The 56,287-nt window shown below is 71.0% G+C and carries 43 protein-coding genes; 24 read left to right on the forward strand and 19 right to left on the reverse strand.

Features of this window, described 5'->3' with window-relative positions; translation table 11 throughout:
* Nucleotides 1-121 precede the first annotated feature (121 nt).
* The gene (locus tag V5O40_RS16375; protein ID WP_332906240.1) at nt 122-2,224 is read right to left on the reverse strand and encodes a cellulase family glycosylhydrolase; all 2,103 of its coding nucleotides are present in this window, start codon (nt 2,222-2,224) and stop codon (nt 122-124) included.
* A 487-nt stretch (nt 2,225-2,711) separates the two neighbouring features.
* Here V5O40_RS16375 and V5O40_RS16380 point away from each other — a divergent pair, with 487 nt between their 5' ends.
* Nucleotides 2,712-3,779, forward strand: a complete 1,068-nt coding sequence (locus V5O40_RS16380) for a LacI family DNA-binding transcriptional regulator (protein ID WP_332906241.1) — start codon at nt 2,712-2,714, stop codon at nt 3,777-3,779.
* A gap of 11 nt (nt 3,780-3,790) precedes the next feature.
* Here V5O40_RS16380 and V5O40_RS16385 read toward each other — a convergent pair whose 3' ends face one another.
* From V5O40_RS16385 to V5O40_RS16410, 6 genes are all read right to left on the reverse strand, one after another.
* A complete protein-coding gene (locus tag V5O40_RS16385; RefSeq protein ID WP_332906242.1) occupies nt 3,791-4,816 on the reverse strand; it encodes a polyprenyl synthetase family protein in 1,026 nt (341 codons plus the stop codon).
* 13 nt (nt 4,817-4,829) lie between these two features.
* Nucleotides 4,830-5,246 carry a hypothetical protein gene (locus V5O40_RS16390; protein ID WP_332906243.1) on the reverse strand — a complete coding sequence of 139 codons (417 nt, stop codon included), beginning with the start codon at nt 5,244-5,246 and terminating at the stop codon, nt 4,830-4,832.
* Entirely contained in the window at nt 5,243-5,857 is a 615-nt protein-coding gene (locus tag V5O40_RS16395) for a GAF domain-containing protein (RefSeq protein ID WP_332906244.1), read from the reverse strand. Before V5O40_RS16395 ends, V5O40_RS16390 begins: the two co-directional genes overlap by 4 nt.
* Nucleotides 5,858-6,219: 362 nt before the next feature.
* Nucleotides 6,220-7,242: a sporulation-delaying protein SdpB family protein gene (locus tag V5O40_RS16400; protein WP_332906245.1), complete on the reverse strand. Its 1,023-nt coding sequence runs from the start codon at nt 7,240-7,242 to the stop codon at nt 6,220-6,222.
* Nucleotides 7,236-7,805: an SdpA family antimicrobial peptide system protein gene (locus V5O40_RS16405; protein WP_332906246.1), complete on the reverse strand. Its 570-nt coding sequence runs from the start codon at nt 7,803-7,805 to the stop codon at nt 7,236-7,238. The genes V5O40_RS16400 and V5O40_RS16405 overlap by 7 nt, the downstream gene beginning before the upstream one ends.
* A 57-nt stretch (nt 7,806-7,862) precedes the next feature.
* Nucleotides 7,863-8,534: a hypothetical protein gene (locus V5O40_RS16410; protein WP_332906247.1), complete on the reverse strand. Its 672-nt coding sequence runs from the start codon at nt 8,532-8,534 to the stop codon at nt 7,863-7,865.
* 140 nt (nt 8,535-8,674) lie between these two features.
* Here V5O40_RS16410 and V5O40_RS16415 point away from each other — a divergent pair, with 140 nt between their 5' ends.
* Both V5O40_RS16415 and V5O40_RS16420 read left to right on the forward strand, forming a co-directional pair.
* A complete protein-coding gene (locus V5O40_RS16415) occupies nt 8,675-11,362 on the forward strand; it encodes a helix-turn-helix transcriptional regulator (RefSeq protein WP_332906248.1) in 2,688 nt (895 codons plus the stop codon).
* A 57-nt stretch (nt 11,363-11,419) separates the two neighbouring features.
* Nucleotides 11,420-12,178, forward strand: a complete 759-nt coding sequence (locus V5O40_RS16420) for a serine/threonine protein kinase (protein WP_332906280.1) — start codon at nt 11,420-11,422, stop codon at nt 12,176-12,178.
* On the opposite strand, the gene V5O40_RS16425 is transcribed toward V5O40_RS16420, so the two are convergent.
* Complete coding sequence (locus V5O40_RS16425; protein WP_332906249.1) at nt 12,175-12,735, reverse strand: TetR/AcrR family transcriptional regulator; 561 nt, start codon at nt 12,733-12,735, stop codon at nt 12,175-12,177. The two genes, V5O40_RS16420 and V5O40_RS16425, sit on opposite strands and share 4 nt — an antisense overlap.
* A 74-nt stretch (nt 12,736-12,809) precedes the next feature.
* Here V5O40_RS16425 and V5O40_RS16430 point away from each other — a divergent pair, with 74 nt between their 5' ends.
* Nucleotides 12,810-13,793 carry an alpha/beta hydrolase gene (locus V5O40_RS16430; protein ID WP_332906250.1) on the forward strand — a complete coding sequence of 328 codons (984 nt, stop codon included), beginning with the start codon at nt 12,810-12,812 and terminating at the stop codon, nt 13,791-13,793.
* Between the two features lie 94 nt (nt 13,794-13,887).
* Nucleotides 13,888-15,087 carry a zinc-dependent alcohol dehydrogenase gene (locus V5O40_RS16435; RefSeq protein ID WP_332906251.1) on the forward strand — a complete coding sequence of 400 codons (1,200 nt, stop codon included), beginning with the start codon at nt 13,888-13,890 and terminating at the stop codon, nt 15,085-15,087.
* Nucleotides 15,088-15,203: 116 nt separating this feature from the next.
* On the opposite strand, the gene V5O40_RS16440 is transcribed toward V5O40_RS16435, so the two are convergent.
* The 3 genes from V5O40_RS16440 to V5O40_RS16450 all read right to left on the reverse strand — a co-directional run bounded on the left by V5O40_RS16440 (nt 15,204) and on the right by V5O40_RS16450 (nt 17,471).
* A complete protein-coding gene (locus tag V5O40_RS16440; protein ID WP_332906252.1) occupies nt 15,204-15,611 on the reverse strand; it encodes a four-helix bundle copper-binding protein in 408 nt (135 codons plus the stop codon).
* 154 nt (nt 15,612-15,765) lie between these two features.
* A complete protein-coding gene (locus tag V5O40_RS16445; RefSeq protein WP_332906253.1) occupies nt 15,766-16,779 on the reverse strand; it encodes a Brp/Blh family beta-carotene 15,15'-dioxygenase in 1,014 nt (337 codons plus the stop codon).
* A complete protein-coding gene (locus tag V5O40_RS16450) occupies nt 16,776-17,471 on the reverse strand; it encodes a bacteriorhodopsin (RefSeq protein WP_332906254.1) in 696 nt (231 codons plus the stop codon). Before V5O40_RS16450 ends, V5O40_RS16445 begins: the two co-directional genes overlap by 4 nt.
* Before the next feature lie 182 nt (nt 17,472-17,653).
* Between V5O40_RS16450 and V5O40_RS16455 the strand changes: the two genes are divergently transcribed.
* The 3 genes from V5O40_RS16455 (at nt 17,654) to V5O40_RS16465 (ending at nt 20,360) form a co-directional block, all read left to right on the forward strand.
* Nucleotides 17,654-18,481, forward strand: coding sequence for a bacteriorhodopsin (locus tag V5O40_RS16455; protein WP_332906255.1), 828 nt, complete (start codon nt 17,654-17,656; stop codon nt 18,479-18,481).
* 13 nt (nt 18,482-18,494) lie between these two features.
* Nucleotides 18,495-19,262, forward strand: a complete 768-nt coding sequence (heR, locus tag V5O40_RS16460; protein ID WP_332906256.1) for a heliorhodopsin HeR — start codon at nt 18,495-18,497, stop codon at nt 19,260-19,262.
* A 423-nt stretch (nt 19,263-19,685) separates the two neighbouring features.
* Nucleotides 19,686-20,360, forward strand: coding sequence for a response regulator transcription factor (locus tag V5O40_RS16465; protein WP_332906257.1), 675 nt, complete (start codon nt 19,686-19,688; stop codon nt 20,358-20,360).
* Here V5O40_RS16465 and V5O40_RS16470 read toward each other — a convergent pair.
* Together V5O40_RS16470 and V5O40_RS16475 are read right to left on the reverse strand one after the other, a co-directional pair.
* Nucleotides 20,330-22,576, reverse strand: a complete 2,247-nt coding sequence (locus V5O40_RS16470; protein ID WP_332906258.1) for a chorismate-binding protein — start codon at nt 22,574-22,576, stop codon at nt 20,330-20,332. The two genes, V5O40_RS16465 and V5O40_RS16470, sit on opposite strands and share 31 nt — an antisense overlap.
* The gene (locus V5O40_RS16475) at nt 22,573-24,126 is read right to left on the reverse strand and encodes an AMP-binding protein (protein WP_332906259.1); all 1,554 of its coding nucleotides are present in this window, start codon (nt 24,124-24,126) and stop codon (nt 22,573-22,575) included. Before V5O40_RS16475 ends, V5O40_RS16470 begins: the two co-directional genes overlap by 4 nt.
* Nucleotides 24,127-24,555: 429 nt before the next feature.
* On the opposite strand from V5O40_RS16475, the gene V5O40_RS16480 reads away from it, so the two are divergent.
* The 9 genes from V5O40_RS16480 to V5O40_RS16520 all read left to right on the forward strand — a co-directional run bounded on the left by V5O40_RS16480 (nt 24,556) and on the right by V5O40_RS16520 (nt 42,977).
* Entirely contained in the window at nt 24,556-31,536 is a 6,981-nt protein-coding gene (locus V5O40_RS16480; protein ID WP_332906260.1) for an amino acid adenylation domain-containing protein, read from the forward strand.
* Nucleotides 31,533-37,031: an amino acid adenylation domain-containing protein gene (locus V5O40_RS16485; protein WP_332906261.1), complete on the forward strand. Its 5,499-nt coding sequence runs from the start codon at nt 31,533-31,535 to the stop codon at nt 37,029-37,031. Before V5O40_RS16480 ends, V5O40_RS16485 begins: the two co-directional genes overlap by 4 nt.
* Complete coding sequence (locus V5O40_RS16490) at nt 37,028-38,113, forward strand: saccharopine dehydrogenase NADP-binding domain-containing protein (RefSeq protein ID WP_332906262.1); 1,086 nt, start codon at nt 37,028-37,030, stop codon at nt 38,111-38,113. The genes V5O40_RS16485 and V5O40_RS16490 overlap by 4 nt, the downstream gene beginning before the upstream one ends.
* The gene (locus V5O40_RS16495) at nt 38,110-39,171 is read left to right on the forward strand and encodes a Gfo/Idh/MocA family oxidoreductase (protein ID WP_332906263.1); all 1,062 of its coding nucleotides are present in this window, start codon (nt 38,110-38,112) and stop codon (nt 39,169-39,171) included. The genes V5O40_RS16490 and V5O40_RS16495 overlap by 4 nt, the downstream gene beginning before the upstream one ends.
* Nucleotides 39,171-39,962 (forward strand): thioesterase II family protein, encoded by a 792-nt coding sequence (locus V5O40_RS16500; RefSeq protein ID WP_332906281.1) that lies wholly within the window; start codon nt 39,171-39,173, stop codon nt 39,960-39,962. Before V5O40_RS16495 ends, V5O40_RS16500 begins: the two co-directional genes overlap by 1 nt.
* A gap of 84 nt (nt 39,963-40,046) precedes the next feature.
* Nucleotides 40,047-40,433: a nuclear transport factor 2 family protein gene (locus V5O40_RS16505; RefSeq protein ID WP_269740109.1), complete on the forward strand. Its 387-nt coding sequence runs from the start codon at nt 40,047-40,049 to the stop codon at nt 40,431-40,433.
* A gap of 56 nt (nt 40,434-40,489) precedes the next feature.
* Entirely contained in the window at nt 40,490-41,446 is a 957-nt protein-coding gene (locus V5O40_RS16510; RefSeq protein ID WP_332906264.1) for an ATP-binding cassette domain-containing protein, read from the forward strand.
* A complete protein-coding gene (locus V5O40_RS16515; RefSeq protein WP_332906265.1) occupies nt 41,443-42,228 on the forward strand; it encodes an ABC transporter permease in 786 nt (261 codons plus the stop codon). The genes V5O40_RS16510 and V5O40_RS16515 overlap by 4 nt, the downstream gene beginning before the upstream one ends.
* A complete protein-coding gene (locus V5O40_RS16520) occupies nt 42,225-42,977 on the forward strand; it encodes an ABC transporter permease (RefSeq protein ID WP_332906266.1) in 753 nt (250 codons plus the stop codon). The genes V5O40_RS16515 and V5O40_RS16520 overlap by 4 nt, the downstream gene beginning before the upstream one ends.
* 53 nt (nt 42,978-43,030) lie before the next feature.
* Here V5O40_RS16520 and V5O40_RS16525 read toward each other — a convergent pair whose 3' ends face one another.
* Complete coding sequence (locus tag V5O40_RS16525) at nt 43,031-43,714, reverse strand: methyltransferase domain-containing protein (RefSeq protein ID WP_332906267.1); 684 nt, start codon at nt 43,712-43,714, stop codon at nt 43,031-43,033.
* A 51-nt stretch (nt 43,715-43,765) separates the two neighbouring features.
* Here V5O40_RS16525 and V5O40_RS16530 point away from each other — a divergent pair, with 51 nt between their 5' ends.
* The 5 genes from V5O40_RS16530 to V5O40_RS16550 are packed head-to-tail and all read left to right on the forward strand — an operon-like array spanning nt 43,766 to nt 49,091.
* Entirely contained in the window at nt 43,766-44,386 is a 621-nt protein-coding gene (locus tag V5O40_RS16530; protein WP_332906268.1) for a pyridoxine/pyridoxamine 5'-phosphate oxidase, read from the forward strand.
* The gene (locus V5O40_RS16535; protein WP_332906269.1) at nt 44,383-45,603 is read left to right on the forward strand and encodes a 3-deoxy-7-phosphoheptulonate synthase; all 1,221 of its coding nucleotides are present in this window, start codon (nt 44,383-44,385) and stop codon (nt 45,601-45,603) included. The genes V5O40_RS16530 and V5O40_RS16535 overlap by 4 nt, the downstream gene beginning before the upstream one ends.
* Nucleotides 45,604-45,610: 7 nt before the next feature.
* On the forward strand, nt 45,611-46,288 hold the full coding sequence (locus tag V5O40_RS16540) for a DUF2461 domain-containing protein (protein WP_332906270.1): 678 nt from the start codon (nt 45,611-45,613) through the stop codon (nt 46,286-46,288).
* Between the two features lie 2 nt (nt 46,289-46,290).
* Entirely contained in the window at nt 46,291-47,925 is a 1,635-nt protein-coding gene (locus V5O40_RS16545) for a (2,3-dihydroxybenzoyl)adenylate synthase (protein ID WP_332906271.1), read from the forward strand.
* Nucleotides 47,922-49,091 (forward strand): FAD-dependent oxidoreductase, encoded by a 1,170-nt coding sequence (locus tag V5O40_RS16550; RefSeq protein WP_332906272.1) that lies wholly within the window; start codon nt 47,922-47,924, stop codon nt 49,089-49,091. Before V5O40_RS16545 ends, V5O40_RS16550 begins: the two co-directional genes overlap by 4 nt.
* Before the next feature lie 30 nt (nt 49,092-49,121).
* Here the strand turns inward: V5O40_RS16550 and V5O40_RS16555 are convergent, their stop codons facing one another.
* Nucleotides 49,122-50,036, reverse strand: a complete 915-nt coding sequence (locus V5O40_RS16555) for an NAD-dependent epimerase/dehydratase family protein (RefSeq protein ID WP_332906273.1) — start codon at nt 50,034-50,036, stop codon at nt 49,122-49,124.
* 77 nt (nt 50,037-50,113) lie between these two features.
* Between V5O40_RS16555 and V5O40_RS16560 the strand changes: the two genes are divergently transcribed.
* Nucleotides 50,114-50,767 (forward strand): ScbR family autoregulator-binding transcription factor, encoded by a 654-nt coding sequence (locus V5O40_RS16560; protein WP_332906274.1) that lies wholly within the window; start codon nt 50,114-50,116, stop codon nt 50,765-50,767.
* On the opposite strand, the gene V5O40_RS16565 is transcribed toward V5O40_RS16560, so the two are convergent.
* A complete protein-coding gene (locus V5O40_RS16565) occupies nt 50,748-51,695 on the reverse strand; it encodes a ScbA/BarX family gamma-butyrolactone biosynthesis protein (protein WP_332906275.1) in 948 nt (315 codons plus the stop codon). The genes V5O40_RS16560 and V5O40_RS16565 overlap by 20 nt on opposite strands.
* A 342-nt stretch (nt 51,696-52,037) precedes the next feature.
* On the opposite strand from V5O40_RS16565, the gene V5O40_RS16570 reads away from it, so the two are divergent.
* Nucleotides 52,038-52,754 carry a response regulator transcription factor gene (locus V5O40_RS16570; protein ID WP_332906276.1) on the forward strand — a complete coding sequence of 239 codons (717 nt, stop codon included), beginning with the start codon at nt 52,038-52,040 and terminating at the stop codon, nt 52,752-52,754.
* Here V5O40_RS16570 and V5O40_RS16575 read toward each other — a convergent pair.
* Genes V5O40_RS16575 through V5O40_RS16585 form a run of 3 tightly spaced genes read right to left on the reverse strand, consistent with a single transcriptional unit; the run spans nt 52,724 to nt 56,276 of the window.
* The gene (locus V5O40_RS16575; protein WP_332906277.1) at nt 52,724-53,749 is read right to left on the reverse strand and encodes a TauD/TfdA family dioxygenase; all 1,026 of its coding nucleotides are present in this window, start codon (nt 53,747-53,749) and stop codon (nt 52,724-52,726) included. The two genes, V5O40_RS16570 and V5O40_RS16575, sit on opposite strands and share 31 nt — an antisense overlap.
* Nucleotides 53,750-53,776: 27 nt before the next feature.
* The gene (locus V5O40_RS16580) at nt 53,777-55,165 is read right to left on the reverse strand and encodes a phenylacetate--CoA ligase family protein (RefSeq protein ID WP_332906278.1); all 1,389 of its coding nucleotides are present in this window, start codon (nt 55,163-55,165) and stop codon (nt 53,777-53,779) included.
* A 1-nt stretch (nt 55,166) separates the two neighbouring features.
* Nucleotides 55,167-56,276 (reverse strand): acyl-CoA synthetase family protein, encoded by a 1,110-nt coding sequence (locus tag V5O40_RS16585; RefSeq protein ID WP_332906279.1) that lies wholly within the window; start codon nt 56,274-56,276, stop codon nt 55,167-55,169.
* Nucleotides 56,277-56,287: the final 11 nt, after the last annotated feature.

Genomic DNA, 56,287 nt, shown 5'->3' on the forward strand with positions numbered 1-56,287 from the left:
CGCCGGCGGGGAACTGACTACGGTGGTGTTGTCGGAAGGGGCCACCGTGGGGGGCTTATCCGGGGGGTTCCCTTGGTGGCGGGGGGGGAGGTTCCCGCACCGGCCACGCGACGCATCATGGTCAGGCCGGGCTGCCGGTGATCGCGCTGCCGGACTTCGTCAGGCGGTAGGTGATCTGCGTGCCGCTCCAGAAGTGGAAGGTGAGCGTCACGGCGCCGTCGTTGACCTCGGCGAAGAACTCGGGCGTCAGGAAGATGGTGTTGGCGCCGTAGTCGGGCCGGAAGCTGCTCCAGAACTCCTTGTAGGTGGTCCAGTTGGCCGGTCCGGCGGGGCTGCCGTCGGCGTACTCGGCCTCCATGGTGGCGAGCTGGTCACCACGGAACTGGGTGGGGATGGTGAGGCCGCTGGTCGTACCGTTGGCTGCGGCCTGGGTCGGCGGGTCGTAGCTGATGATGCTGATCTGCCACGGCACGCCACTGGAGAAGCGGGCCTCGATGGTGGCGTTGACCCCGGTGGCCCGGTTGCCGACCAACCGGGTGACGGCTGTCCGGGTCAGCGTGAGCGTGCTGCCGGAGACGGTGTAGTCGGTGCCGTTCGTCAGTCGGGTGCCGCCGTGCCAGAGGCTCTGGAACGAGGTGCCGTTCAGGTTGAGGGTGAGCGATCTGCTGGTGATGCCGCCCGTGCGGGGTACGTAGATCTGATCAGTGGACGCGGTGGCGGAGCGGGTCGTCAGGCTCGCCTTCATCAGTTCGTAGATGCCCTGGTCCCGCCAGCGCAGCTCGGGCCGGTGCAGGAACGAACCCGCGTCCCACAGCATGGTGGTGAGCTGCCGGATGCGGGCGTGATGGCCGACGGCCTCGAAGAACTTCAGCAGCTCGCCCCGTTGGATGATCCCGGGCCGGGTGTAGTCGTAGCTGAGCAGTGCCCACTCGCCGATGATGACGGGGATGCCCCGGGACACGAACGTGTGGTACGCCCGGTCGAAGCTGCCGATGATGTCCTGCTCGACGTTGCTGTCGTAGCGGGTACCGCCGGCGATGTTGACGCTGAACGGCCACCAGCCGTAGAAGTGGATGGTGGCGACGAGGTTGGGGTCGTCGAGTTCGTCGAACGTGGCCAGCAACGCGTCCATCCGGGCCTGCTCACCGCTGGTGTGCAGGGTGGGCAGCACCAGCAGGCGGGTGGCGTTGTTGCCGCCGGACTGGCGTACCAGGCGGACGAATTCCAGGTTCAGCTCGTGCAGCACCTGGTCGCTCTCGGCGTCACCGGAGGTGCCGGCGAACTGCGGCTCGTTGATGCTCTCGAACACCAGCTTCGCCGAGTGGTCGCGGAACGCGGTGGCGAGCTGGCTCCACAGTGCCTTGTACCGGCCCATCACGTTCGCGCGGTCGGTCGGATAGCTGTTGATCCACTGCCACGAGTCGTGATGCAGGTTGATCATCACGTAGAGGTCCTCGGCGAGGGACCAGTCGACGATCTCGCGGACCCGGTTCAGCCAGGTCGGGTCGATGGTGTAGTCCGGCGCCGGCCCGTGGTGACTGCTCCAGGTGATCGGGAGCCGGATGCTCCGGTAACCCTGTGAACGGATGTGGCGCAGCATTTCCCGCGTGGTCAACGGGTTGCCCCAGGCGGTTTCGTCCGGGATGGCGTCGAGGGTGTTGCCCAGGTTCCAGCCAGGCTGCATCGCCGCCACCATCTCCATCCGGTCTCCCGCCGGCGGGGTCGCCGTCGGGGTGACCGACGGTGACGTGGTGGGGGAGGCGGTGGGGGAGAGGCTGGGCGTCGGCGAGGGACCGACGCTTCCGGTGCACGCGACATCGTTCAACGCGAACGAGGTCGGTGCCGTGTTGCTTCCGGTCCAGGACCCGTTGAAGCCGAAGGAGACCGCGGCGTTCGTGCCGATGGCGGCGTTGTAGCTCATGTTCGTCGCGGTGACCTGGCTACCCGACGCGGTGACCGTCGCGTTCCAGGCCTGGGTGACCCGCTGGCCGGAGGGGAACGTCCACGCCAGCTTCCAGCCGTTGATCGGATCACCGAGATTCGTCACGTTCACGTTCGCGGTGAAGCCGCCCGGCCACTGGGACGAGACCTCGTACGCCACCCGGCAGCCGGCCGCCGCCTGGGCGCTGCCGGTCACCATCGTCCCCGCCATCATCAGCGCGGTCACCGCCCCGGCGATCATGCCGGCGCGCCAGGGGGTCCTTCGTCTGTTCTTCGAGCTCATCAGCAACTCCTCGCCATAGTGGCGCCCGTGTCGTGGACCGGCCGCTCCGCCGGTTCGTGCTTGTCGGCGGACGGGCTGCCAGCACAGGGCATGGCGTACGAAGACATGGGTCTTCGAGCCGTCACGGCCGGGAATGCGCGGCGATTGACGTACCGATGGGTGCCCGGCCGCGCGCAACGAAGGGTGAGAGATATGCGGGCGCTGCCCTGACGCCCGCGACGAGCCCTGGAACTCCCGCGCGGAAACTTTCGACCTCATATCCTAGAAAGTTTCCGCGCGAGACATTACAACTTTCTTCGATCGACGTCAATGAGCGTGCCTGGTGCCGCGGCCCGAGGTTGGTGCGATGACGGCGTCGTACGCCCGGCGGCGCTACCCCCGGCACCGGGCCGAGCGGTTATCCTTGCGCCCGGGTAGGACGAGGCGGCCCCGGCCGCCCGGCGATGGCCGACGCGGTCCGGCTCGGCCGCTAGGGACCGGTGAGAAGGTGGCCAGGTTGACGCGCGCCGAGCCGAGCGAGCCCGCTGACCTGAAGCCGCAGCTCGGCGATCCGTTGCGGCCGGTGACGATCGCCGCGATAGCGGAGTCCGCCGGCGTCTCGGTACCGACCGTTTCCAAGGTCATAAATGGTCGGTCCGGCGTGGCGGCACAGACCCGGGCCCGCGTCGAGGCCGCGATCAGCCGGCACGGCTACCGCCGGTCGTCGCCGTCCGCCCGATCGAACATGATGGAACTGGTCTTCGACGAGATCGAGGACATGTGGGGCGTGCAGATCATCCGTGGGGTGGAGCGCGTCGCCCGGCAGCACGGTGTGGGAGTCATCCTGACCGAGTTCGGCCCACACCGCAGCGCGATCCGGTACTGGATCGACGACACTCTTTCCCGCCGTCCGGACTGCCTCGTCACCGTGGCCCAGTTGGACGAGGAGCAGCGTCACCAACTGCGCGCTCGGGGCATCCCGTTCGTCGTCTTCGACCCCACCGTCGAACTGCCGGACGATGTTCCGTTCGTGGGGGCGACGAACTGGGCCGGTGGCCGGTCCGCGGCCCGTCACCTGATCGGACTGGGCCACCGACGGATCGCGATGATCGCCGCGCCCGAACCGATCCTGTGCTGCCGGGCTCGGCTGGACGGATACCGCTCCGCGTGCGACGCCGCAGGCCTGAGCGGGGAGCAGTCCTTGATCGTCCGTGCCGAACTGTCCCGAGCGGGTGGCGAGGCGGCCGCGTTCGACCTGCTGAACCGGCCCGATCGTCCGACGGCGATCTTCGCGGCCAACGACCTGCAGGCGTTCGGCGTCTACCAGGCGGCACGGCAGCTGGGACTGCGGATCCCGACCGATCTGAGCGTGGTCGGCTTCGACGATCTGCCCCTGGCCGACCTGGTCGATCCGCCGCTGACCACCGTTCACCAACCACTGACCGAGATGGCCGTCACCGCCACCGAGCTGGCACTGGCGCTCGGTCGCGGGGAGCGGGCGCCCCAGGTCGGCCTGGAGTTGGGTACCTCCCTCAAGGTCCGGCAGAGCACGGCACCGCCCGGGACGTCAGCTTGAGTATCCGTTCGCTACCGGCTGCGCTCCACGACGTACTCGGGTAGGCCGAGCAGGAACCGCCCGTCCTCGGTCTCGGCCGCCGGCCCCAACGCCCGCCGTCCTTCCCGATGAGCGGCGGCGGCCAGGTCGCGGGCGCTGCGGCGGGCGGACTCGACGCAGTCGTAGGCGAGCAGCCGCCCGTGCAGCCACCGCACCTCAGCGGCCGTGCGCTGCGTCCGGGTCCGGCGCAGGAACTCCAGCAACCGCTCGCGTTCGTCACCGGTGCAGCGCCGCATGAAGTCGATGAGGATCAGCGTCCGCTTGCCCTCCCAGAGATCGCCAGCGATCTCCTTGCCGTAGCGGGCGAAGTCCCCCACGAGGTTGAGCGCGTCGTCCTGGATCTGGAACGCGGCACCCAGATACCAGCCGTAGCGGTCGAGCACGTCGATCGCGTCCTGCTGACCGGTGGCGACGAGGATGCCGGTACGGCACGGGTAGATGCAGGTGTACCAGGAGGTCTTCTTCAGACACATCCGGTAGTAGTCGTCCGCGTCGAGGTCGCACACGTTGTCCCGGATCCAGCCGACCTCGATGGCCTGCCCCTCCAACGAGTGACGCAGCATGAGCTGGGTCTCCTCGAACAGCCGCCACGCGATCCCCGAGCCGAGGGCCCGACGGTTGGCGGCGAGCCGTTGCAACGCGAGCAGGTTCGTCATGTTGCCCACGTTGAGCGCGACACCGACTCCGTACTCGCCGTGCAGGGTCTGCGCTCCGCGCCGCTGCTCGCTCTCGTCCTGGATGTCGTCATGGATCAGGAACGCGTTGTGGAACAGTTCCACCGTCACCGCCGCGTTGAGCCCCACCGACGGAGTGCCACCGAAGGCCCGGCAGGCGGCGAGGCAGAGGGCGGCCCGCAGCCCCTTGCCCCACCGCCGCGGATACTCACTCACCAGGTCATAGAGGTAGTGCGGTCCGTCCGACGGCACACCCGCGAGGAGCGCGTCGATCGCGAGGACGCGATAGCGCTCCAGCATCTCGGTGACATGACCGCCAGTCACGCCGGTGGCCCGGCTACCTGTCCGAGGGCGTGGGCTGCTGCCTGGCCTCCGGCGTGAGCCGGTCGACCAGTCCGTTGGCCATGTCCGGCACCAACCGTGCGAGGTTGAGCACGCCGTCGAGGGCGTCGTGCGCGTCCGACGTGTACCGGCGGATCACCTCACCACGCCGGTCGTCGGAGGTCTTCAACTGCGCGACCAGGGTGTCGATGAGCGCGTGCCCGTCGGTGCGGACCCGCGTCACCAACTCGTCGAACGCCTCCGGGTCCACCCGGCGGTCGGCGCTCAGCTTCTCTTCCAGCCGCCGCGCGCTGGCAATGCCCGCCGCGAGTTCCTCCTCCAGCACGCTGGCCGCATGGGTCACCGTCTCGGAGGTCTCCTCGGCCACCTTCTCGAACCGCTCGTCGCTGCGCTCACGCCCACTGCTCGTCATGGGAGAAGTGTTGGCGACCGGCTGTCCGGCCGGGTAGAGATGTGTCGAGATGGTGACTCAGAGTAGTTCGCGTCCTGGCCATGCGGCCTGATACCCGGCCGACAGCGGGTGGACCAGCAGGCGGCCAGCCCGGCCCGCCCGGCCAGGTCGCGGAAGTCGGCCCAGAAGGGATCGACGGCGATGTCGGTGACGATCACCGATTCCCGCCGGTGCGCGGCGGTGCCGCAGGAGCCGACGCCCTCACCGGTGGCGATCCCGTCGATGGCCTCGTTGTAGAAGTCGGGGAGGCTGGGCGCGGCACCATGACGCAGGTGCCGACCGTCGGGATCGGCGAGCAGCACGGAGACGAGCACCTCCTGCGGTGCGAGCTTCTCGATACAGCGCGCCATCCCGTCGAGCACCTCGGTCAGCGGTGCCTGGCGGGCGATCTGCTCCAGCATGGCCCGGTGCTCGGCCATCAGCCGCTGCGCCTGTTTGACCTGGGTGGTCTCCACACCGATCACGCGGATGCCGAACACGGTGCCATCGGCGTCCCGGCCGGTGTAGGGCTCACCCGTGCGGTGGACCTCGTCGAGCAGGTCGACGAAGCCCTGAGCGGACAGTTCGGGCATCAGCTCCACGAGCGGTACGCCGGTGCGGGCCCCGTTGTTCGCCGACAGTGGCGAGGAACGCCGGATTGGCCGTCTCCACCCGGCGTTCCGGACCGGCGAGCGCCGCGAAGACGGCTATGGACTGCCCGAACAGCGTCCGTAGATCCTCCGCTGCCTGCCGGTGCCCGTCGGATCCGCAGCAACGGGCAGTTCACCTGGTAGCGCCGTCATGATGTCGGGTCGCCTTTCATCTGCCAGTGCCGAGGAGCGTCGGTGGTGCACCCGTCCGGGACGGTGGAACGGGTCGAGGCCGCCGACGCAGCGTACCGGCAGTTGATACGGCCTGCGCGGAGCTGCGTCAGAACCTCGTACGGGCACCGTGTTCAGTGCGTCAGCTGGCCCGCCAGGACCGGCTCGTCCTTCTTCGGCCGCTCGGTCGACTCGGCAACCGCGCCCGGGGCATCCTCGTCCGGCTGCTGGGCGCCCCGGTGACCGACCAGGTTCCGCACCGCCCGCCAGGAGTCGGGCAGGTTCGCCCCCATCGGCACGAGCAACAGCACCAGCGCGGCCAGCATGGCCAGCGAGAAGCTCCACAACCCGATCAACACCGCGATGCCGACGTGCAACAGCACGCCGAACGGCAGCAGCCACCACCGTACGGCCGGACGCAGCAGCAGGCTGACGGCCAGGGCGAACTCGATCACCAGCGGAGTCCAGGTCAGCAGGGCGACCGGCACCGGCCGGGTCACCAGCGCGTCCGTCACCGGTTGCAACCAGCCGGGGGCGCCGAAACTGTGATGGTTGAACCAGTAGTACATCACCGTGCCGTCGGCCCACTCCGGCTTGCTGAGCTTGGCCACCGACGCCTGGAAGTAGATGCCGGCGACCTGGAGACGGATCGCGAAGAGCAGTACCACCGCCGTGGCGACCAGCACCACGCCTCGACCGCCGGGGCGCACCACCCGGTCCGCCGGGGGCGACGGCTGCCAGTGCCAGCGGCGTGGGTCGGCCAGCAGGACCGGTACCAGCAGCAGGGTGAGTACCTGGTTGACCTGCTCGCCGCCGTCCGGGATGGACGCGCTGGTGCTCACACTGAAGGCGATCCACCAGTGCGGCAGGGCGGTGAACCGAGGTCGCCACCCGCTCGCCACCACCAGCAGTACCGCGACACACGCCCACCGCACCAGATCCGCGTGCTCCGGCCCGGCCAGACAGAAGGCGCCGATGTCGGACAGGCCGGTGCAGTGCGGCCCGGGTCCCCGGCTGAGAAGTGGCGTGAACAGCGCGTCGGCGTCAGTGAACCCAAGTGTCGCGGCGGTCGCGGTGGCGAGCAGCGTACGGGCGAGCCCCAGCCAGGATCCCCAGGGCACCGCAACCGAAATGCTCGACCGGCGGCTGGTCAGCATGACACCTCCAAGCGAACGACGTGGGTGTACCGGAACTCGCCGGCGACCAGGTCCCGGTACGCCCACGGCACCGGCTCGGTACGGGCGATGACGATCGGGCCGCAGACCGAGGGCGTGTCGTCGCCGCTGCGGACCGGTGCGGCCGGCGTCGACATCGCCTCGACGAGGCAGGCAGCCGTCGGTTGCCGGCACTGCTGCCAGACCGATCCGGGGATCCGGGAAACCAACAGGGCCAGTTCGGTGGCCTGCGCGCGGGCGGACCGGTCGAGTCCGAAGGCGTAGCGTGGCTCGGCGTACGCGCCGGTGGTGATGTCGTCCAACCGACCGTCGGGTCGGATCGCGTGGACGGAGAGGTCGGGGGAGCGGGGCGACTTGGTGAAGAACGCCCACCCCTGCGGCAGGAGCGCCCGGAACGCCGGGGCGACCTGCTGCTGGCCGGGCAGCGTGACCGCGTTGCCCGGTAGGAACGTCTGCAGGTTGAACAGAGCGACCAGGCCCACCAGCAGCCCGATCCAGACCACCGGGCGGCGGGGTACGACCACCTGGTTCCGGTTGTCCGCCATGTCATCTCCTCGCGGAAGAAGGGGCGCGGGTGGGCACGGAGTCCCACCCGCACCGGTTCAGATGGTGCGCAGCTCGGTGGCGAACAGGGCCATGAGCCGTTCGGTCTCCAGGTCGCGGCCGCCCAGGGGCCGCTCCCGGCTGCCGAGGAACGCCACCACGACGAGTACGGCGGCCACCGTGACCGCCACGGCCAGGGAAACCGCGACGGTTCCGACGTTCACCACCGCGACGGCGGTTTCCACCATGACCGCCGTGTCGGTGTCCTCTTCATCGTCATCGCTGAACAGGATCGGCCGATCTCCCAACGCCGTCTCCAACGCCGAGCCGGCTTCGGTCAGCGCGGCCTCGACCTGGTACGGATCGCCGCTGCGCATGCCGGTGGAGAAGCTGGCGAGCAGTCCGGGCCGGGCCGCCTCGGCCTGCTCGATCAGCTGGGTCACCGCCTGCACCGTCTCGGCAGACCGGTTCTTGCGCAGGTTCTCGGCGTCCATGAAGACGTACGGCAGGCGCTCCAGTTTCTGGCCCACCTCGCCCTGCAGGAAGAAGACACCACGCATCAGCGCCGCGCCGTCCGCAGTCGTACCCATGGTCGGCTTCGCCGCCACGGTTGCCGAAGCCCGGTCCTCGGTCGGGCGGGCGCTGGCCACGCCCTGCCCCGCGATCCCGGACACCACCAACGACAACACGAGCGCCGGCGCCATCAGTCGGCGCCATCGATTTCTGGGCACTCAGTTCTCCTCACCCTCGCCTCTTGCTGGGAGTCCCGCCGGGCGACGGAACCCGGCACATGGTGGCGGGCAGGTACCGGCAGCAGCATTGGGGAAAGCCCTTACGTAGATCACCCGTCCGGATCACCTATCGTGAGCGAATGTCCATGTTGGTGGGACGGGACGACGAGTTCGCTGCGGTCCGCACCGGCCTGGCCGGGCTCGTGCCGGGGCAGCCGACGATCGTCGAGATCACCGGTGATCCCGGTGCCGGAAAGACGGCCTTCCTGACCCACCTGCTCCGGCAACTGCCGAGCGTGTTCCATGTCGACCTGACCGCCCACCGGTGGACGCCCGCGGCTCTCGCCCGCCTCGGCCGGCTCAGTCGGGCCCGTCCCGTCGTCGCCGTCCTCGACGACGCCCACCGGGCCGAGCCGGCGCTGGCCGCCCTGCGGCACCTGCTGGTCGACACACCACCCCCCGGACGGCTGGCCGTGCTCTGCGCCTACCGGCCGCGACAGGCGCCCCGAAGCCTGCTCCGCCTGGTCACGGGCACCGGCGCGGGGATACGACAACTGGCCGTGCCACTGGGCGCGCTCCCCGAGGCGGCGGCGGAGGCGTTGCTTTCGCGCGTGCTGCCGGCGACCCGGCGCGCGACGCTGGCGGCAGCCGGTGCACGACTGCCCGGGCTGCTCGCGGTCCTCGACGCGCACCCGGAACTGGTCGACGCAGACGGCACAGTCGTGCTCGAACGGGTCGTGGAACTCGGTCCGTCCCGCTGCCTGGCAGGGCTCCTCGGCCCGGAGATCGACCTGGCGGACCAGCCGACCCGGCGGATCCTGCACACCGTGGCCGTTCTCGGCGAGGCGGCCGACCCCGCCCTGGTGGCGGAGGTCGGCCAGCACGGCCGCACGACGACCGTCGAGGCGCTGGACCGGCTCGTCCGCATGGACCTGCTCCGGTACGCGGCCGACGACCCCATCCTGCGTCCGCGGCACGCCCTGGTCCGGGCGGCGGCCTACCAGGATGCTCCCACCGGCTGGCGGTCCGGGGCGCACCTGCGTGCCGACGCGGCACTGCGCCAGCGCCGTGCCGACCCGCGTACCTGCGCGTGGCACCTGTTGCGGGCCGGCGCGACCGCCTCCCGGTTCACCCGGGTCCACGAGGTAGCCCGGGAGCTGGTGACCGTCGACCCGCCCTTGGCGGCCCGAGTGAGTCGCCTCGCGGCCACCCTGGCCCCTCCGGACGATCCGGTGGCGTTCGGTGACGCGCTCCTGACCAGGGCCCGGGCCACGGCCGCGGCCGGCGATCTCACCGGCGCGCTCCGCCTCACGCAGACGGCGCTCGACGCGTCGCCCGGCCCCGAGACCCGGCTCGCCGCCGCAGTCCTGCGGGCGGACCTGGCGGATCGGCTCGGCCCCAGTGCCCCGGCGCTGGCCAGGCTGGCGCGGGAGCACACCACGACGCTGCCGCGACTACGGCCCCGGCTGTCCGTGGCGCAAGGGCGACTCGCCGCCCGGAGCGGCCGGTGGGGCGACCTGAACCCGCTGGTCACCGAGATCCGGGCGGCGACCGGAGCGGAAACGGACCCACCGTTGGCGGCGGTGGCCCGGACCACCCTCGCCGCCCGCGCCGCCGAACACGGGTCCACCGACGTCGCCGCAGGCGAGTTGCGCGCGGCCGAGGCACTCGTCGACGCCATGTCGGACCGTGCCCTCGCCGGCTGCCTCGACGTCCCGGAATGGCTGGCCTGGGTGCAGGGGGTCGTCCTGGAGAAGGAGGGCGCACTGCGACACGTCACCCGGGCGGTGGCAGTGGCCCGGGAACACGGCCAGGCGCACCTGCTGCCCGGGCTCCTCGCCGGCCAGGCGCGGATCGCCGCCGGTAGCGGGCGACTGGACGAGGCGATCAGCGTGGCGATCGAGGCGGAACGGGCCGGTCGATCGGTCGGCGTCCGGCAGGCGGTGGCGATCGCGCTGACCTACCGGGCGATGGCGCTGCTCTGGCGGGCCGGCCCGCAGGCCGCCGCTGCGGTCGGTGAGGAGGCCGTCCGGGAGGCCCGGCACGACCCGACCCTGCGCGACACCGCATTGGCGGTCCTGTCCCACATCCGGTACGCCCAGGGTCGGCACATCGAGGCGCGCCACCTGATTGGCACGCTCGTGCAGCCGGGCCGCGGGCAGCTCCGCCGGCGGGACCTGCAGCCCAAGTGGCTCGCCGGGCACGCCGAATACCTGCTGGCCGGCGGCCTGCTCGACGAGGCGTACGCCTGGTCGCAGCGGGCGGAGACCGCCGCCGCCGCGCTCGGCCTGGAGATCCGGCGGGCCGAGGCACGCCTGGCCACCGCGCAGGTGCTGCTCGCTCGCCGGGACCCCGTCGGCGCACTGACCGCCGCCCGGGAAGCCGTCCGGCTCTTCGCCGATCGGCAGGCTGACCTGTCGCTCGGCGAGGCCCATCTCGCGGCGGCCGGCTGCCTCGATGCGCTACGCGAAACCGGTCCCGCCCGGGAACACATCAACCTCGCCCGGGTGATCGCCGAACGCACGCCCTCCGAGTGGTTACGCCAGCAGGTGGTGAACGCCCAGCGCCGGCACGGAGCCGGACAACGACGGTGGGCCCTGATCGCCGGACCTGAGCTCACCCAGGCCGAGCGCCGGGTCGCTGCCCTGGTCGCCGAGGGCCATACCAACCGCGCCGCCGCGATGCGGCTCTACGTGACCGAACGGACCATCGAGGCTCACCTGACCAGGGTGTACCGCAAGCTGGGGGTCGGCTCGCGGGCAGCCCTGGCCGCGCTGCTGCGGGACGGGGGAGGGACGTCGCAGGTCGGCGACCCGGAGACCGGGTGAGACGCGGTCCAGCCGGCGGGGAATCGTGGCGGACCTGCCCTACTCTCCCGGTACGTGATGGAGCTACCGCTGGACTCCGCGTTCGCTGTCTTCGACGCCCAGGATTCCGGGTGCGTCTCCTACGGCGTCGAGGCGTTCGGACGCCGCTGGTTCGTCAAGACGGCCACCAGCACGCGGAGCAGGCAATCTCTGCTGCGGGCCGTCCGGTTCCATGCCGCGGTGCGCCACTCGGCGATCGTGCGCCCCGAGCACGTCCTCGACGGGCCGATGCTGGTCTACCCGTGGCACGAGGGCAACGTGTTGAACCATGCCACCACCCGCGGCTCGGACCGCAGCGCCCTGCACCGGTTCCAGCAGCTACCCCGACGCGACGTCGAAACGGCGATCGACACCGTCCTCGACGCACATCTGGCCGTGACGGCTGCCGGCTATGTCGCGGTCGACCTCTACGACGGCTGCTTCCACTACGACTTCCAGGCCCGTCGACTGCGCCTGATCGATCTCGACGAGTACCGTCCCGGTCCGTTCACCCTCGACACCGACCGCCTCCCCGGATCCCGCCGATACATGGCGCCCGAGGAATTCGTCCGCGGCGCCGTCATCGACCAGCGCACCACCGTCCACACCCTGGGCCGTACCATCCACCACCTGCTCGACTCCCCGTCCGGCTGGCGTGGCTCCCGACTCCAGCGGCAGGTGGCCGCACGCGCCACCGCCACGACACCCGCCGACCGGTACCCCGACGTGGCGGCCCTCGTCGCGGCCTGGCGAGCCGCCCTGCCGGGCCGCGACGCGCCAGCACCGTCGCACCCCTAGCGGAGGGTGCGTAGGACCATCTCGACCAGGGCGTCGACGTCGGCGTCGACCATCGGCTCGCCGGTCATGCCCATCCGGTGCAGCAGGGTTCCGACGACCACGTCGATGAGGAAGAGCACCCGGTTCTCCGGCTCGCCGAGCGTCTCCTGGAGCGCGAGCCGGTAGGGGTCCTGCAACTGTGCGGAAAGAAGCTGGCGCAGGACGGGATCGTTCACGGCATCGGTGAACACGCCCGCGAACGCCGCGCCGATCCCGGGCTCACCGATCTTCGCCGCGATCCAACGGATCGCTGTCGACATGATCTCCTCCCGGCTGGCGCCGGTCAGTGGCGCCGGGCCGAACGCGTCGACGAGGCAGGCGGTGATCAGCGCACCCTTCGACGGCCAGCGGCGGTAGATCGTGGTCTTCGCGACGCCCGCCGCGGCGGCGATGCGGTCGACGGTGGCGTGTGCGTAGCCGAGCTGGTGGACCGTGTCGAGCGTGGCGGCGAAGACCGTGGCGTCGACGCTGGAGCGGGGACGGCCGGCCGGTCTGGTGGGTGTGGTCGCTCGGTCCATGGTCACACGATAACCAGTTATGCTACTTCTAGTATCGATACTAGAAGTAGCATAATCGTGATCGAGGAGGAGCCATGAGCGACACGGTCGAGATGCGGCGGCCGCCGCTGGGCGTCCGGCTGCTGCACGCCCTGCGAAAGGAGCCGGACTGGTCGACGATGCCGGCCGAGGCCCTGGACGCGTTCCGCGACGCGGAGAACCGTAGGCGGGCCTCCAGCCTGGCGCGGTTGGTCACCGGTTTTCCGGACCGCAGGGCCGGGATCGACTGGCAGCGGCTGACGCTGCCCGACCGGGTACTCCGGGTCCGGGTCTACCGGTCGTCGTCCGTACCCGACCACCCGGCCGGCCTGCCGCTCGTGCTCCACGTCCACGGCGGTGGATTCGTGGGCACAGCGGTGCAGAGCGACTGGGTCAACAGTCACCTCGCTTGTCGACTGCCCGCGGTGGTCGTGTCGGTCGAACACCGCCTCGTCGCACCGGGAACCTCGCTGGCCGCTGCTGTCGACGACGGCTGGGACGTGCTGAACCACGTCGTGCGGCACGCCGCGCGCTGGCGAATCGACCCGGCCCGGGTGGCCGTCTTCGGCGAGAGCGCCGGATCGGTGGTGGCCGCGCTGGCCGCGATCCGCGCCCGGGAGTCCGACCTGGCGGTACGGGCACAGGTGCTTGTCAATCCCTGTGTCGATCTGACCTCGACGGCGTTCGACTACGCCTCGATGAGTGAGCACGCCACCAGCCCGACGCTCACCGTGCCGCAGCTGGAACTGTTCCGCCGGCTGGCCGCTCCCGAAGGAACGGACCCCCGCGCGGTGTCACCGTTGTTCGCCGGCGACCTGAGCGGGCTGGCTCCGGCACTGGTGGTGGTGCCCACCCTCGACCCGCTGGCCGATCACGGACGCACGTACGCGCGACGGCTGCGCGAGGCCGGGACGTCCGCACAGCTCACCGAACACCCCGGAGCGACCCACGCGTTCCTCAGCATGCCGGGCGTGGTGCCGCAGGCGCGGTCGGCACGGACGGAGATCGTCGCGTTCCTCCGGGACCGCCTCGCCGGATAACGGCATGGCTGTGACGAGATGCCCGATGCTGATCGAAATGGTTCGGTCGTGCCAGGCCGGGTAGGTGACCAGTGAGCCGACGAAGGGAAGTCCGATGAAGGCCGTCACATGGCACGGCGTCGGGGACATCCGATTCAACGATGTGCCCGACCCGCGGATCCAGGACCCGACCGACGCGATCGTGAAGATCACCACCAGCGCGATCTGCGGCACCGACCTGCACATGATCCGGGGCACCATGCCGGGCATGCGTCCGGGAATCGTCCTCGGTCACGAGGCCGTCGGCGAGATCGTCGAGGTCGGCCCGGGGGTTCGCAATCTCGCGCCCGGTGACCGGGTGATCGTCCCGTCGACCATCGCGTGCGGATACTGCTCGTACTGCCGGGCCGGGTACTTCGCGCAGTGCGACAACGCCAACCCCGGTGGCCGGCGTGCCGGCACCGCCTTCTTCGGTGGGCCGGAGGCCGCCGGCGGCTTCGACGGCCTCCAGGCGGAGTACGCCCGGGTGCCGTTCGCGAACGTCGGCCTGGTGCCGATCCCCGCAGAGGTCGACGACGAGCAGGCGATCATGCTTTCGGACATCTGGCCCACCGCCTGGTTCGGGGCCCGCCTGGCCGACGTGCGGCCCGGCGAGACCGTGGCCGTGTTCGGGGCGGGGCCGGTCGGTCAGCTCGCCGTCCTGTCGGCGTACCTGCAGGGCGCGGGACGGGTCATCGCCGTCGACGGGCTGGAGGACCGGCTCGCCATGGCGCGGGCGCAGCACGCCGAGGTGGTCAACTTCAACACCGAGGATCCGGTGGGGACGATCGTGGAGATGACCGGCGGCATCGGTGTCGACAAGGTGATCGACGCCGTCGGCGTGGACGCCGAACGGCCCGCCGAAGGCCCCGCGGCCGAGCAGGCCGACCAGCAGGCGCAGCAGTTCGACAGGGAGGTTCAGCAGGTCGCCCCGGAGACCGACCCGGCGTGGGCACCGGGTGACGCACCGAGCCTCGCCGCTCAGTGGGCCGTGCGGGCCGTGGTGAAGGCGGGCACTCTCGGCGTCATCGGCGTCTATCCGCAGACGGTCACCACCTGGCCGTTCGGCGAGGCGATGATGAAGAATCTCACCGTCCGCAGCGGCAACTGCCACCACCGCCGCTACATTCCGGAGCTGCTGCGACTGGTCACCAACGGCACGGTCGACCCGGCGCGGCTGCTGACCGAGCACGAACCGATGACCGACGTGCTGAAGGCGTACCGCGAGTTTCAGGACCGAGACCCCGGCTGGCTGAAGGTCGCCCTCGCCACCTGACCACCGGCCACCCGGCTGCCCAGCCCGGCACCGCTCGGGTCCGGGCTGAGCAGCTGCGACGGGCGACGCGGTGGTCTTCGCCGAAGCCGGGGGTGCCGGCGCCACCGGCTGCTCGCTCAGGCGATGGTGGCCAGCAGCTCGCGGCAGGCTCGCTCGCAGGCGCGGCACGCATCAGCACAGATCCGGCAGTGCTGGTGCTTGTCGGCGTGAGCGGCGCACTCGTCTCCGCACGCCTTGCAGGCCGTGGCGCACGCCTCCAACAGGGTGCGGCTGACGTTCGCGTCGTAGCCGGTGTGTCGGGACAGGACCCGGGCGGTGGTCGCGCAGATGTCGGCGCAGTCCAGGTTCGTCCGGACACACTTGGTGAGTTCGGCGACCATGTCCTCGCTGAGGCAGGCGTCCGCGCACGCGGTGCAGGCCTGCGCGCAGTCGTCGAGAGCGTCGATGGTGGCTGCCAGCTTCGTCCGGTCCAGGTTGATCGACTTCGGGTACGTCTCCAGCATGGGCATCGTGGTGCTCGGCATCGGGCAATTCCTCTCTGTGGTTTCTGGTGGTGACTGTCGTCATCTCCTCCGCCGTGGCCAGCGCGAATCGGTGATGGGAGCGTCCTCGTCCACCTCACTTGGGGTCGTACCCCGAGCCGGCGCGCCGAATCGGGCAGCGGCCGATCGACCCGGTTCATCGGGCGGCCGTCCGTGCGTCGAGCCGGTTGACCACTGCCGCGTGCGGCACGGTGAGCCCGGCGAGCACCGCGAAGACCAACTGGAACGGTGCTTCCTCGGACGCGCCGGCGGTCGCGGGGCCGACGGACGGCGACGCGCTGACGTGCACCAGGACGAGCAGGCCGGCCAGGGCGGCGACGGTGGGCAGGGTGGCCTGCCGGGCGAACCGGCGGATCGGACCGCCCAGCCGCCCCGCGGCGAGGTGGTGGCTGTTGGCGGGGTCGGCGCGCAGCAGCCGGGCGACATGCCGGGCGGAGTGCCAGGCCGCGAAGTACCCACCGAACGCCAGCGGCGGTGGCACCAGGGCGAAGGCCGCGACGAGGATCGCGAGTTCCGCCACCTCCGCACCACGACGGGCGGCCAGCTCGCGCAGCCCGGTCAGCACGACCGCCAGGAGTACGACGGACAACCCGATCAGGCGCCCGGCCGGCGTGAACGCGGTGGCGGCCCCTGGCGCGACCGCGTCCAACAGCGGGTCGACCGTCCCTGGCCACAGCGCGATCGGCAACACCACCGGAGGTCCGCCGTGGGCCAGGACGGCGAGGACGGGACGTACCGGTGCTCGCCCGTCCCGCTCGGCCCGGTAGGCCACGTCACCGGTGCCGAAGTGCAGCACCGCGAGGATCAGGAAACCGGTCAGGGCGGGGACGGGTGCCCAGAGGAACAGCGCGACCGTGGCGGCGGCCGTCCCGGCGTACCCGAGCAGCAGCCCGATGGTGATCCGCAGGGAGCGGGCCTGCGCGGAGATCCAGGCCGGTACCAGGTGGTCGACGGCGCCGTGCGGCAGGCCGATCAGCAGGCCCACGAGCAGTGGGACGGTCCCCGCCCACGCTCGCGCGTTCGGTACCAGCAGGTCCAGGCAGGCGAGGCCGGCCAGGACGATCGGGCCCGAGTGCCCGACCCGGCGCAGCAGCCAGTCGCCGGGCGGACGGCGGACCGACCGGCCGACCTGACGGGCGGCGGGTGTCACGCGACGGTGAGCAGGCGGCGGTCGGACAGGCGCCGCAGGAGACCCAGGTCGACCGCGCTCCACACCACCTTGGACAGGATCGGCAGGATCACGAACAGGGCGGTGTCGGTGGTCTCCCCGAACTGCCCGATCCCGGACGGCCCCAGGATCCAGATCAGCGGATAGCCGATCCAGAGCACACTGAGCAGCAGTGCCACCTGCGTGAAGACCCGCGACATCGGGGCCGGCTGACGGGCGGCGGTGGCCCGCAACGGTCCCCAGATCAGCCCGAACACCACAAGTAGCGCCACCACCCCGACGGCGTAGAGCCCGTACCGCCCGGCCCGGCTCTCCATCAGGTCGGCCAGGAACCCGCTTGTGATCATGATGATGTCGGCGGCGACGAGCGCGCGCACCAGGCCCCAACGCTTGCGGGGCAACGCGTGCATCGCGGTGAGGGAGAGGGCCACCAGGAGCAGCGGGGTGGTGACCACCCAGTCGGCGTACCGGGCCCAGAAGGTCGTCTGGTCGGCGACCTCGATCCGACCGCCGCCCACCGCCATCACCACGTACCAGAACCCCGACCACAGCGGAATCGCCGTGGCGATCGAGTACTCCACCGGCGGGACGCCCTTGGGGTTGGCCCGCCAGTAGCTGAAGAGCGCTACGCCGGCCGCCATGGCGACGACGTAGAACCACAGCCAGAACCCCACGGCACCTCCCTGGCCTACTCCCGGCTCTCCGGGAACGAGGGACGCCCCCTTGCTGTGAGCTTAGGATGGCTATCAGGCTATTTAACGGCATAAGGGAGGAATCGCTCACCGATCGCCGGCGACGCGGCAGCCGGGCTCCGCCGATCGGCGACGATCCCGGTCGGAACAGGCGGGTCAGCGGCATGAACTTCGAGAACGAGTTCGGCTACAACGTCATCCAGTACACGCTGGTGTCGCACGTACTGACGCTCGGTTACGCCGTCATGGCCGCCGGGCTCGTCTACTTCCTGCTGACCATGTCCGGGATCGCTGCGCGGTACCGGCTCGCCTCGGTGCTCTCCGCAGTGGTCATGATCTCCGCGTTCTTCGAACTCTGGGTGCTGTCACAGCGGTGGTCAGCGGCGTTCACCTGGGACGGGAGCGCGTTCGTGGGTACCGGCACCCTGTTCTCCAACGGCTACCGGTACATGAACTGGTCCATCGACGTCCCGGTGCTGCTGATCCAGTTGCTGGTGGTGCTCGGCGTCACCGGCCGGCGCTTCCACCGCACCTGGGCGATGTTCGTCGCCGCCGGCCTGGCCATGATCTACACGGGTTACGCGGGTCAGTTCCACGAGGTCGACAGGGCCTGGCCGTTCTGGATCTGGGGTCTGGTCAGCACCGTCTTCTTCCTGTTCCTGCTCGTCCTGGTGGCCCGCCTGATCTTCGGCAACCTGCGTCGGCTGCCCGGCGCCGCCCGGGGACCGGCCCGGGCCGTGTGGTGGCTGATCCTCGTCTCCTGGATGCTCTACCCCGGGGCGTATCTCATGCCGGCGATGTGGGACTCCGCCGACGGGGTGGTGGCCCGGCAGATCACCTACACGCTTGCCGACATCACCTCGAAGGTGATCTACGGGGTGCTGATCGGGGTGATCGCCCGCAAGATCAGCGCCGCCGAGGACTGCCAGGCCGCGATCGAGGAGGACGTGGCCCAGCCGCGCGGTGGTCTGACCTCCGTCACCTCCGGCTGAGGGGGTGACGCCCATGGGACACCACGCCGCCGCCGGCCGCGAACGCTACCGGCGGCTACGTTGGTTCAACGTGCTGGTCGGCCTGCTCCTGGCCGCCGAAGGCGGCTGGATGTGGGTGGCCAGCAACGACCTGTCGCTGCCGGTCACCGCGTCGTACCTCACGGCGGACCCGGTGACGCTACGGGACGCCACGCTCCCGGAGGTGGCCTTCCGGATCGCCATCGGCCCGGCGGTGGCGGTCTTCCTGCTCCTCGCCGCGCTCGACCATCTCGTCACCGCCGCCCCGGTCGTGCACCGCTGGTACGAGCGCAACCTCGACCGGCGGGCCAACTACGCCCGCTGGATCGAGTACTCGGTGAGCGCCTCCCTCATGATCGTCCTGATCGGCCTGTTCGTCGGGATCCGCGACCTCGCGGCGGTCATCGGGATCTTCGCCGCGAACACCGCGATGATTCTCTTCGGGCTGCTGATGGAGCGGCAGCAGACACCGGGGCGCGCTGACTGGAGCGCCTTCTGGTTCGGCACACTTGTCGGCCTGGCGCCCTGGCTGGCGATCGCCGTGTATGTCGCGCAACCGCCGACGATCCCCGGTTTCGTGTGGGCGATCATCATCGTCCAGTTCCTGCTCTTCGCCAGCTTCGCGCTCAACATGGCACTGCAGTACCAGCAGCACGGTCGATGGCGTGACTACCGCTACGGCGAGGTCTCGTACATCCTGCTCAGCCTGGTGGCCAAATCCGCGCTGGCCTGGCTGATCTACGCCAACGTGCTGCGCACCTGACGCCGGCCGACGGCGGTTGCGCGAGCGCGGTGGCCTCGCGTGTTCCCCACCTCGGCTCGTCTCTTGCATTCGACTCGGTCGCGACAGCCTGCCGATCCTCGATCCGAATCCAGCAGATGCTCCATACGTCGCCAAAGGCGGATTCCTCCAAGAATGCGAGAACCCACCTGAGTTCCACCAATGACGTTTTTCGGCATCTGCCGGAGGCTTAGCTAAGATGCATGATCGCCAGTCGAGAATGATTCAGCGACGCCGATTTGGGGTAACGGTTTCCCGCGCGCCGGTTGACCGGCGCCGGTCGGCGTGGCGACCGGAGGTGGGTGTGGGTCTGGAGATCACCGCACGCTGCGTCGGTGGGCATCGATCCTGGTTGAGAGGGCCGGACGTGCGGCCGCGGCTGGGCACCGCAGCGGAGGAGGCAGCATGGCGCAGGCCAAGCGGCGATCCAAGACATCGCCGGTCGGGCTACGGGTTCTCGTCACTCTGGGGCCGGAGGTGCTGCGCAAAGGGCTGGAGGCGCTGCTCGGTGAACTGCACATGGTCACCGGTGTCCGGGTCACGCCGACGGTGAGTGAGACGCTGGTGCTGCTCCGGCGGTACCGGCCCGACCTGCTGATCCTGGTCGTCGAGGACGACGTCCCGGTTGACCAGTTGGTGCTCGCCGCCCGAGGCGCCGGCGTTCCGACCCTGGCGGTCCTGAACCGAGCCGGTGACGCGCTCCGCGACCGGGCCGTACCGCTGGCGGCAGATGGTTTCATCCTGGCCGGAGAGCTTGATCGGCGGTCGCTGAACCACGCCCTGGCCGAACTGTGGCGAGGTGAGATGCCGATGCCGCTCGCTCTCGGCCGGGTCGCGCTCTCGGCGTTGCGGGAGGACCAGCGCCCCGCCGCCACTGTGGCATTGACCCCCCGGGAGGCCGAGACGCTGCAACTGCTGGCCCGAGGGCTGAGCAACCGCCAGATCGCCGGGACGATGGGGATCACCGAGCACGGGGCGAAGCGGCATGTCTGTCACATCCTCGCGAAGTTGAACTGCACCAACCGAACGGAGGCGGTCACGGCGGCCTATCAGCTGGGCCTGCTGCCCGCCAAGCGCTGACTCGCCGTACGCCGCTCCCCTGCGGGGCGCTGTTCTCCTTCGCCCGTCCAGCCGGGCAGCGGTGCGCTCAGCTTCAGCCGCATCTCGTCGTACTCGGCGTCCGGGTCGGAGCCGAGCACGATGGCGCCGCCGGCGCCGACCCGCAGGATTCCCCGGTGCAGTACCGCGGTCCGGATGACGATGTTGAGGTCCACCCCACCGGTCAGGCCGAAGAATCCCAGCGCTCCCGAGTAGACCCCCCGCGCCCGATCCTCGATCTCACCGAGCAGCCGCATCGTCCGCGGCTTCGGTGCTCCGGTCATCGAGCCACCGGGGAAGCAGGCCCGCACGACGCGGGTCGGCGAGACCGACCGGAGGCGGTGGCCGCGCACCGTGGAAACCAGCTGATGCACGGTCGCGTACGACTCGACCACCATGAACGAGGGCACATGGACGCTGCCGACCTCGCAGACCTGCCCGAGATCGTTCCGGAGCAGATCGACGATCATCAGGTTCTCCGCGCGGGTCTTCGGAGAGTCACGCAGCTCGGCGCGCAGCGCATGGTCCCGCTCCGGGTCGGCGGCCCGAGGAGCGGTCCCCTTGATCGGCTTGGCCTCGACCGTCCCGGACGGATCGATCTTGAGAAAGCGCTCCGGCGAGGAGCAGAGGATCTGCGTCTCTCCGAGGCGAAGGTAGGCGGCGTACGGTGCCGGGTTGTGACGGCGCTGCCGCAGATAGAGTTCGATGCCGCACCCGTCGTACGGGGCCCGGAGTTCGTTGGTCAGGCAGATCTCGTAGCTCTCTCCGGCCCGGAGCAGATCCAGGCAGGTACGGATGTCCGCCAGGTAGCTCTCACGTCCCCGGGACAGCCAGCGCTCCGGGTCGGATGTGCTTTCCGGCTGCGCCCACCCGCCGTTCGGTCGGGCTCGGTCCGGTTCCTCCGGCCGGCGGGTACGTCCGTCGCGGTCGTCGACCTGGTGGTCGCCGACGGGTCCGGTGCACAGCAGGGCCGCCGTGCTGTCCAGCCAGCCGTCCGCCGCCGCGATCTGGGCGTCGGTGGCTCGGCAGAGCGCCAGCAGCCACATCTCACCGGTCTGATGGTCCAGGGCCACCATCCGGGTCGCGGCCATCCAGACCGCGTCCGGGGTCTCGGCTTCGTGTCGGTTCGGTGCGCCGCAGTCGGCCTTCACCTCGTAACCGAAGTAGCCGACGTAGCCGCTCGGCAGGTCGAACGGAAACTCACCGCGATCCGCGATCCGGCGCTCGTCGAGGCGGCGCTGCAACACGGTGAAGATGTCCCCCGGCTCGACGCCGATCCGGACGCCGGTCGGGTCGAGCACCTCGACCGTGCCGGTGGCGCTGACATACCGCAGCACCTCCCCGTCCGGTCCACCCGGGTGCCCCAGGAACGAGAACCGCGACACGCCGGGCACGATCCGGCTGCTGTCCAGCCAGAATGCGTACGGCCGGTCGGCGGCGATCCGCTGGAAAACCCACTCCGGGTCGACCGTCGCGGGCTGCGGTGGCGGTGCGTTCCGCCGGGCGACGCCGGGCAGCCGTCGGTGGCGCAGCAGCCACCCGCCGGCCGGACCGTCGGTGTCGCTGGACGCCGTGCCCAGCCCGGCGGCGTCGACCGGCCGCGAACCGTTTGTGGCGTCCCTGCCCACCAGCCGGCGGAAGTTCAGCAGTAGCCGGCTGCCGTGCTCGGTGCTCACCGACTCGGGATGGAACTGCACCCCGAACCAGGGGCGGCTGCGGTGCCGCAGGCCCATCACCACCCCGTCCTCGGCCCAGGCGTCGGCGACCAGGTCGGCTGGTAGCGGTTCGGCGACGCAGAGCGAGTGGTAACGGACGGCCACGAAATCCTGTGGCAGGCCGGTGAAGAGCCCGCCGTCATGCCGTATCCGGCTCAGGTGGCCGTGACGCGGCTGAGGTGCCGGCCCGACGGCGGCCCCGCAGAGGTGGCCCAGGGCCTGGTGGCCGAGGCAGACGCCGAGCACCGGCCGGCCGCTGTGGCGGATGACGTCCAGGCAGCGGCCGACGTCCTCCGGCACCTGTGGCCGGCCGGGACCGGGCGAAATGATCACCGCATCGAACTGTCGTGCGAACTCCGAGGTCAACCGCGGGCTGTCGTTCCGCAGCACCTGGGGCTCGACACCGTAGGTCTGGGCGATCAACTGATAGAGGTTGAAGGTGTACGAGTCGTAGTTGTCGATCAGCAGGGTCCGCACCGTCACGCCACCTCTGCCCGACCGGCGGTGCGTGCTTCCCGCCGGTCGGCGCCGGTGCGCTCCCGCGTGGCCGCACCAGCGCCGCGTTGCTCCCGAGTGCCCTGCTCCCGCAGGGCGAAGCGGCGGAGCTTCCCCGTCGGCGTCCGGGGCAGGGCGGCGAGGCGGGTGACGCCCCGGGGAACCTTGAACGGCGCCACCCGGCCGTCCAGCCAGCGAGCGAGTTCGTCCACGGTGGGGGTGGCGGCGCCGGGCGCCGGCACGACGAAGGCGTGCAGCCGGGTGGCACCGGTCCGGTCCGTCCGGGCGACCACCGCGGCCTCGGCGACCGTCGGATGCTCCTCGATGAGGTGCTCCACCGGCTGAGGTGCCAGCGTGATCCCGCCGACCATCTCCAGGTCGTCCACCCGGCCGTGCAGGGCGTACGTCCCGTCGCCGTGCCGGACCGCCAGATCCCGGGTACGCAGCCAACCGCCCACCAGGGTGCGGGCGGTCTCCTCCGGCCGGTTCAGGTACCCGGTCATGACCGTCTCCCCGGTGACCCAGAGTTCCCCCTCGACCTCGTCGGGCACCGCCACCCCGTCGCTGTCGAGCAGCCGGAGGCGATAGCCCGGGACCGGGCGTCCGACCGTGCCGATCCGGTGCTCATCCACCGTGTTCGCGCAGAAGGCGTGCCCGGCCTCGGTGGAGCCGACCTGGTTGAGCAGCGGGACGCCGAGCAGTTCCTCGGCCCGCACCGCGAGTTCCGGTCGCAGCGCCTCACCGGCGGAGACCGCGGCCCGCACACTGCCGAAGGCGGCTCGGTCACCGGCCGCCACGAGCTGGGCGTAGGACGTGGGCACCCCGTAGAGCAGGGTGACCCGGTGCTCGGTGACCAGCTCCGCGACCGCCTCGGGACTCGGTCGCTCCGGCAGCAGCACCGCCGACGATCCGGAGAACAGTGGGAAGACGAAGGCGTTACCGAAGCCGTAGGCGAAGTGCAGCTTGGAGATCGAGAGGGTGACGTCGTCGGCGTTGCTGCGTACCACCGCGAGCCCGGCGGACCGGTAGTACGCCTCCGGGTCGGCGTGCCGATGGACAGCTCCCTTCGGGTCACCGGTGGTGCCCGAGGTGTACTGCACGTACAGGGGATCGCTGCCGGCCACCGGCACCGCCGGGGCACGACTCACCCGGCCGGCCCGGTCGAGCAACTGGTTCGGGGAGAGCGTACGGACGGTGAACCGGTCCGCCAGCGACTCGGGGCAGAGCACGAGGGCCGGAGCGCAGTCGGCGACGAGCGCCGTGTGCTCCGGAGCGGCCAGCGCCGGGTTGACCAGGACAGCGACCGCTCCGGCCCGGGCCACGGCCAGGAACGAGACCACCCAGGCGGCGCTGTCGGGCAGGGCCAGGAGCACCCGGTCACCCGGTCTGATCCCTTCGGTGCTCAGTACCCGCGCGGCTCGGCCGGCCAGATCGTGGATCGACCCGTGGGACCAGGTCCGGCCCGGTTCGCGGACGGCGGGGCGGTCGGCCCAGCCGCGTTCCGCGCAGCGCCGTGCCAGGGTGGCCGCGAGATTCATGGCGAGAGCCCTTTCTGCTGCTGGCGGGTGCGCAAGTCCGGGGAATGCCGACGGGCGCGGAAGTCCGTGGAGAATGCAATTCGATCTCGACGGTAGATCGCCCCGAAGATGGGCGGCAAGTGTCTGATGCGATACCCCGGTGGCCGGGACATTTTTTTATCTGCCATCGGGATGTGCGCTCCCGAGGAATATGCTATGTGCCGGCCAGGGCCCCTGTTCGAAACGGTGCCAGCGTCCTGCGGCAGGGCACGCGGCGTCGGAAACTTAGGTGTTCCTTGGTACCCGTTCGGGTACCTCGCGTGGTAGCAGACAGGCGATTCCGCGCACTTGTTCGAGTTGAATGGCCTGCGATCCCGTGGCACCGTGAGCCGGGTGTCGTACAGATACCACGAGGTCAATTTCAGCGATTACGCAATCGAGCTGCACGGCGTGCGATATGACGCACGGGAGATCGAAGCTTCGGTGCGTGAGTGCGTGGCCGCCGCCGGAAACGTTTGCGCCGTCCAACCGGAGTACGGCGGGGAGCTGACGCTGATTCTGGAGACGGCTGGCGCCAGCGGACCGGAACTGGCCCGCCGGGTCATGGGCGCGGTGGTGGATCGGCACGGACTGGCCCCCGGCACCGTCTGCCTGGTGCCCCGTGGGGAGTTGGACGGAACGGGTCCGCCGGCCGGTACCAGCGATGACACCGCCTCCTGGCGGCACGAGGTGCTGCGGCGGCTCCGGGCCGGCGAGCTCACCGTGGCCTACCGGCACGAAACCCGGCCCGGCGACGACCGGTCCGCGCCGAGCGGCACCGGCGAGCCGCCGTCCGCCACCGTGGCCGGCGGCGGACCGGGGCCGGACGCCTCCCCGACGCAGGCCGGTCCCGGCCTGACCGCCGAGGCGATGCGCACCGACGTGGCCCGCCTGTTGGGGGTCGGGCCGACCGACATCGACCCGGACGTCGACCTGGTCGAGTTCGGCCTCGACTCGCTGCGCACGATGCAGCTGGTGAACCAGTGGCGGCGCGCCGGCACCGAGCTGACCTTCGCGGAGCTGGTCGAGAAGCCGGTACTGAACCGATGGTGGGAGCTGCTCGCGGCCGCCGGGCCCACGACCGGGACCGGATCGGCCGAACCAACGGACGGCGATCCGGTCGACGAGACCGAGCCGTTCCCGTTGACCCCGGTGCAGCACGCCTACTGGATCGGCCGCCGGGACGACCAGATCCTCGGCGGGGTCGGCTGCCACTTCTACGTCGAGTTCGACGGCGGCACAGCCGTCGGTACCCCGCCCGTCGACCCGGACCGGTTGGCGGAAGCCGTCCGCGCCCTGGTGCGCCGGCACGGCCTGCTGCGGGCCCGGTTCCTCGACGACGGCACCCAGCAGATCCAGCGTGAACCGGCCTGGCTCGGTCTGCTGGTGCACGACCTGCGTACCGCCGGTGCGGCCGAGGTCGACGCGGCGCTGGCCGCGGAACGGGACCAACTGGCGCACCGGCGCCTCGCGGTCGACCTGGGTGAGGTGTTCGACCTGCGCCTCAGCCTGCTGCCCGGCGGGCGTCACCGACTGCATCTGAACTTCGACCTGCTCGTCGCCGACGTCCTGAGCATCCAGATCATCCTGGCCGACCTGACCCGTCTCTACCGGGCGGGCCAGCAGGCCGACCTGCCGCCGCTGCCGTACGGCTTCCCGACGTACCTGGCGCGCCAGGAGAGCCGCCGCCGGCCGGCCCGTGAGCGGGACCGGGAGTACTGGCGCAAGCGCCTGCCCGACCTGCCGGACGGTCCGCAACTGCCGCTCGCCGTCGAGCCGGCGCTGGTCGAGACGACCCGGTTCCAGCGACGCGACCACCTGTTGGATCGGGCCGCGCGGGGGCGGCTGGAGCAGCTGGCCCGGCAGCACGGGGTCACCCTGCCGATGGTTCTCGCCACCGCGTACGCCGAGGTGCTCGGCGCCTGGAGCGCCGAGCAGCGGTTCCTGCTCAATCTGCCGCTCTTCGACCGGGAGGTCGTCGACCCCCACGTGGCGTGGATCGTCGCCGACTTCACGAACCTGCTCCCGATCGAGGTCGACCTGCGCGAGCCCAGCTCGTTCCGGCAGCGGGTACGCGGACTGCAGGAGCAGCTGCGGGCCGGGATCGGACACAGCGCGTACACCGGGGTCGAGGTGCTCCGGGATCTCGCGCGTAGCCGGACCGACGACCGCATCCCGGCACCGGTGGTCTTCACCAGCGCGATCGGCATGGGCGACCTGGTGGGCGAGGATGTGCAGCAGACCTTCGGCCGGCTCGGCTGGATGCTGTCGCAGACTCCGCAGGCCTGGCTGGACCACCAGGTGACCGAGCGCGACGGTGGCCTGTACCTGGTGTGGGACGCGGTGGCGGAGCTCTTCCCGCCCGGCGTACTCGACGACATGTTCGCCGGCTACCTGCGGTTGCTGGACTGGCTGGCCCGCGACGAGTGGGACGGACCGGCACCCGCGCTCCTCCCCGCGGCGCAGTCCGCCGTGCGCGACACGGCGAACGCCACCGACGGGAGGGTGCCGGACCGCCCGCTGCACGTGGACTTCTTCGACCGGGCGGCGGCCGACCCGGATCGGGCCGCGCTGATCGCGGCGGACCACGTGATCAGCTACGGCGAGCTGGCCGACCGCGCGCTGCGGATCGCCGCTGCCCTGCGTGAGCGGGGCATCGGGCGGGGCGACGTGGTGGGCGTGACCCTGCCGAAGAGCCCGGAGCAGATCGCGGCGGTGTTCGGCGTGCTGGCCGTCGGGGCGGCGTACCTGCCGGCCGGGCCGGAGCAACCGCCGGCCCGCCGGGCCCGGATGCTGCGGCGGGCGTCGGTACGGGTGGTGCTCACCGACGACGACGTCGCCGGTTGGCCGGACGGGATCGAGTTGGTGCCGGTCGCGACGACGGCGGCCCGGGAACCCCTCGCCGGCTGCCTCCCGGTGCCGGTGACCGACCCGGCGTACGTGATCTTCACGTCCGGCTCGACCGGCGAGCCCAAGGGGGTGGAGATCACCCACATCGCGGCCCGGAACACCGTCGACGATGTCAACGAGCGGTTCGACGTGGACCGGAGTGACCGGGTGCTCGCCGTCTCGGCGCTCGACTTCGACCTGTCGGTTTACGACATCTTCGGACTGCTCTCGGTCGGCGGGGCGCTGGTGCTGGTGGCGGAGGACGAGCGGCGGGACGCGTACCGCTGGGTCGAGCTCTGCCGCACCCACCGGGTGACCGTCTGGAACACCGTCCCCGCGCTGCTGGACATGCTGCTGCTGGCCGCCGGCGACCACGACCGGCCGGCCCGGACGTTGCCGGAACTGCGCCTGGTGCTGGTCTCGGGCGACTGGATCGGTCTCGACCTGCCGGGACGCGCCGTCACCGCCACCGGTGACTGCCGGTTCGTCGCCCTCGGCGGCGCCACCGAGGCGGCGATCTGGTCGAACCACGTCGAGGTGACCGAGGTGCCCGCCCACTGGCCGAGCGTTCCCTACGGCCGCCCGCTGCGGAACCAGCGGTACCGGGTCGTCGACGCGCAGGGCCGGGACCGGCCCGACTGGGTTCCCGGCGAGCTGTGGATCGGCGGCTTGGGGGTCGCCACCGGCTACCGGGGGGACCCGGAGGCGACCGGACGCTCCTTCGTGACGGTTGCCGGCACCCGCTGGTACCGCACCGGTGACCTGGGCCGGTACTGGCCCGACGGCACGCTGGAGTTCCTCGGCCGGACCGACCACCAGGTGAAGATCCGCGGCCACCGGATCGAGCTGGGCGAGGTCGAGGCCGCGCTGCTGGCCCATCCGGCGGTGGCCGCCGCCGTGGTGCTCGCGGTCGGCCAGCCGACCCGCCTGGCCGCGACCATTGTTCCGCGTCCGGAGGCGGCGGCGGACGATGCCGAGGAGGGGCTGTTCGCCTTCCTCCGGGACCGGCTTCCCGCCCACTCGGTCCCGGCCAGCGTCACCAGCGTCACCGAACTGCCGTTGACCAGCAACGGGAAGGTGGACCGTCGGGCTCTCGCGGCCCAGGTCGAGGATGCCACCGCACCGGTACCGGTGGAGCCGCCCCGGCCCGGAATCGAGGAGACGGTAGCCAGGATCTGGGCGGAACTGCTCGGAACCCCCGCCGTGAGCCGGTGGGACAACTTCTTCTCGCTCGGCGGGGACAGCCTGCTCGCCACCCGGATGATCTCCAAGCTGCACGCCGCGGGCTTCACCGGCGCCGAACTCGGCCGGCTGTTCCACACCGCGGAACTGGCCAGCTTCGCCGCCGACCTCCGGCACGGCGGCCCGCAGCGGCCGACGCCGACGTTGCGGCCCGATCCGGAGCACCGGCACGACCCGTTCCCCCCGACCGACGTGCAGCGGGCCTACTGGATCGGCCGTACGGACACCTTCGCCCTGGGCGGTGTCGGCTGCCACTTCTACACCGAGTACGACGGCGCCGGGATCGACCTGGACCGGCTCACCGACGCCTGGAACCGGGTCATCGAGCGGCACGAGATGCTCCGGGCGGTCTTCCTGCCCAACGGTGAGCAACGGATCCTCCCCAGCGTGCCGAGGTTCGAGATCCCGGTCGTCGTGGTCGGGCCCGGCGACGCCGAGGAGGTGCTCGCGCGGCAGCGGGACGCGATGTCGCACCAGGTCCTCGACGCCGGCCGCTGGCCGCTGTTCGACGTCCGGGCGGTGCGCTACGGCGACCGGACCCGACTCGCGGTGAGTATCGACAGCATCCTCATCGACGCGCTCAGCGCGATGATCCTGATGCGTGAGGTGGACACCTTCTACCGCCGGCCCGACGCCGAGCTGCCGCCGGTCGGCGTCTCGTTCCGCGACTACGTGCTCACCGCCGGGCCGGACGAGACCAGTCGGACCGAGTCCGAGTCGTACTGGTCGGGCCGGGTCGACGACCTGCCCGAGGGCCCGGCCCTGCCGCTGGCCCGGGATCCCGCCACCGTCCAGCGGCCCCGCTTCCTCCGGCGGGAGCAGCAGCTTCCGCAGTCGCGGTGGCACCGGCTGCGGGAGCTGGCGCAGCGGTACGGGCTGACCGGCTCGACCCTGCTGGCCACCGCCTTCGCCGAGGTGCTCGGTGCCTGGAGCGCCCGGGGCGAGCTCACCGTCAACGTGACCCTCTTCGACCGTCGGGACGTGCACCCGGACATCGATGCCGTGCTCGGCGACTTCACCTCGTTGCTGCTTGTGGGCTACCGGCCCGAACCGGGCGAGAGCTGGCTCGACGCCGCCCGCCGGATGCAGCGGAGGATGGGCGAGGACCTGGCGCACAGCGACGTCTCGGCGGTGTGGGTGATGCGGGAGCTGGCCCGGCGCCGGGGCAGCCTCGACGTCAGCATGCCGGTGGTCTTCACCAGCACGATCGGGGTCACCGACGACGTCGTCGTCGAGCCCTCCTTCGCCGAACGGGTCTGGGGGATCTCGCAGACCCCGCAGGTCTGGTTGGACCACCAGGTGGTGGAGCGGGACGGTGGTCTGCTGCTGGTCTGGGACGCCGTCGAGGAGCTGTTCCCCGCGGGCGTTCTGGACGCGATGTTCTCGGCGTACATGCGCCTGCTGGAGTGGCTCGCCGAAGGCCACTGGGAGGTGCCGGTGCCGGCGCTGCTCCCACCCGAGCAGCGGATCGTGCGGGCCGACGTGAACGCGACGGCTGGACCGGTACCCGACGGGTTGCTGCACACCGCGTTCTTCCGGCGGGCCGCCGAGGCCCCGGAGCGGGTCGCGCTGCTCGGCGCGGGCGGTGAGCTTTCCTACGGCGAACTGGCCGGACAGGCGCTCCGGGTGGCCGGTGCGCTGCTCGGGCACGGTGTCCGCCCTGGTGACCCGGTCGGGATCACGCTGCCCAAAGGGCCGGAGCAGGTGGTCGCGGTCCTCGGCGTACTGGCCGCCGGGGCGGTGTACGTGCCGTGCGGGGTGGAGCAGCCACCGCTGCGCCGGGACCGGATCTTCGCCGACGCCGGGGTGCGCCTGGTCCTCACCGACACCGCCGCCCGGGACTGGCCGGAGACCGTGCGGGCGCTGCCGCTCACCGATGCGGTCCGGGCCACCGCGACGGCCGGTCCGGTGCCGCTGGGCCCGGACTCCCCGGCGTACGTGATCTTCACCTCCGGCTCGACCGGGCAGCCGAAGGGCGTGGAACTCACCCACCGCGCGGCCGGGAACACCGTCGACGATGTCAACGAGCGGTTCGCGGTACGGGAGACGGACCGCGTCCTCGCCGTGTCCGCGCTCGACTTCGACCTGTCGGTGTACGACATCTTCGGGCCGCTCGCCGCCGGTGGTGCCGTGGTGCTCCCCGCCGAACGGGAGCGGCGGGAACCCCGGGCCTGGCTGCGACTGTGCCGCGAGCACCGGGTGACGCTGTGGAACAGCGTCCCGGCGCTGCTGGACATGCTGCTGGTGGCGCTCTCCGGCGACGCACCGGCCCCGGCGCCGGGGCTGCGGCTGGTCCTGGTCTCCGGCGACTGGGTGGGGGTGGACCTGCCGGGCCGGGTGGCGGCGGCGTTCGACGGCTGCCGGTTCGTGGCGCTCGGCGGTGCCACCGAGGCCGCCATCTGGTCCAACGCCATCGAGGTCACCGAGGTGCCGCAGACGTGGACCGCCGTCCCGTACGGCCTGCCGCTGCGCAACCAGCGGTACCGGGTGGTCGACGACCGGGGCCGGGACTGCCCCGACTGGGTTCCGGGGGAGCTGTGGATCGGAGGCACCGGAGTGGCCACCGGGTACCGCAACGACCCGGAGCGCACGCGGGAACGTTTCGTCGACTACGCCGGAGAGCGTTGGTACCGCACCGGGGATCTGGGCCGCTACTGGCCCGACGGCACGCTCGAGTTCCTCGGTCGGACCGACCACCAGGTGAAGGTTCGTGGGCACCGGATCGAGCTGGGCGAGGTGACCGCGGCGCTGGCCGCCTACCCCGCGCTGAACGCGGCCGCCGCCGTCGCGGTCGGCCGGCCGCCCCGGCTGGTCGCCTTCGGCGTACCCGAGGCCGGTCGGGGCGACGAGGACCTCGCCGGACTTGAGGAGTTCGTCGCCGCTCGGCTGCCGAGCTACGCGGTGCCCGGCGTCTGCCTCCTGCTGGACGAGCTGCCGCTGACGGCCAACGGCAAGGTCGACCGGTCCGCCCTGGAGAAGCTGGCCGAGGAGGACGGTGCACCGGTCGAGCCCGGCGAGCCGCCCCGGGGCGAGGTCGAGGAGGCGGTCGCGGCGATCTGGGCCAGCCTGCTGGACCTGCCCGGCGTGGGCCGGGAGGAAAACTTCATCGCCCTCGGCGGCGACAGTCAACTCGCCGCCCGGCTCGCCGCGGCGCTGCGCGATCGGTTCGGGGTGGACATCTCGTTGCGGCAGCTCTTCGCCGCTCCCACCGTCGCCGGGACGGCACGGCTGATCGATGGTTTTGAGGAAGGCGCGCTATGACCCGCTCGACGACCACACCGACGCCCGCCGAGCTGATCGCCGACCTGCGCGATCTCGGCATGCAGCTCTGGGCGGACGACGGCCAGCTCCGCTTCCGGGCGCCCAGAGGGGTACTCACCCCGGAGCGTCGGGAACAGCTCACCGCCAACCGGGAGGCCGTGCTGGCGTGCCTGGACGCGGAGACCACCACCGTGACACCCGACCCGCAGCACCAGCACGATCCGTTCCCGCTCACCGACGTGCAGTTGGCGTACCTGCTCGGCCGGCGGGACGCCTTCGACTACGGCGACGTGCCCTGCCAGGTCTACGCCGAGATGGAGTATCAGTCGCTCGATCCGGCGCGGCTGGAGGAGGCGTGGAACCTGTTGGTGCGCCGCCACGGCATGCTGCGCGCCGGCTTCGACCTCGACGGGTACCAGCAGGTACGGCCGGAGGTGCCCCGGTACCGGATCGCGGTGACCGACCTGCGGGGTGCCGCAGCGGATGAGGTGGGCTCCGCGCTGCGCGCCACCCGGGACGAACTGGACCACCGGGCGTACGACCCACGACAGTGGCCGCTGTTCGAGCTGCGACTGACCCGTACCGACGATCGAACCATCCTGCACGTCTCGGTGGACTTCCTGATCGCCGACTACCTAAGCATCCAGGTGCTCCTCGACGAGCTGCACCAGGCGTACGACGGACTGGAGCTGCCGGAGCTGGAGATCACCTTCCGGGACTACCTGCTCGCCGAGCGCGGCAACCGGGAGGGGAGCCGGTACGAGCGGGACCGGGCCTACTGGCTGGACCGCCTGCCTGAGCTACCGGGGGCGCCGGAGCTGCCGGTCCGGCAACGCGGCGACGCCGACCACGCCGGCCGTCCGGATCATCAGCGGACACCGGGCCGGTTCCGCCGGCTGGCCACCACCCTGCCGGCACAGCGCTGGACGGAGCTGCGGCGGGCGGCCCGGGAGCAGCGGCTCACCCCCTCGACCGTGGTGCTCGCGGCGGTCGCCGAGGTGATCGGCCGGTGGAGCAGCAACCCCCGGTTCTGTCTCAACCTGACCCTGCTCAACCGGGAGCCGGTGCATCCGCAGATCGGGCAGCTGGTCGGTGACTTCACCACGGTCAGCCTCCTGGCGGTGGACACCGCTCCGGAGCACGGCTTCGCCGAGCGGGCCCGTGCGGTGCAGGACCGGCTCTGGGCGGACATGGACCATCGCCAGTTCAGTGGCGTGTCGGTGATGCGGGAACTGGCCCGCGAACGCGGCAGGTCCGCGGCGTTGATGCCGGTCGTCTTCACCAGCACCCTCGGCCTGGGCGAGGAGTCCGATTCGGAACCCGCGGCCGGGTTGAGCGGCAGGGTCGGCTACGGCCGCAGCCAGACCCCCCAGGTCTGGATCGACGCCCAGGCCCTGGTCGAGCAGGGAGCGCTGACCGTCCGCTGGGACGTCCGCGAGGGGATCTTCCCCGATGGCGTGGTCGACGACATGTTCGGCGAGCTTTCCGCGTTCCTGCACCGGCTCGCCACCGAACCGGCGGTCTGGCAGCTACCGTCCCCGATCGACCTGCCGTCCACGCAGCACCGGGTCAGGGCCGCCGCCAACGACACCGCCGGGCCACCACCCGAGGGGCTGCTGACCGACGACGTGGTCGCGGCCGCCCGACGGTACCCGGACCGGGTCGCGGTGACCGGACCCGGCGGCGGCATGACCTACCGGGAGCTGCTCGGCCGGGCCTCGGGAGTGGCCGCCGCGCTCCGGTCCGACGGCTGCCAGCCGGGGGAGATCGTGGCCCTGGCGATGGAGAAGGGCTGGGAGCAGGTGGTGGGGGTGCTCGGCGTGCTGCTCGCCGGCGGCGCCTACCTGCCGCTGGACGCCGCTCAGCCGCCGGCCCGGCGGGACCGGATCCTCGCCGATGCCGGGGTCCGGCGGGTGCTGGGCCAGTCCTGGTCGCCGACGCCGCCACCGCCGGGCACGCTCTTCGTCGACGCTGTCGACCCCGGCCCGGCTGACGTCCCGAATCCCGGCCGCCACCCGGACGACCTGGCTTACGTGATTTACACCTCGGGCTCCACCGGCACGCCGAAGGGCGTGATGATCTCGCACCGGGCGGCGTTGAACACCGTCCACGATGTCAACCGCCGCTTCGACGTCACCGCCGACGACCGGGTGCTCGCCCTGGCGGGGCTCGGCTTCGACCTCTCGGTGTACGACATCTTCGGGCTCCTCGGCCTCGGCGGACAGTTGGTGCTGCCGGCGGCCGACCGCCGAGGCGACCCGGCACACTGGGCGGAACTGCTCGCCGAACACCGGGTGACCGTCTGGAACTCGGTACCCGCGCAGTTGCAGCTACTCGCTGACTACCTGGCGGTGGAGCCCCGGGCGGATCTCGACGCGTTGCGGCTCGCCCTGCTCAGCGGGGACTGGATTCCGGTCGGCCTTCCCGACCGGGCCCGGGAGCTGCTGCCCGGACTGCGCCTGGTCAGCCTGGGTGGTGCGACCGAGGCGGCGATCTGGTCGATCTTCCACCCGATCGGCGAGGTGGACCCGGGCTGGCGGAGCATCCCGTACGGCCGGCCGCTGACCAACCAGAGCTTCCACGTGCTGGACCGATGGCAGCGTCCCAGTCCGGATCACGTCCCGGGCGAGCTGCACATCGGCGGGGCGGGCCTGGCCCTGGGCTACCTCGGCGACCCGGAGCGGACCGCCGAGCGCTTCGTCGACCATCCGCGGCACGGCCGGCTCTACCGCACGGGAGACGTCGGGACGTACCACCCCGACGGGACTCTGGAGTTCCTCGGTCGACAGGACCGTCAGGTCAAGATCAGGGGACACCGGATCGAGCTGGCCGAGGTCGAGGCGGCGCTGGCCACCGCCGAGGGGGTCGCGGCCGCGCATGTGCTGGTGGACGGGACGGAGGCGATGCGTCGACGGCTCGTCGCCTTCGTGCAGACCGCGGCCGGAGTCGCGGACCGTCCGGACGACGAGCGGCATCGGCTGCTCGCCGCCGCGGCCACCGCCGGCGAGGCGACCACCGACGCCGTCGACGCGGCCGAGTTGGCCGAGTTCATGCGCCGGCTGGACCGGGCCGGTCTGCTCGGGATGCTGCGTGCGCTCGCGGAGCGGGGCCTCTTCCGGTCGCCGGAGGAGACCCACGACACGGCGGAGATTCTCGACCGGACCGAGACCGCTCCCCGGCACCACCGGCTGGTCCGGCGCTGGCTCAACGCCCTGGTCCGGGCCGGGTTGCTCACCGAACGCGACGGCCGGTACGCCGCCTGCCGCCGGATCGGCGCGGACGATCTGCGGGACGCCTGGGCGGCCGTGGACGAGTTGCAGCGGGAGGACCAGTATCCGGCGAAGCTGATCGACTACTTCCGGACCAGCACCGAGTCGCTGCCGCGGCTGCTGCGCGACGAACTGGACCCGCTGCCGCTGCTCTTCCCCGAGGGGCGGCTCGACATCTCCTACGCCGCCTACCGCGACAACGTGATCAGCCGGTACGTCAACCACGCGGTGGTGGGCCTGCTGCGGGAGCTGACCGAGAGCCGGCCGGAGACGCTGCGGGTGCTGGAGGTCGGAGCCGGTGTGGGCGGCACCAGCACGGTGCTGATCCCGGCTCTCGCCGACGCCGATGTGGACTATCTCTTCACCGACGTGTCCCAGTTCTTCCTCACCGAGGCGCAGCAGCGCTTCGGTGACCGGGCGTCGTACGGGCTGCTGGACATCAACACCGACCCGAGGGCCCAGGGTTACCTGCCGAACAGCTTCGACGTCGTGCTCTGCGCCAACGTGCTGCACAACTCCCGGGACGCGGCGCTGGTGCTGGGCCGGCTCCGTGAGCTGCTCGCTCCCGGTGGGTGGCTGGTCTTCATCGAGACCACCCGGGAGAACGTGCAGATCATGACGTCGATGGAGTTCATGATGCCGGAGAAGGATCCGGCCAAATGGGACTACGACGACCTGCGGCGCGGCCGGGACCAGACCTTCCTGGACGTGGCGCAGTGGCGGGGACTGCTCACCGGGGCCGGTGCGGACCTACTGCTCGACCTGCCCGGTGCCGGCGACGTGACCGAACCGCTCGGCCAGCACGTCTTCGCCGCCCGGTTCAAGGCGGACCGGGCGGACGTCCGCCCGGCCGACCTGCTGCGCCACTGCGCCGAGCGGGTACCCGAATACATGCTCCCCGCGCAGGTGCAGGTCGTCGACGCGCTGCCGCTGACCGGTAACGGCAAGGTCGACCCGGCGGCGCTGGCCAGCTGGGTGGTCCGGGACGGCACCGCCGCCCAGCCGGTGGACGCCGCCCCGTCCGACGAGTTGGAACAGCGGATCGCCGCGGTCTGGGCGGACCTGCTCCAGGTGCCCCGGGTCGGCCGGGAGCAGGACTTCTATCAGCTGGGCGGCGACTCCCTGCTGACCGCGCGGCTGGCCGGCCGGCTCCGGGAGGAGGTGCCCGAGGCGGGCGAGGTTCCGTACGACACCCTGCTCCGGGTGGTCCTCAACCGGCCCACGGTGGCCGCCCTCGCCGAGCATCTGCGGGCCGGGCGACACCCGGTCGACGATCCGGGCGCTCCGGCGCAGCGGAGTTCTCCCCTGCTGCCGCTGGTCGACACGCCCGGTGACGAGGTGCGGGTGCTGGTGCACGACGGGGTCGGGACGCTGGCCGCGTACCGGAACCTGGTGCCATTGCTGGGCGGTTCCGGACCGGTGGTCGGTCTGGCGGTGACCGGCGACGACCCGTACCAGAGCGAGGATCCGGTCGGGCTGGTCGAGCGCCGGGCCGGCGACTACACCCGCAGGCTGCTGGAGGCCGGCGCCGCCCGGTTCCACGTGGTCGGCTACTGCATGGGCGGCCTGCTCGCGCTGGAGGTCGCCCGGCAGCTCACCGAGTCCGGTGCCGAGGTAGCCAGCCTCACCATCATCAGCAGCTACAGCCTGCCGCACACCATCGAGGACGAGCTGGTGCTGGAGTACGTCTTCGCCCGGCTGCTCGACCTGGACACCGAGGCGTTGGGCTACCCGGACGACGAGGCGACCGCCCGTGCCTTCCAGGAGGTCCTGGCGCGTACCCCCGGCCGGGTCCCGGCCGGGGCGCTGGACGGGCTGACCGGTGACCCGGCTCTGACCGGGGCTTCGGCGAAGTTCGCGGCGCTGCGGCAGACGCCTCAGCCGGGCCGACTGGCCGCCGTGGAGCGGCTGTTGAGCGGTCGGTCCGAGGCCGGGACCGTCCCGGTGGAACTGGGCGGTCTCTACGACCTCTACCGGCACAGCATGAGCGCGGTGACCCGGCACGAGGCCACGCCGTACGCCGGGGACATCACGTTCCTGCGGGAGCGGGAGGACACCGGGTTCCTGCCCTGGCTGCGGCGGGACATGACCGACTACTGGCGGGACGTCTGTCTGGGCGACCTGTCCGTGGTGGACGTCCCCGGCGACCACTTCTCCTGCCTGCGCCCACCGCACGTCGAGCGGGTCGCCGACGTGTTGGCCGAGGTACACCGGGAGGCGCGGTGACCAGCCCGGTGGTCGGGGTGCTCGGCTGTTACGGCGCGGTCGGGTCGGCGGTGGTCGAGCTGTTGGCGTCGGCGGATGTCCGGCTGCGGCTCGGCGGCCGGCGGCCCGGGCCGCTGACCGAGGTCGCCCGGGAGACCGGCGTACCCCGGGAGGCCACCGCCGTCGTGGACGCCGCCGACCGGTGCCGCCTCGCCGAGTTCGCGGCCGGCTGCGCGGTCGTCGTCGACTGCACCGCCCCGGCGTACCGGGCCGAGGCCGGTGTGGTGCGGGCGGCGGTGGCCGCCGGGGCCGACTACGTCGGTGCGGCCGGTGAGCACCGGTACCCCGGCCTGCCCACCGGCCGCCGCGTCGTGGTCGGCGCGGGGATGACACCGGGGTTGACCTTCGTGCTGCCCCGGGCGCTGGCCGCCACGGGATTCGACCGGCTCGACCGGCTGACCGCCTACTCCGGCGGGCGCGACCGTTTCACGCCCGGCGCCGCGCGGGACTACGTGGCCGGGATGGTCGAGGGGGCCGGTCGGTCGCTGGCCGCGTGGCGGGGCGGTCGCCGGGTGCCGGGTGCGCTGACCCCGCTGGACCGGGTCGAGCTGCCGTACTTCCCGGGCCGGGTCACCGCGCATCCGTTCCTCAGTACCGAGGCCGAGCGGCTGGCGGCCACGCTCGGGCTCGCCGAGGTGCGCTGGTACCACGTCTTCGACGGGGAGCAGGCGCTGCGGGCACTGAGCACCGTGGACCCCGCGGACATCGACCCGGCCGCGGACCGACTGGTGCGGGCGGCCGAGTTGGAGACCTTCGGCAGGTCGACGTACCAGCTCATCGTCCTGCAACTCGACGGGGCCGCGCAGGGTCGCCCGGTGACCCGGACGCTGGCGCTGCGCGCGGCGGACAGCTACCGGCTGACCGCGGAGGCGGCGGTCCTCGCCGTCCGGGCGGTCCTGGCCGGTGCGGTGCCGCCCGGTTCGCACCACGCGGGCGAGGTGCTCGATCCGGCCTGGGTGATGGAGCGGCTGGCGGCCGCGCCGAGCGTACGCCAGCTGGAGGTTGTCGACCGGCCGGCGGCGGTCGAGGAGGGTGCGCTGTGACCGGGAACGTGGTGGTCTGCGGAACCGGCTTCGGCCGGGTCTACCTGCGGGCCTTGGAACGTGCCGAGCCGTCGCTGCGATTGGCCGGTGTGCTGGCCCGTGGCAGCGCCCGCTCGGTGGCCTGCGCCGAGCGTTCCGGGGTGCCGCTCTACACCGATCCGGACGATCTCCCTCCGGAGGTCGACCTCGCGGTGGTCGCGGTCTACGCCGGGGTGAACGGCGGTGCCGGCACCGAGCTCGCGCAGCGGCTGATGGGGCGCGGCATCCATGTCCTCCAGGAGGGGCCGGTGCATCAGGACGAGCTGACCGCAGCCCTGCGTACCGCCCGCCGGGCCGGGGTGATGTACCAGGTCAGCACCCACTACGTGGAGGTGGAGCCGGTCCGGCGGTTCATCGCCGTGACCCGGGCGCTCGCCGCCAAGCAGCCGCTTCTTCATCTCGACGCGACCTGCGGGCTCCAGGTCTTCTATCACCTGTTCGACATCCTGCGGCTGGCGCTGGGCGGGCTTCGTCCGTGGTCGTTCGCGGAGCCGGTGCCGTCAGCCGGCGGGTTCGCCACCCTGGTCGGTGAGGTGCACGGCGTGCCGGTGACCCTGCGGGTACAGAACCAGCTGCACCTGAGGGACCCGGACAACCACGCCCACCTGCTGCACCGAATCAGTGTCGGCGCGTCGGGCGGGAACCTGACCCTGGTGAACACCCATGGCCCGCTCATCTGGAGCCCACGTCCGCACTTTCCGGAGCAGGGACAGGCCGGCAGTCGGCTAGACGAGAGTCCGGGTGAGCACCTGGACTACCCGAGTGCCAGCCCGCTCGGACCGGCCGAGGCACCCAGCTACCGGAGCATCCTGGGGGAGCTGTGGCCGGCGGCGGCCGGCCGGACGCTGGCCGGGTTGCACCGCGCGGCCCGGGACGGTGCCGACCCGCTCCCGATCGGGCAGCCCCAACTCGCCGTCGCGGGAGCCTGGCGGGACGCGAGCCGCCGTCTCGGCCCCCCGGAGTCGCTCGACGGGCCCGCGCCCCGACCGCTGTCCGTGAAGGAGGTCGAAGTCCCGTGATGATCACAAGTGGTCAGCGCTGGTTGCGCCGGCTCACCACCGCGGACGCGCCGGGCGGGCGGCCGCGGGTACGACTGGTGGCGCTTCCCCATGCCGGCGGGGCCGCGAGCTTTTACCATAGGTGGGCACGGCTGCTGCCGAGGGATGTGGAGCTCATGGCGGTCCAGTACCCGGGCCGGCAGGACCGCGCCGACGAGCCGTGCGCGGTGACCATGCCGGAACTGGCCGACCCGATCGCGGCTGCCCTGGCGTCGATGGCCGGGCCGACGATGGCCGTCTTCGGACACAGCATGGGGGCGGCGGTCGCCGTCGAGGTCACCCGACGGCTGGAGGAGCGAATCGGGCGTCCCCTGCTACGGCTGTTCGTATCCGGCCGCCCCGCTCCGCACCGGCAGCGTCCCACCGCGGTGCACGAGGGGGGTGACGACGCGCTCCTGGCGGATCTGCGCCGGCTCGGCGGGACCGACGAGTCCCTGCTCGCCCAGCCGGGGCTGCGGGAGATGGTGTTGCCGAGCCTGCGCGCCGACTACCGGTTGATCGAGCGGTACCGGCCCGCCACAGCGGCACCGCTGCGTACCGCGATCACCGCGCTCTGCGGCGACCGCGATCCGGAGGTGAGTCCCGAGGAGGCGGCCGCCTGGCGGGAGCAGACCAGCGGCGACTTCCGCGCCCAGGTGCTCGACGGTGACCACTTCTACGTCACCGAACGGCCGGTCGCGGCGGTCCGGGCGGTCCTGGCGGACGTGCGACCACGTTTTCCGCTGGCGACGGCCTGGCCGTCGACGCCGTGATCAATTTAGATCAAAACGGCTTTTTGTGTTTCGCCGGCTACTTCCGGTGAAATAGATGAGGAAACCCTATCGAAAGGATAAATCATGACAACGATCACTCAGGACCTGGAGAAGGAACTCTTCGCCCTGGAGCAGGAGGGGTGGCGGGCCATCTCGTCGGCCAACGGCGACTTCTACCGCCAACTGGTCACCGCGCAGACCCTCGTGGTGGAGCACGACGGGATCTCCACCGGCGACGACCTGGTCGCCGAGATCGACGGGAACACCTCGCCGTTCACCGGCTTCACCCTCGACGAGCAGCGGATCGTCCCGGTCAGTGACGACACCGCCGTGATCACCTATCGGGCGATCGCCGAGGTGAGCGGCCGAGGAACCTTCCGGCTCTACATGTCCAGCCTCTGGCAGCGCCAGGCGGACGGCTGGAAGCTGCTGTTCCATCAGCAGACGCCGATGTCCAACCAGGAGAGCTGAGACCAACGACGGTGCCGGCCCTCGCGCTGGCCGGCGGCCCCGGAGAGGACGAAGCGGTGACACAACCCGGCATCGAGGTCGAACACCTCCGCAAGGAGTTCGGCGACAAGGTCGCCGTGGCGGACATCTCCTTCACGGTGCCCGGCGGAACCCTGCTCGGTCTGCTCGGCTCGAACGGAGCCGGCAAGACCACGGTCATCAACTGCCTCACCACGCTTGTCGAGCCGGACGGCGGCCGGGCGGCCGTCGCCGGCCACGACGTGGTGGCACAGCCCCGGCAGGTCCGCGAGTCGATCGCCCTGACCGGCCAGTTCGCCGCCCTCGACGAGGTGCTGAGCGGACGGGAGAACCTCGTCCTGTTCGGCCGCCTGCTCCGGCTCGGCCGAACCCGGGCCCGGCAGCGCGCCGAAGAACTCCTCGACCGGTTCCGCCTGACCGAGGCGGCCGACAAGCCGGTCAAGAGCTACTCGGGAGGGATGCGCCGTCGCCTGGACCTGGCCGCCAGCCTGGTGGTCGAGCGGCCGGTGCTCTTCCTCGACGAGCCCACCACCGGGCTCGACCCGCGCAGCCGGGAGGAGATGTGGCAGCTCATCCGCCAGCTTCGCGACGGCGGCAGCACCGTCCTGCTGACCTCTCAGTACCTCGAAGAGATCGACCGCCTGGCCGATCGGGTCGTGGTGCTGGACGACGGGCAGGTGATCGCCGAGGGGACCACCGACGAACTCAAGGAGCGGGTCGGCGGCCAGGTGTGCGAGATCGAGGTCCCGGTTCCCGAAAAGGAGGCTGCCGCCGCCGCACTCCGTTCCGGCCTGGGCGAGGTCGCCGAGCGCGACGGCGCGCTCGTCGTGCCGGCGCCTCGTGCCCGGACGCTGGCCGACGTGGTCCGGCTGCTGGAGGAGGCGGGCATCGAGGCCGAGAACGTGGCCCTGCGCAAACCCACGATGGACGAGGTCTTCTTCGCCTTCACCTCCGACGGGACGCAGCGGCCGAGCGCGGAGAGGTCCGGGGTATGACGGCGGCGACCGGCACCGAGCACGGCATCGGGAACCTGGTCGCCCAGGGCTCCGCACTCGCCGGCCGGAACCTGCGGCAGCGGGCCAGCGCCGAGATGCTTGTCGTGTTCGGCGTGTTCCCGGTGATCTTCGTGTTCGGGTTCCTGCTGCTCTTCGGCCGGCTCTTCGCCGAGCGTGGGCTGGACTACGCCCAGTTCCTGCCGCCGGCGATCGTCGCGCAGTGGATGTTCACGGTGGCGAACACGTCGGGCGCCGCCTCCGCCGCCGACCGGGCCTCGGGGATGCTCACCCGCTGCCTGTCGATGCCGGTCAACCGGGCGGCGGTGGTGGTCGGCCGGCTCGCCTCGGACGCGGTCTGGGCGGTACTCGCGGTGGTGGTGATCAGTGCCACCGGCTACGTCGCGGGGTTCCGGTTCCAGGGTGGAGCCTTGGCCGTACTCGGCTTCGTGCTGCTCGCGGTGGCGTTCGCGTTGACCTTGACCGCGGCGACGACCGCGGTGGGCCTCTCCTCGACCGATCCGGAGGCGGTGGCGGCGACACTGAACCTGCCGTACCTGGCCCTGATCATGCTCTCCACCGCGTTCGTGCCGGCCGACGCCTTCCCCGGTTGGCTGGAGCCGGTGATCAGGTACTCCCCGGTCTCGGTGGTCATCGAGGCCCTGCGGTCGCTCGCCTCGGCGACGCCGTCCTGGGGCCCGGTCTGGCCGGCGGTCGCCTGGCTGGCGGGGCTTCTGGTGATCTTCTCGTGGGCGGCCGCGCGCACATTCAGGAGGGCTCGATGAGTGTCGCGTACGAAGCGTCGGTCCTGGCCGGACGGAACCTGCGCCGGTTCCTGCGCAGCCCACGGCTGCTCGGTGACGCCATCAGCTTTCCGCTGATCCTGCTGGTGTTGCTGCTGGTGATGTTCGGCGAGGTGGTCGGTGGGGCGACCGACGAGCCGTACATCGCGCGGCTGGCCCCGGGCATCGTGTTGTTCAGCGTCGCCTACAGCTGCGTGGGCACGGCCGTCGGTTTCCACGCCGACGTGCACGGCGGGTTCCAGGGGCGGCTGCGAACCATGCCGATCGCTCGGATGTCCCCCCTGCTCGGCCGGATGGCCGGCGACGTGGTCAAGTTCGTGCTGGTCACCGTGGTGACCGTCGCGGTGGGCTACCTACTCGGGTTCCGGTTCGAGCAGGGCGTTCCGGCGGCGGTCGGCTTCCTGCTGGTGGCGCTGCTGTTCGCGCTCATCTTTCTATGGTTGGCCCTGGTGGTGGCCCTGACCGCCCGCAGCGCGGAGGCGGCGGCGAGTGCCCTGAACGCGCCGGTCACCCTGCTCCTGCTGGTCTCCACCTGCCTGGTGCCGTTGTCGGCGTTCCCGGGTTGGGCCCAGCCGGTGATCCGGGCCAACCCGTTGAGCTGCGCGCACGCCGCGCTGGTCGGTCTCTCCTCGGGAGGGCCGGTCCTGGTGCCGGTGCTGCAGACCCTGGCCTGGGTGCTCGGTGCCACGCTGCTGCTGGGTCCGTTGGCGCTGCGGCTCAGCCGGCGATGACCGCCGACCGCGCCGAGCCACCCGTGTGGACGGGTGGCTCAGCGCCGGCGGTCTCACGAGCGGAGCAGCTCGATCAGCTCGTACCGCAACTCGCCGTCCGGGTACTCGCCGACGGCACACCGGCGGGTCACCGGCCGCCAGCCGTGTTCGGCGGCGATTCGGCCGAGCATCGCCGGATCGCCCAGGTCGGCGAAGCCGAGCAGGACCCGCCCGCCCGGAGCCAGATGCCGCCCGACGGTACCCAGAAACGCCGTGTGCGCCGCGTACCCCGGGTCGAAGAAGGCCCGGTCCAGCAGGTCGTCCGGCGACTGACCGGGGGCGGTACCGACGAAGTTCGAGTTCCAGAAGATCAGGTCGAAGCGTTCGTCCTCGGCCAGCGGCTGGAACATGTCGCCGCACCGGGCGGTCACCCGGTCGGCGACGCCGTGTCGCTCGGCGTTGCGCCGGGTGTTCTCCACGGCCGCGGCACTGATGTCGAGCGCGGTGACCGCCGCGCAGCCGCGCTGCGCGGCGATGACGGAGAGATAGCCGGTACCGCAGCCCATTTCACAGAACGATCCGCCGATGGGATAGCTGAGCCACTCGGCGTACAGGGCGGCGGAGGGGGTCAGGTGTGGCGCGTAGACCCCGGGAAGGAGATCCCACTCCTGCCCCAGCAGTTCGAAGGTCTGGGGCTCGACGATGTCCTGATGCCGGTCCCGCAGGCGCAGGACCAGGTCTTGATTCCGGGAATCCAAGTATCTGCCCCCTTTCCGGTACCGGGAGCATAAACACAGGAGGACGGTACGGTGCGAGTCGAACGGCGAGTACCCAGGCAACAGGCGAAAGATCCCCAGTGGATCGGAGTCGACCCGCTGCGACGGTTCCAGGACTGGCGTGCGGACTGGGTCGCCCGATGTCCCGCCGACCCGGCAGCCGTGGTGCTGGCCACGGTCGGGCCGGACGGGCGCCCCACGGCCCGGTACGTCGACCTGGCCCGTGTCGACACCGGCTTCGTCTTCTTCACCAGCTACCGCAGCCGCAAGGCGACCGATCTGGCCGTCTCACCGTACGCCGAACTCTGCTTCGGCTGGCTGGAGACATCCCGGCAGGTCCGGGTCAACGGGCCGGTGGAGCGGCTGGACCCGCTGGCCAGCGACGAGTACTACAGCCGGCTTCCCCGGCCGATGCAGCTGCTGGCCTGGTCGACCGACCAACGGTCGGTGCTCGACGAGCCGCTGACCGACCGGATCGTGGCCACCGAGCGGCGCTTCGCGGGACAGGAGATTCCTCGGCCCACGCAGTGGGGCGGGCTACGACTGCTACCGGAGCAGATCGAGTTCTGGCAGGGCGGCCCGGCCGGTGCCCCGGAACGGCTTCGGTACCAGCGCACCGGGGACGGCTGGGCCGGCGAACGGATCGCGCCGTGACCGGATCCCTCGTCGAGCCGGAGGCGCTGCAACAGCCGGAGTGGCCGGATCCGGCGGTGGTGGCAGGCGTCCGGGAGATCCTCGCCAGCCGGACCGGCCTGGTTTCCGAAGCGGAGTGCGAGATCCTCGCCGCCCGGCTCGACCGGGCGGCCCGCGGCGAGGCGATGGTGTTGCAGGCCGGCGACTGCGCGGAGCGGTTCACCGAGGCCGCCCCGGAGCCGGTCGCCGCCCGGCTGACCCAGTTGACCAGCCTCGCCGCGCGGCTGCACCGAGGCTCCGGGCTGCCGGTGGTGCCGATCGGGCGGATCGCCGGTCAGTACGCGAAACCACGTTCGTCGGCGTGGGAGCGGCTGCCCGACGGTACGGTGCTGCCCGCGTACCGGGGAGACCTGGTCAACCGGCCGGAGGCGACCCGGGCGGCCCGTACCCCGGACCCGAACCGGATGCTGACCGGGTACGACTGTGCCGCCCTCGTGCTGCGCCAGCTCCGGCGGCAGGCCGTGCCCGACCTGGAGTGGCCGGTCCCGGCCGGTGCCGTGGGTCAGGTACCCGCCCCGGTCTTCACCTCACACGAAGCGCTGCTGCGCGACTACGAGACCGCGCTGGAGCGATCCGGAAGGGACGGTCGGTACGCCTCCTCCGGGCATCTGCTGTGGATCGGCGACCGGACCCGGGCACCACACGGCTGGCACGTGCGCTGGGCGGCAGAGCTGAGCAACCCGGTCGGTGTCAAGATCGGACCATCCATCACCGCCGGCGAGGCGGTCCGGCTGAGCCGGGTACTGAACCCGCAGGGTCGACCCGGCAAGGTGTCGTTCATCGTCCGGCTCGGCTCACAGCGGATCCGGCGCATCCTGCCGGAGGTGGTGCTGGCGATCCGCCGGCACGGGGTACCGGTGGTGTGGCTGTGCGATCCGATGCACGGCAACACGTACCGGCTGCGCACCGGCGGGAAGACCCGGCCGGTGGAGGCGATCCACGACGAGGTGACCGCCTTCGTCCGGATCCTCGCCGCCCACCGGCTGCACCCGGCCGGGCTGCACCTGGAGGTGACCCCGGAGGACGTGACCGAGTGCGTCGCCGCTCCGGTGGACACGCCGGTGTCACCGGCGCGGGTCGCGCAGCCCCGGTACACAAGCGCCTGCGACCCGCGACTCAACCGGAAACAGGCGGACGAACTCGTGGCCCATTTCGCGGGCCTGACCCGACGGAGGTGAACCAGCGATGAGCAGACGACAGCAGGGCAGCGCGGACGTCAAGACGTTCGGCGGCTTCCCGGCCGAGGCGTTCCGCTTCTACCAGGACCTGGAGAAGCACAACACCCGCGACCACTGGCACCGGCACAAGGACACGTACGACTCGTGCGTTCGTGAGCCGATGGAGGCGCTCGCCGCCGAGCTCGGCGACAAGTACGGCGCGGTCAAGGTGTGGCGACCGCAGCGCGACGTCCGGTTCGCGAAGGACAAGTCGCCGTACAAGACGTACCAGGGGTTGACCGCCGGCTCGGCCGACAGCGTCGGTTACTACCTGCAGCTCGACGCCGAAGGGCTGCGACTGGGCGGCGGCTACCACGGCCTCTCCGCCGAACAGGTCGAGCGCTACCGCGAGGCGGTTGACGACGCCCGCTCCGGCGCAGCGTTGCAACGGATCGTCGACGAACTCACCGACGGCGACTGGGACCTGATCGGGGAACGGCTCAAGACCAGACCGCGCGGCTGCCCGGCCGATCATCCCCGGGTGGAGCTGCTGCGGTACCGGTCGCTGGCCGCCGACCGGGTGCACCGGGTGTCCGACGGGATCGACGGCGAGGCGGCGGTACGCCTCGTCCGGGACGGCTGGGACGCGCTGGGTCCGCTCGTCGACTGGCTGGACCGGCACGTCTCCACGACCGGAGGGAGCTGAACATGCTGGCCGGGTGTGTACCTTGGCCGCCGGAGTTCGCCCGGCGGTACACCGAGCGGGGCTACTGGCGGCCGGAGCCGCTCGGCACCCGGCTGCGGACCCTGGCCCGGGCCGACCCCGACCGGGTCGCACTGGTCGAGCCGGTCCGCCGGATGCCGTACGGGGAGCTGGACCGGCGGGCCGACCGGTTGGCCGCGGGGCTGCGCCGGGCCGGCCTGTCCCCCGGGGACCGGGTCGTGGTCCAACTGCCCAACGTGATCGAGTTCGTGACGCTGTGCCATGCGCTGTTCCGGCTCGGCGCGCTGCCAGTCTTCGCGCTGCCCGCCCACCGGGAGAGCGAACTCACCCACCTCTGCGCCATGAGTGACGCGACCGCGCTGGTGATTCCCGACAGCTACCTCGGCTTCGACCACCGCGACCTCGCCCGTCGGGTGAGCGGGCCGGAGCACGTCTTCGTCGTGGGTGATCCGGCGGAGTTCGTGGCCCTCGACACGGTGGACGCCGAGCCGGAACCGCTGCCCGCCCCGGACCCGGCGGACGTGGCGCTGTTCCTGCTCTCCGGCGGGACGACCGGACTGCCGAAGCTGATTCCCCGAACCCACCAGGACTATGGCTACAACCTTCGGATCAGCGCCGAGAACGCCGGCCTGACCGCCGCCGACAGCTACCTGGCGGTGCTGCCGGTAGGGCACAACTACGCGTTGGCCTGTCCGGGCGTGCTCGGCACCCTGCACGTCGGCGGCCGGGTGGTGCTCGCTCCGTCGCCGAGCGTCGAGGACGTCTTCCCCCTGATCGAGCGGGAGCGGGTGACGGTGACCGGGCTGGTCCCGCCGCTGGCCCTGCTCTGGTTGGAGATGGCCGCGATCGCGGGCTCGGATCTGTCCAGCCTGCGGCTGGTGCAGGTGGGCGGGGCGAAGTTCGGTGCCGACGCCGCCCGACGGTTCGGCGCGGCCCTCGGTTGCGCGGTGCAGCAGTCGTTCGGCATGGCCGAAGGGCTGCTCTGCCAGACCGCCCTGGACGACCCGCCGGAGACCGTGGCCACCACTCAGGGCCGGCCGCTGTCTTCCGACGACGAGATCCGGGTCGTCGACGGCAGCGGCGCCCCGGTGCCCGACGGCGAGGTGGGGGAGCTGCTCACCCGCGGGCCGTACACCCCGCGCGGCTACTACCGGGCGGCGGAACACAATGCCACCGCCTTCACCGCCGACGGGTTCTTCCGCACCGGCGACCTGGTCCGGCTGCTGCCCAGCGGGCACCTGGTGGTGGAGGGCCGGGTGAAGGACCAGATCAACCGGGGTGGCGACAAGGTGGCCGCGGACGAGGTGGAGGACCATCTGCTGGCTCATCCGGCCGTGCGGGAGTGCGCCGTGGTCGCCATGCCGGACCCGCTGATCGGCGAGCGGACCTGCGCCTTCGTGGTGCCGGGACCGCGTGGTGCGGCGCCGCGACTGGCCGAGATGGTGGCGTTCCTGCGGGATCGAGGGCTGGCGGCGTACAAGCTGCCGGACCGGTTGGAGCTGGTCGAGTCGTTTCCGCGTACCGCGGTGGGCAAGGTGGACAAAGGGCGGCTGCGGGAGCGGATCCGCGAAGTCATCGGCGCGCAGCCCGGCTCCACCGACGCGGAGCGTGGCCGATGATCGTGGTAGGCGCCGGTCCGACCGGCCTCACGGCCGCGCTGGCGCTGCGGGCGGCGGGTCTACCGGCCACGGTGCTGGAAGCGGAGCCGGCGGACCGTGCCCGCCCGGGCAGCCGGGCCCTGTTCGTGCACAACCGGACGTTGCGGCTGATCGCCGGGCTCAACCCGGAACTCGCCGAGGAGATCGCCCAGCGGGCCGTGGTCTGGCCGACCCGCGAGACGTACTACCGAGGGCGGTTGGTCTACTCCCGTAGCTATCCGCCGCACTCCGGGGGGCTGCCTCCGTTCGCCAGCCTGCGTCAGGTGGAGACGGAACGTCTGCTCCTGACGGCCTGCGAGCGGGCCGGGGTCCGCTTCGAGTGGGGCACCGGGGTGACCACGGTCTCGACCGGGCCGGAGGCGGTCACACTGGAAACCGGGGACGGTCGACGGTGGACCAGCGGGTACGTCGTCGCCGCCGACGGTGCCCGCTCGGCGGTCCGCCGCTCGCTCGGCGTGCAGCTGCACGGCCCCCGACCGCGCGGCTTCCACGTCGTCGTCGACCTGGCCGAAGATTCGAACCGGCCGATGCCGCCGCGCCGGATCTTCCGCTACGAACATCCGGCCCTCGACGGTCGTACCGTGCTACAGGTGCCCTTCGCCGGCGGCTGGCAGATCGACCTCCAGTGCCGCGACACCGACGCCCCGGCGACCTTCGACAGTGTCGAGGCGGCGCGGCGCTGGCTGCCCGCCGTGGTACCAGAGCGGTATCGGGATCGGATCCTGTGGGTCGCCCGGTACCAGTTTCACCAGGTGGTGGCCGACCGGTTCACCGACGAGCACCATCGGGTGCTGCTCGCGGGCGAGGCGGCGCACCTGTTCCCACCGTTCGGCGCCCGCGGGATGAACAGCGGGATGGCCGACGCCGTCGCCGCGGCCGAGGCGATCGCGGCGGCGGACGCCGATCCGACGGCGGTGCCCAGGTACGCTGCGCGGCGGCACGCGGCGGCTTGCTACAACCGGGACGCGGCCGGGGCTGCGCTGCGTCACCTGCGGCCGGGGCGGGCGATGCGGATCCGGCAGCGCTGCTGCGCCACCCTGGCGCCGGTGGTCCCGGCGCTCGGCCGGTGGCTGGAGACGGCGCCCTACGGCCCCCGTCAGGGCCCGTCCACCGAAAGCAAGTACTGACGCCTACCGCGGCGGCGCACGGCCGGAGGTTCACTGACTTCGGTACCGGGCTGCCTCGTCGGCCAGATCTTGATCCACCCGACGCCCGGGCCCAATGCGTGCCTCCCGCCAGACAGCGGTCGAGTCGTACCAGTGGTCCACGGCGGCCAGTTCGACCAGGCGTGGCGGCAGATGAGGGAGGAGCGCGAGAGCCTGAGCGCGGGACAGGCCACCCTGCGGAGGGGTGACACCCCAGCGAGTGGCGATCGCTGCGAGGGCATCGCGCAGGCGTATCGGCTGCGGATGGTTCGCGTGGAAGACCGAGGCCGAGGCCCCGTCCGGCCGGTCGAGTGCCAGCGCCACTGTTATCCGTGCCAGGTCACGTACTCCGATCATGGACGTGAGCGCCTCCCCGTTCTCTATCAGGCCGGGTGCCTTCAGCAGGGCCGCGAGTCCGGGCAGCACCCAGCGATCCCCCGCTCCGTAGATGAGATTCGGACGGAGCACCAGCCCACCCGCCGAGCGGATCCACCTCTCGGCAGCGAGGCGGCTGGTGCTCGTCGGGGAGGAGGGCGCCTCGGTCAACGTCCCTTCGACGGGGCCGCGGTGCGGACCGGACCCGTAGACGGCGGCGGTGCTGACATAGATGAGACGTCGTACGCCGGATTCCGTGGCGGCCCGGGTGAGGGCAGCGGTGCCCAGGTCGTTGACCGCCTCGCAGCGACGCATGTCCGGTCCGACATAGGATGCGGCATGAATGACAACATCGATACCCGCACAGACGCCGGCGACCGAGGCCGGGTTGGCGAGGTCGCCCCGGACGACTGTCGCCGTCGTCGGGTACGAGGTGGCGGTCCCTGGCCGCAGCAGGACGCGGACGTCCGCCGTTCCTCGCCGTTGGAGGAGTGCCAGGATGGACGAACCTACGAACCCGGTCGATCCTGTCAACAGGACGCGGAGAGGCATCTGGTCCCCGTTGGCGTGAAAGGTGGTGCCACTCCGGCCATGGCCCCCTCATCAGGTAGCTGCCTAGAATTTCCTGCATGGTGAAGCAGGCACGTGCTGAGCAGACGCGGAAGGCGATCCTCTCGGCTGCTGCCGACGCGTTCGACCGGCGCGGCTACGACATGACGAGCCTCGCCGACATCATCGCCATGGCAGGTGTGACCAAGGGAGCCTTGTATTTCCACTTCGGGTCCAAGTCTGAGTTGGCCCAGGCGGTGGTGGAGGTCCAGCACCACACCTGGATGAGGATCGCCGAGTCCGCTGCTGCACCTGGGAATCCCGCCCTGACCTCGATGATCAGGTTGTCTCATGCCCTGGCAGCACAAATGGCCACTGATCCAGTGATCCGCGGTGGTATTCGGTTGACTTTGGAGCGAGGTTCGTTCGAACGTGGCGGGACAACTCCATATCTCGACTGGATCGCCATGACCAGGGAACTGTTGGATCGTGCGGTTGAGGAGTCGGACGTCAAAGGCGGTACGGATGTGACCGCGGTGGCACACCACATCGTGGGCTCATTCACCGGGCTGCAGTTGTTGGCTCACGTGCTCGACGAGCGGCCCAAATTGAACGATGCGGTCACTCGGATGTGGCAGCTGCTGCTGCCCGCGCTGGTGCCCACCCTCAGGATCCGGCATTTCCTCGATGTTGCCGTAAAAGCGCAGTCCCAGTTCAGCAATCGGCCAGTGTGACGGAGCCGGCTGCTGCAATTCGGCCGTGCTGGGTGAACTGGACGGCCGCTTCCAATGCTTCGCCATTGGTTTCGAGTTGCGCCGTGACGGCGCATGGTTGGTCGATGTCGATAAAATGCGTGAAGTGTGCGGTGCCCCCCACCATGGACAGCGGCTGCCCCGCTGTCAGGCAGGCGGCCTGACGCATCGCTTCGTAGATCATCATTCCGGGCACGTGGTCGAGGGGGTGATCGAAGAAGACCGGGTGGTCGAACGGCACTCTCAGCTCCATGCCGCCGCCCCGGTCGGGTGGGGCGATCACCACGTCGCGTGGGTCTACCCGACCGACCGCGCTGGGCTCGACGGCCTCCAGAATCCGAGGTCGTACCGGCCCTGGGGTGCGGTCACCCCATCGCAGCCGCTGGTAGATGGCCGGGGTGACGCAGCGGGCCCAACCAGTGGCGGTGGCGAGGCACCGGTCGCCTCGGTGCACCTCGAACTCAAACCGGATGGCGGCGACTCCGCCCGGCCGGACACGCGCGTCGGCGACCCGAACCGTCACGACGCTGTTGTGCGGATTATCGGATTCGCGGAGGAGCGCGGACTCGCGACGCCACTGCAGTCGTTGCATGATGAAGGGACTCTGCCGGGGGATCCCGTAGCCTTCGTGGGCGACCAGAATTCCGGCCTGCCGCACGGTCTCGATGAGGACGAGTGTGTCGAATGTGTTACCGGTGGAGGCGTACAGCCGGTGTGCCGCAGGCCATTGCGCACCACAAAGGAACGAATCGCCCCGAATGCGATGCCAACTCGTCAGTAACACCTCTGACACCGCCGCGCGGTGAACGAGTCGTCGCGGAACCGTGGACTCGTAGGACAATTCTGGCGGGTAGCGAGTCGTAGCAGTATCTGGCTCGGCCAGACGCAGAGCATCGACCTGATGACTCATGGATCTTCCCCCGTTATCCATCCAAGAACCTCGACTAAAGATACCGGCCGGGTGGGTTTTTTGCCAGCCGTCGAGGACGCCACGGAATGATCTTGATTGGGTTCCGCCGGCCCGGTCGGCCCGGCCCCGGTGACGCTCGATAGCCGACGGACGGGCATTGCTGTTGACAAAACCGGGCGGTCGGTTTTTATTTAGGTGTCACGCCTGTAGAACGGGGTCGCGCGAGCTGATGGCGGTCGACCGTGAACGAGCCCTCGCTTGCTGCTCCCCGGTACCGAGCCAATTCCGATCTTGACCCGACCGATGTCTCCCACGGGGGAGCACGACTGAGGGAGGCTATCGATGCAGGTGATCATCGCTGACTCCGATGCCATGGGACGTAGGTTGATCCGCAAAGTAGTGGACAACCTCACCGATCACGACGTGATCGGCGAAGGGGACAGCCTGGGACAGGCGACCGACTCGGCCCGGCAGCGCCGTCCCGATGTTCTGGTGCTTTCCAGCAACCTGCTCGCCAATGATCGCCGTACAGTCGGTGAGTTGATTGCCTGGACGGAAGCCGCGCTGGTGGTGGTCGCCGTCAATGGCAGCGGCTCCACGGTCTGGCAGGGCATGAGCGGTGGGGCCAGTGGCTATGTGCTACGCGACCGGCTCGCAAGCGACCTGCCACAGGCGCTCGGAGCCGCCGAGGCGGGCAACGCTTTCGTCTCGGCGCCGCTCGCCCGGCAGATGATCGGGTACTTGGCCGGCTTCATGGACAACAACTACGACGGACCAAGCCGGTCGGACGTGATACGCGCCCTGCTGCCGCGGGAACGGGAGACCCTCCAGCGGCTCGCGAACGGCGAGTCCACCGAGGAGATCGCCGCGGCCATGTCCGTCACCACCGCCACGGTGCGCGCGTATGTCTCCCGACTGTTGCGCAAGTTGGGGGTCCGCAGCCGCGGCGAGGCGGTCGCGGTGGCATACCGCTCCCGCTTCTATTCGCTGCAGCGTACGCAGTCGCAGGCAGAGGCGCCGGAGGGCGATCACGGCACCGCTAGAGCCCTGCACCGGTAACCACCAGCTGGTTCCAGCAGGTCGAGGGCGTTACGCAACGACCGCACCACGAACATCCGCTGTAGCCAACGGTCCGCGCCGTCGTAGCGAGGGGTGAACTCGCTACGACCGTGCACCGTCGTCGAGTTGTCGATGATGACCAGGTCGCCGGTGAGCAGCACCGCCTCGCGGCGGACGGCGTGCAGCGCGGTGTGCAAGGCGTTCAACGCCGCCTCGGCCTGCGGATCACATGGTGCCGTGTCATCGAAGTCGACGGTGAGCAACGGGTGGGCCGGACTGCCGGCGAGCACCGGCGCGGGGTCGAGATAAGGCCGGCTCGCCTGACCGCGGCAGAACGACGGCGCGAGTCGGGTGCGAAATCTGGGCTGCCGCAGCACCGCGTCGTCGACCGGATCGAGAAGCCGCACCGCCCGACTGATCGAACTGGTGATGGAGGCCGCCCGCATGTCGTGGTCGGGACGCAGACACAGCAGGCCGAGGAAGTCCGGCCGGTTGACGTGGAAGGCGTTCTCGGTGTGCAGCTTGAAGTAGACCGCCCCGGTGTTCTGCTGCTGGTCCTCCTCACCTGGGATGGGGCAGATGTCGTGGATCAGTGCGCCGTGCTTCTCCTCGGCGTACGAGATGGCATCGCCCATCCGGGACATCAGCAGCAGGAGCAGGGCCGCCGACGGGGTGCACTCCACCGCCACCGAGTTGACGGCCCGGGGGGTCGGGGGAAGGTCGTCCGGCAGGGGCAGGTTCCGGATGGTCAGCGCGCCGTCGGGGTTGCCGTAGCGGCGGAAGTGCTCCAAGGCACGAAGCAGCCCTTCTGGCAGGTGACCGTGGAGCAGTTGGGCGGCGGTGACCGTCTCGGGCCGGTCGACCTCGGATACTCTTGATCGTAACCGCTCCACCACCAGTGCCACCTGGTGGATCTCGTGCGGGGACAGCGTGTACTCCGACGCACTGTCGGATCGGTCAGCTACGGCCTGGTCGGCCAACGACGCGTGGGTCACGTGCAACTCCTTCTTCCCTACCACCGGTCAGGACTTGTCGAGCTCACCGGCGAACGGGATGATCAGGCGATACTTGCCGCCGGCGGATTGCTCGGGCGGCTCGTTACTCCACGTCACCTCGATGTCGGGGAGCTGATGGGCCTGGAGGAACGTCTGGATCTCGCCGTGCACGATCCGTCGAAGCTGAGTCGGGTCGGCGTGGTGGGCGGTACGCATGCGGACGCTGAGGCTGCGCGGCGAGGTCTGGTGAACCTGCGCCAGCTCCAGCCCGGGCGCTCGGTCGATGACGCCGGCCAGCGCCACCGGGGCGACCGGTACCCGGCCGCCGTGACCGTCCTCGAACACCAGCGGGTCGCTGGCCCGGCCCTGCGCCCGGATCGCGGGAAACGGGTCTCCGCAGGGGCACGGGTCCGGGCGGACGAGCAACGAGTCGCCGAGGTCGTAGCGCAACACCGGTTGCACCTCGTTCGCCAGGTTGGTGATCAGTACGGTGTGCGAAACCTCGCCCGGGGCAACCGGCCGGTGTTCCCGGTCGACCGGTTCCACAATCACCCAGTCGCTGTTGACGTGCAGCCAGCTCTCCGGACAACTGGCGGCTGTCGACATGAACTCGCAGGCGCCGTAGCCGTTGCCGATCCGGGCCCGGAAGACCGACGCGATGCGTCGGTAACCCGGTGCGGAGAGGCCCTCGGCGCCAAGCACCACGAGCGTCGGTCGGATCCGCAGCCTACCGGCCTCCTGCTCGCCGGCGAGCAGGGCGAGCTGCCCGGCGTAGCCGATCAGGACGTTGGGACGGAACTCGTTCAGCTGCGCCACCAGCTCCGGCAGCGGTGAGAACACAGAGAAGACCCGCAGCCGGTCCTCGCCCACCCGGCGACCGTCGGGACGGCGCGGGAGCACGGTCGACGAACCGAAATGGCCGCCGGTGGCGAGGATCGTGGCCGCCCGTGCCCCGCCGGCGAGGATGCGGGCGGCGTCCCGCCAGCGCAGCCAACGGCCGAACGCGCGCAGGGCCATCGCACTGGTGACCGCGGTGCTCCGATCGTCGAACAGGAAGATCCCGCGGACACCGCTGCTGCCCGAACTGGTTCCCACGCGATAGGAGTCCAGAAAAGGCTGACCGACCCGGGCCGGATCGTCGATGAACTCCCGGGCGAGATCGAGTGTGACCCGTCGGTCGGTGCACCACTTGTCGAAGTTGGCCATCAGCGTGCGCTTGTCGGTGATGGGCAGCTGACGAACGTCGTCCACCGTGTCGGGCAGTCCCCGGTAGAGCTCCCGATAGTAGGGCGAGCGGGCGCGGGCGTGCGCCACCAGTCGGGTGAGTCGCGCGTGCTGGCGCTGGACCACCGCCGCCGGTCCGCCCTTGCGGGCTCTGCGCATGTCGCGCAGCAACCAGCCGATGCTCTCCGCCATGTCAGTACACGCCCTCGACGACCGGCTTGCCGGAGAACTCGGTCACCGGCTGCACGTCGGCGATGGAGTCGCCACCGCTGTTGCGGGGGTGCGGCAGGCGAATGGCGGAGTCACGCTCCAGGTTGTTGGGCAGTAGCAGACCGCGACTGATGTGGTGCTGGAGCACCTGGCCGCGATCCCCGTAGGGCACGTTCTCGCCGGTGGCCGGATCGATCACCGAGAAGATCGTCACCGGCGAGGGCGGATCGAAGATCGCCGGGTCCTCGCCGGAACCGCCGGCGCGTTCGACGATGCCTCCGACGATCATCGTGCTCGCATAACCGCCGATGAACCTCACGCCGGGAAAGACGTCACGCTGGTATCGGTTGCGGGCCTCGATGTCCATCTTCGTGCCGCCCCAGCCGATCACGTCCACCCGCTCGTTGATCAGCTCGACCATGCCGCTTCGGCGACAGAGCGCGTCGAGCAGCGGAGGAGTGCTGTAGAACACCGAGATGTCCTGACTCCGCAGGATCCACTCTGCCTGGTCGACGACGTGCTCGACATACTGCGCGACCTCATCGGTGGCGCCCCGGGCTATCAGCCGCTTCACCCATCGTGGATCGAGGTCGAGCAGGAAACACATCGCGCGGAACTTGGCCGCGGTGGCGCGGATCAGGTGTCCGGCCATGTGCGGGTCGGTGGGCCCCATGCACAGCCAGTCTCCGCCGCGTCGGATGGCGCCGTGCCGGGCCAGGCCGGCCGCGTGCCACGCCGTCGCCTGCTCGAGCGTCTCAGCCATCCACATCAGGCGCTTCGGCGGGCCGGTGGTGCCGCCGCTCTCGGCGATGAGGGGCTGAACGTAGTCGTCGCCGTACCCTCGGGGGATCAGGTCGCGGACCGGTACGTCGCGCAATTGGTCCACGATATTGGGGAACAGGGTCAGATCCTCGATCGAGCGAACGTCGGTGCGGGGATCGAAGTCGAGGCTCTTCGCCTGCTCCAGCCAGAAGGGCGAGCCGGTGCTCGGGTCGAAGTGCCACTCCATCGCTGCCGCGATGAGCTCCTCGGCCGCGATGGGCTCGTCCCAGGGGCGGTCCAGTGGTGAGGTGGTGCCGAACGATGTGGTCATCGGTTCTCCTT

This window comes from Micromonospora palythoicola (assembly GCF_036689795.1).
Taxonomy (GTDB): Bacteria; Actinomycetota; Actinomycetes; order Mycobacteriales; family Micromonosporaceae; genus Micromonospora; species Micromonospora palythoicola.

What these genes read in the sequence shown, in the direction of transcription:
- V5O40_RS16550 (WP_332906272.1), top strand. Translation starts at nt 47,922, where the DNA reads ATGATCGTGGTAGGCGCCGGTCCGACCGGCCTCACGGCCGCGCTGGCG.
- V5O40_RS16515 (WP_332906265.1), top strand. Translation starts at nt 41,443, where the DNA reads ATGACGGCGGCGACCGGCACCGAGCACGGCATCGGGAACCTGGTCGCC.
- V5O40_RS16545 (WP_332906271.1), top strand. Translation starts at nt 46,291, where the DNA reads ATGCTGGCCGGGTGTGTACCTTGGCCGCCGGAGTTCGCCCGGCGGTAC.
- V5O40_RS16560 (WP_332906274.1), top strand. Translation starts at nt 50,114, where the DNA reads ATGGTGAAGCAGGCACGTGCTGAGCAGACGCGGAAGGCGATCCTCTCG.
- V5O40_RS16505 (WP_269740109.1), top strand. Translation starts at nt 40,047, where the DNA reads ATGACAACGATCACTCAGGACCTGGAGAAGGAACTCTTCGCCCTGGAG.
- V5O40_RS16455 (WP_332906255.1), top strand. Translation starts at nt 17,654, where the DNA reads ATGAACTTCGAGAACGAGTTCGGCTACAACGTCATCCAGTACACGCTG.
- V5O40_RS16540 (WP_332906270.1), top strand. Translation starts at nt 45,611, where the DNA reads ATGAGCAGACGACAGCAGGGCAGCGCGGACGTCAAGACGTTCGGCGGC.
- V5O40_RS16405 (WP_332906246.1), bottom strand. Translation starts at nt 7,805, where the DNA reads ATGGCGGACAACCGGAACCAGGTGGTCGTACCCCGCCGCCCGGTGGTC.
- V5O40_RS16485 (WP_332906261.1), top strand. Translation starts at nt 31,533, where the DNA reads ATGACCCGCTCGACGACCACACCGACGCCCGCCGAGCTGATCGCCGAC.
- V5O40_RS16390 (WP_332906243.1), bottom strand. Translation starts at nt 5,246, where the DNA reads ATGACGAGCAGTGGGCGTGAGCGCAGCGACGAGCGGTTCGAGAAGGTG.
- V5O40_RS16425 (WP_332906249.1), bottom strand. Translation starts at nt 12,735, where the DNA reads ATGGACCGAGCGACCACACCCACCAGACCGGCCGGCCGTCCCCGCTCC.
- V5O40_RS16570 (WP_332906276.1), top strand. Translation starts at nt 52,038, where the DNA reads ATGCAGGTGATCATCGCTGACTCCGATGCCATGGGACGTAGGTTGATC.
- V5O40_RS16465 (WP_332906257.1), top strand. Translation starts at nt 19,686, where the DNA reads ATGGCGCAGGCCAAGCGGCGATCCAAGACATCGCCGGTCGGGCTACGG.
- heR (WP_332906256.1), top strand. Translation starts at nt 18,495, where the DNA reads ATGGGACACCACGCCGCCGCCGGCCGCGAACGCTACCGGCGGCTACGT.
- V5O40_RS16555 (WP_332906273.1), bottom strand. Translation starts at nt 50,036, where the DNA reads ATGCCTCTCCGCGTCCTGTTGACAGGATCGACCGGGTTCGTAGGTTCG.
- V5O40_RS16565 (WP_332906275.1), bottom strand. Translation starts at nt 51,695, where the DNA reads ATGAGTCATCAGGTCGATGCTCTGCGTCTGGCCGAGCCAGATACTGCT.
- V5O40_RS16400 (WP_332906245.1), bottom strand. Translation starts at nt 7,242, where the DNA reads ATGCTGACCAGCCGCCGGTCGAGCATTTCGGTTGCGGTGCCCTGGGGA.
- V5O40_RS16395 (WP_332906244.1), bottom strand. Translation starts at nt 5,857, where the DNA reads ATGCCCGAACTGTCCGCTCAGGGCTTCGTCGACCTGCTCGACGAGGTC.
- V5O40_RS16580 (WP_332906278.1), bottom strand. Translation starts at nt 55,165, where the DNA reads ATGGCGGAGAGCATCGGCTGGTTGCTGCGCGACATGCGCAGAGCCCGC.
- V5O40_RS16375 (WP_332906240.1), bottom strand. Translation starts at nt 2,224, where the DNA reads ATGAGCTCGAAGAACAGACGAAGGACCCCCTGGCGCGCCGGCATGATC.
- V5O40_RS16420 (WP_332906280.1), top strand. Translation starts at nt 11,420, where the DNA reads ATGGAGCTACCGCTGGACTCCGCGTTCGCTGTCTTCGACGCCCAGGAT.
- V5O40_RS16435 (WP_332906251.1), top strand. Translation starts at nt 13,888, where the DNA reads ATGAAGGCCGTCACATGGCACGGCGTCGGGGACATCCGATTCAACGAT.
- V5O40_RS16440 (WP_332906252.1), bottom strand. Translation starts at nt 15,611, where the DNA reads ATGCCGAGCACCACGATGCCCATGCTGGAGACGTACCCGAAGTCGATC.
- V5O40_RS16415 (WP_332906248.1), top strand. Translation starts at nt 8,675, where the DNA reads ATGTCCATGTTGGTGGGACGGGACGACGAGTTCGCTGCGGTCCGCACC.
- V5O40_RS16500 (WP_332906281.1), top strand. Translation starts at nt 39,171, where the DNA reads ATGATCACAAGTGGTCAGCGCTGGTTGCGCCGGCTCACCACCGCGGAC.
- V5O40_RS16430 (WP_332906250.1), top strand. Translation starts at nt 12,810, where the DNA reads ATGAGCGACACGGTCGAGATGCGGCGGCCGCCGCTGGGCGTCCGGCTG.
- V5O40_RS16585 (WP_332906279.1), bottom strand. Translation starts at nt 56,276, where the DNA reads ATGACCACATCGTTCGGCACCACCTCACCACTGGACCGCCCCTGGGAC.
- V5O40_RS16475 (WP_332906259.1), bottom strand. Translation starts at nt 24,126, where the DNA reads ATGAATCTCGCGGCCACCCTGGCACGGCGCTGCGCGGAACGCGGCTGG.
- V5O40_RS16520 (WP_332906266.1), top strand. Translation starts at nt 42,225, where the DNA reads ATGAGTGTCGCGTACGAAGCGTCGGTCCTGGCCGGACGGAACCTGCGC.